This is a genomic window from Campylobacter concisus, from assembly GCF_902460705.1.
GTDB classification, from domain to species: Bacteria; Campylobacterota; Campylobacteria; order Campylobacterales; family Campylobacteraceae; genus Campylobacter_A; species Campylobacter_A concisus_Z.
This window is the reverse complement of record NZ_CABPUP010000004.1, coordinates 1-55,291: the sequence shown is the minus strand read 5'-3', so window position 1 is coordinate 55,291 and position 55,291 is coordinate 1. Positions and strand designations below refer to the sequence as shown.

Annotated in this window: 66 protein-coding genes, 2 tRNA genes and 1 pseudogene (1 of these 69 cut by a window edge); 27 read left to right on the top strand and 42 right to left on the bottom strand. The window is 36.1% G+C overall.

Annotated features, from left to right (window positions below; translation table 11 throughout):
• Positions 1–1,223: the 3' portion of a flagellar protein export ATPase FliI gene (fliI, locus tag F3G75_RS06550; RefSeq protein WP_149717002.1), read on the top strand. The gene continues 85 nt to the left of window position 1, outside the view; the window shows 1,223 of its 1,308 coding nt (coding positions 86–1,308); the start codon falls outside the window, past its left edge; the stop codon is at positions 1,221–1,223.
• Positions 1,224–1,807: 584 nt separating this feature from the next.
• On the opposite strand, the gene F3G75_RS06545 is transcribed toward fliI, so the two are convergent.
• From F3G75_RS06545 to F3G75_RS06525, 5 genes are read right to left on the bottom strand one after another with little or no spacing between them, the layout of a single operon-like run.
• Positions 1,808–3,541, bottom strand: coding sequence for an ATP-binding protein (locus tag F3G75_RS06545; protein ID WP_149717001.1), 1,734 nt, complete (start codon positions 3,539–3,541; stop codon positions 1,808–1,810).
• Positions 3,541–5,217, bottom strand: coding sequence for a fatty acid--CoA ligase (locus tag F3G75_RS06540; RefSeq protein ID WP_149717000.1), 1,677 nt, complete (start codon positions 5,215–5,217; stop codon positions 3,541–3,543). The genes F3G75_RS06545 and F3G75_RS06540 overlap by 1 nt, the downstream gene beginning before the upstream one ends.
• Before the next feature lie 12 nt (positions 5,218–5,229).
• Entirely contained in the window at positions 5,230–6,462 is a 1,233-nt protein-coding gene (locus tag F3G75_RS06535; RefSeq protein ID WP_149716999.1) for an OmpP1/FadL family transporter, read from the bottom strand.
• Complete coding sequence (nfo, locus tag F3G75_RS06530) at positions 6,459–7,310, bottom strand: deoxyribonuclease IV (protein WP_149716998.1); 852 nt, start codon at positions 7,308–7,310, stop codon at positions 6,459–6,461. The genes F3G75_RS06535 and nfo overlap by 4 nt, the downstream gene beginning before the upstream one ends.
• Positions 7,307–7,777: a hypothetical protein gene (locus F3G75_RS06525; RefSeq protein WP_149716997.1), complete on the bottom strand. Its 471-nt coding sequence runs from the start codon at positions 7,775–7,777 to the stop codon at positions 7,307–7,309. Before F3G75_RS06525 ends, nfo begins: the two co-directional genes overlap by 4 nt.
• Before the next feature lie 68 nt (positions 7,778–7,845).
• Here F3G75_RS06525 and F3G75_RS06520 point away from each other — a divergent pair.
• A tRNA-Glu gene (locus F3G75_RS06520) sits at positions 7,846–7,920 on the top strand.
• An 83-nt stretch (positions 7,921–8,003) separates the two neighbouring features.
• On the opposite strand, the gene F3G75_RS06515 is transcribed toward F3G75_RS06520, so the two are convergent.
• Entirely contained in the window at positions 8,004–8,564 is a 561-nt protein-coding gene (locus F3G75_RS06515) for a manganese efflux pump MntP (RefSeq protein WP_149716996.1), read from the bottom strand.
• A gap of 109 nt (positions 8,565–8,673) precedes the next feature.
• Between F3G75_RS06515 and F3G75_RS06510 the strand changes: the two genes are divergently transcribed.
• Positions 8,674–9,423, top strand: coding sequence for a DUF4197 domain-containing protein (locus F3G75_RS06510; RefSeq protein ID WP_149716995.1), 750 nt, complete (start codon positions 8,674–8,676; stop codon positions 9,421–9,423).
• Positions 9,420–10,298, top strand: a complete 879-nt coding sequence (locus F3G75_RS06505; RefSeq protein WP_149716994.1) for a DMT family transporter — start codon at positions 9,420–9,422, stop codon at positions 10,296–10,298. The genes F3G75_RS06510 and F3G75_RS06505 overlap by 4 nt, the downstream gene beginning before the upstream one ends.
• Here the strand turns inward: F3G75_RS06505 and F3G75_RS06500 are convergent.
• Positions 10,295–11,020 carry a class I SAM-dependent methyltransferase gene (locus tag F3G75_RS06500; protein ID WP_149716993.1) on the bottom strand — a complete coding sequence of 242 codons (726 nt, stop codon included), beginning with the start codon at positions 11,018–11,020 and terminating at the stop codon, positions 10,295–10,297. The two genes, F3G75_RS06505 and F3G75_RS06500, sit on opposite strands and share 4 nt — an antisense overlap.
• Positions 11,021–11,066: 46 nt before the next feature.
• Between F3G75_RS06500 and F3G75_RS06495 the strand changes: the two genes are divergently transcribed.
• Positions 11,067–11,459 (top strand): acyl-CoA thioesterase, encoded by a 393-nt coding sequence (locus tag F3G75_RS06495; RefSeq protein WP_149716992.1) that lies wholly within the window; start codon positions 11,067–11,069, stop codon positions 11,457–11,459.
• Here F3G75_RS06495 and F3G75_RS06490 read toward each other — a convergent pair.
• Positions 11,450–11,809: a Fur family transcriptional regulator gene (locus F3G75_RS06490; protein WP_087585142.1), complete on the bottom strand. Its 360-nt coding sequence runs from the start codon at positions 11,807–11,809 to the stop codon at positions 11,450–11,452. The two genes, F3G75_RS06495 and F3G75_RS06490, sit on opposite strands and share 10 nt — an antisense overlap.
• A gap of 147 nt (positions 11,810–11,956) precedes the next feature.
• On the opposite strand from F3G75_RS06490, the gene F3G75_RS06485 reads away from it, so the two are divergent.
• Genes F3G75_RS06485 through F3G75_RS06470 form a run of 4 tightly spaced genes read left to right on the top strand, consistent with a single transcriptional unit; the run spans position 11,957 to position 15,982 of the window.
• Positions 11,957–12,883 (top strand): metal ABC transporter solute-binding protein, Zn/Mn family, encoded by a 927-nt coding sequence (locus tag F3G75_RS06485; RefSeq protein ID WP_149716991.1) that lies wholly within the window; start codon positions 11,957–11,959, stop codon positions 12,881–12,883.
• Between the two features lie 3 nt (positions 12,884–12,886).
• Positions 12,887–14,392 (top strand): nickel/cobalt transporter, encoded by a 1,506-nt coding sequence (locus F3G75_RS06480; RefSeq protein WP_149716990.1) that lies wholly within the window; start codon positions 12,887–12,889, stop codon positions 14,390–14,392.
• Complete coding sequence (locus F3G75_RS06475) at positions 14,389–15,174, top strand: metal ABC transporter ATP-binding protein (RefSeq protein ID WP_085657950.1); 786 nt, start codon at positions 14,389–14,391, stop codon at positions 15,172–15,174. Before F3G75_RS06480 ends, F3G75_RS06475 begins: the two co-directional genes overlap by 4 nt.
• Before the next feature lies 1 nt (position 15,175).
• The gene (locus F3G75_RS06470) at positions 15,176–15,982 is read left to right on the top strand and encodes a metal ABC transporter permease (protein ID WP_149716989.1); all 807 of its coding nucleotides are present in this window, start codon (positions 15,176–15,178) and stop codon (positions 15,980–15,982) included.
• Here F3G75_RS06470 and F3G75_RS06465 read toward each other — a convergent pair.
• Entirely contained in the window at positions 15,963–17,294 is a 1,332-nt protein-coding gene (locus F3G75_RS06465) for an MATE family efflux transporter (protein ID WP_149716988.1), read from the bottom strand. The two genes, F3G75_RS06470 and F3G75_RS06465, sit on opposite strands and share 20 nt — an antisense overlap.
• A gap of 251 nt (positions 17,295–17,545) precedes the next feature.
• Positions 17,546–17,977, bottom strand: coding sequence for a type II secretion system protein (locus tag F3G75_RS06460; protein ID WP_103582057.1), 432 nt, complete (start codon positions 17,975–17,977; stop codon positions 17,546–17,548).
• Positions 17,978–18,119: 142 nt separating this feature from the next.
• On the opposite strand from F3G75_RS06460, the gene F3G75_RS06455 reads away from it, so the two are divergent.
• On the top strand, positions 18,120–18,992 hold the full coding sequence (locus F3G75_RS06455) for a cytochrome-c peroxidase (RefSeq protein WP_149716987.1): 873 nt from the start codon (positions 18,120–18,122) through the stop codon (positions 18,990–18,992).
• Positions 18,982–21,402 carry a bifunctional diguanylate cyclase/phosphodiesterase gene (locus F3G75_RS06450; protein WP_149716986.1) on the top strand — a complete coding sequence of 807 codons (2,421 nt, stop codon included), beginning with the start codon at positions 18,982–18,984 and terminating at the stop codon, positions 21,400–21,402. Before F3G75_RS06455 ends, F3G75_RS06450 begins: the two co-directional genes overlap by 11 nt.
• Positions 21,403–21,405: 3 nt before the next feature.
• Here F3G75_RS06450 and F3G75_RS06445 read toward each other — a convergent pair whose 3' ends face one another.
• Positions 21,406–22,164 carry an exodeoxyribonuclease III gene (locus F3G75_RS06445; protein ID WP_107858409.1) on the bottom strand — a complete coding sequence of 253 codons (759 nt, stop codon included), beginning with the start codon at positions 22,162–22,164 and terminating at the stop codon, positions 21,406–21,408.
• 54 nt (positions 22,165–22,218) lie between these two features.
• On the opposite strand from F3G75_RS06445, the gene F3G75_RS06440 reads away from it, so the two are divergent.
• Both F3G75_RS06440 and F3G75_RS06435 read left to right on the top strand, forming a co-directional pair.
• Positions 22,219–22,584 carry a diacylglycerol kinase gene (locus F3G75_RS06440; protein WP_149716985.1) on the top strand — a complete coding sequence of 122 codons (366 nt, stop codon included), beginning with the start codon at positions 22,219–22,221 and terminating at the stop codon, positions 22,582–22,584.
• Position 22,585: 1 nt separating this feature from the next.
• Positions 22,586–22,813, top strand: a complete 228-nt coding sequence (locus tag F3G75_RS06435; protein ID WP_072594035.1) for a replication/maintenance protein RepL — start codon at positions 22,586–22,588, stop codon at positions 22,811–22,813.
• A 27-nt stretch (positions 22,814–22,840) separates the two neighbouring features.
• Here F3G75_RS06435 and F3G75_RS09465 read toward each other — a convergent pair.
• The 4 genes and pseudogenes from F3G75_RS09465 to rpsT form a co-directional block, all read right to left on the bottom strand.
• Positions 22,841–23,075: pseudogene (locus F3G75_RS09465) on the bottom strand (FAD-binding protein); the annotation flags it as partial.
• A gap of 160 nt (positions 23,076–23,235) precedes the next feature.
• The gene (locus tag F3G75_RS06425) at positions 23,236–23,655 is read right to left on the bottom strand and encodes a TOBE domain-containing protein (RefSeq protein WP_149716984.1); all 420 of its coding nucleotides are present in this window, start codon (positions 23,653–23,655) and stop codon (positions 23,236–23,238) included.
• 269 nt (positions 23,656–23,924) lie between these two features.
• Positions 23,925–24,992 (bottom strand): peptide chain release factor 1, encoded by a 1,068-nt coding sequence (gene prfA, locus F3G75_RS06420; protein WP_149716983.1) that lies wholly within the window; start codon positions 24,990–24,992, stop codon positions 23,925–23,927.
• A gap of 15 nt (positions 24,993–25,007) precedes the next feature.
• Entirely contained in the window at positions 25,008–25,277 is a 270-nt protein-coding gene (gene rpsT / locus F3G75_RS06415; RefSeq protein ID WP_149716982.1) for a 30S ribosomal protein S20, read from the bottom strand.
• Between the two features lie 158 nt (positions 25,278–25,435).
• Here rpsT and glmM point away from each other — a divergent pair, with 158 nt between their 5' ends.
• From glmM to F3G75_RS06385, 6 genes are all read left to right on the top strand, one after another.
• A complete protein-coding gene (gene glmM / locus F3G75_RS06410) occupies positions 25,436–26,776 on the top strand; it encodes a phosphoglucosamine mutase (RefSeq protein ID WP_087578184.1) in 1,341 nt (446 codons plus the stop codon).
• The gene (gene lspA / locus F3G75_RS06405) at positions 26,769–27,221 is read left to right on the top strand and encodes a signal peptidase II (protein ID WP_149716981.1); all 453 of its coding nucleotides are present in this window, start codon (positions 26,769–26,771) and stop codon (positions 27,219–27,221) included. Before glmM ends, lspA begins: the two co-directional genes overlap by 8 nt.
• Positions 27,211–27,573 carry an NINE protein gene (locus F3G75_RS06400; protein WP_149716980.1) on the top strand — a complete coding sequence of 121 codons (363 nt, stop codon included), beginning with the start codon at positions 27,211–27,213 and terminating at the stop codon, positions 27,571–27,573. The genes lspA and F3G75_RS06400 overlap by 11 nt, the downstream gene beginning before the upstream one ends.
• 9 nt (positions 27,574–27,582) lie before the next feature.
• Positions 27,583–28,017 carry a HemJ family protein gene (locus tag F3G75_RS06395; RefSeq protein ID WP_149716979.1) on the top strand — a complete coding sequence of 145 codons (435 nt, stop codon included), beginning with the start codon at positions 27,583–27,585 and terminating at the stop codon, positions 28,015–28,017.
• A 9-nt stretch (positions 28,018–28,026) separates the two neighbouring features.
• Positions 28,027–28,572, top strand: a complete 546-nt coding sequence (locus tag F3G75_RS06390; protein WP_149716978.1) for an HI_0983 family protein — start codon at positions 28,027–28,029, stop codon at positions 28,570–28,572.
• A gap of 116 nt (positions 28,573–28,688) precedes the next feature.
• Entirely contained in the window at positions 28,689–30,128 is a 1,440-nt protein-coding gene (locus tag F3G75_RS06385; protein ID WP_054195976.1) for an acetyl-CoA carboxylase subunit A, read from the top strand.
• Positions 30,129–30,168: 40 nt separating this feature from the next.
• On the opposite strand, the gene F3G75_RS09460 is transcribed toward F3G75_RS06385, so the two are convergent.
• The 20 genes from F3G75_RS09460 to F3G75_RS06290 all read right to left on the bottom strand — a co-directional run bounded on the left by F3G75_RS09460 (position 30,169) and on the right by F3G75_RS06290 (position 41,186).
• Positions 30,169–30,318, bottom strand: coding sequence for a hypothetical protein (locus tag F3G75_RS09460; RefSeq protein ID WP_223154406.1), 150 nt, complete (start codon positions 30,316–30,318; stop codon positions 30,169–30,171).
• The gene (locus F3G75_RS09455; protein WP_223154405.1) at positions 30,318–30,662 is read right to left on the bottom strand and encodes a PQQ-binding-like beta-propeller repeat protein; all 345 of its coding nucleotides are present in this window, start codon (positions 30,660–30,662) and stop codon (positions 30,318–30,320) included. The genes F3G75_RS09460 and F3G75_RS09455 overlap by 1 nt, the downstream gene beginning before the upstream one ends.
• A gap of 188 nt (positions 30,663–30,850) precedes the next feature.
• A complete protein-coding gene (locus F3G75_RS06375) occupies positions 30,851–31,189 on the bottom strand; it encodes a M15 family metallopeptidase (RefSeq protein ID WP_149716977.1) in 339 nt (112 codons plus the stop codon).
• Position 31,190: 1 nt separating this feature from the next.
• Positions 31,191–31,490: a hypothetical protein gene (locus F3G75_RS06370; protein WP_149716976.1), complete on the bottom strand. Its 300-nt coding sequence runs from the start codon at positions 31,488–31,490 to the stop codon at positions 31,191–31,193.
• Complete coding sequence (locus F3G75_RS06365) at positions 31,465–31,722, bottom strand: hypothetical protein (protein WP_149716975.1); 258 nt, start codon at positions 31,720–31,722, stop codon at positions 31,465–31,467. Before F3G75_RS06365 ends, F3G75_RS06370 begins: the two co-directional genes overlap by 26 nt.
• The gene (locus F3G75_RS06360) at positions 31,703–32,080 is read right to left on the bottom strand and encodes a hypothetical protein (RefSeq protein WP_223154445.1); all 378 of its coding nucleotides are present in this window, start codon (positions 32,078–32,080) and stop codon (positions 31,703–31,705) included. The genes F3G75_RS06365 and F3G75_RS06360 overlap by 20 nt, the downstream gene beginning before the upstream one ends.
• Positions 32,081–32,088: 8 nt before the next feature.
• Positions 32,089–32,424 (bottom strand): hypothetical protein, encoded by a 336-nt coding sequence (locus F3G75_RS06355; RefSeq protein WP_103588406.1) that lies wholly within the window; start codon positions 32,422–32,424, stop codon positions 32,089–32,091.
• Positions 32,425–32,434: 10 nt separating this feature from the next.
• Positions 32,435–32,782 (bottom strand): hypothetical protein, encoded by a 348-nt coding sequence (locus tag F3G75_RS06350; protein WP_107697869.1) that lies wholly within the window; start codon positions 32,780–32,782, stop codon positions 32,435–32,437.
• Between the two features lie 420 nt (positions 32,783–33,202).
• Positions 33,203–33,595 carry a hypothetical protein gene (locus F3G75_RS06345; RefSeq protein WP_149716973.1) on the bottom strand — a complete coding sequence of 131 codons (393 nt, stop codon included), beginning with the start codon at positions 33,593–33,595 and terminating at the stop codon, positions 33,203–33,205.
• Positions 33,596–33,648: 53 nt separating this feature from the next.
• Positions 33,649–34,008 carry a hypothetical protein gene (locus F3G75_RS06340; protein ID WP_072594639.1) on the bottom strand — a complete coding sequence of 120 codons (360 nt, stop codon included), beginning with the start codon at positions 34,006–34,008 and terminating at the stop codon, positions 33,649–33,651.
• Positions 33,971–34,780, bottom strand: a complete 810-nt coding sequence (locus F3G75_RS06335) for a hypothetical protein (protein ID WP_107785740.1) — start codon at positions 34,778–34,780, stop codon at positions 33,971–33,973. Before F3G75_RS06335 ends, F3G75_RS06340 begins: the two co-directional genes overlap by 38 nt.
• Positions 34,780–34,977: a hypothetical protein gene (locus tag F3G75_RS06330; RefSeq protein WP_103577382.1), complete on the bottom strand. Its 198-nt coding sequence runs from the start codon at positions 34,975–34,977 to the stop codon at positions 34,780–34,782. Before F3G75_RS06330 ends, F3G75_RS06335 begins: the two co-directional genes overlap by 1 nt.
• Positions 34,967–35,731, bottom strand: a complete 765-nt coding sequence (locus tag F3G75_RS06325; RefSeq protein WP_072594636.1) for a hypothetical protein — start codon at positions 35,729–35,731, stop codon at positions 34,967–34,969. The genes F3G75_RS06330 and F3G75_RS06325 overlap by 11 nt, the downstream gene beginning before the upstream one ends.
• Entirely contained in the window at positions 35,731–36,927 is a 1,197-nt protein-coding gene (locus tag F3G75_RS06320; RefSeq protein WP_149716972.1) for a hypothetical protein, read from the bottom strand. Before F3G75_RS06320 ends, F3G75_RS06325 begins: the two co-directional genes overlap by 1 nt.
• Positions 36,928–36,945: 18 nt before the next feature.
• Positions 36,946–37,782: a hypothetical protein gene (locus F3G75_RS06315; RefSeq protein WP_103588411.1), complete on the bottom strand. Its 837-nt coding sequence runs from the start codon at positions 37,780–37,782 to the stop codon at positions 36,946–36,948.
• A 14-nt stretch (positions 37,783–37,796) separates the two neighbouring features.
• Entirely contained in the window at positions 37,797–38,096 is a 300-nt protein-coding gene (locus F3G75_RS06310) for a hypothetical protein (protein ID WP_072594633.1), read from the bottom strand.
• Entirely contained in the window at positions 38,084–39,514 is a 1,431-nt protein-coding gene (locus F3G75_RS06305) for a hypothetical protein (protein WP_149716971.1), read from the bottom strand. The genes F3G75_RS06310 and F3G75_RS06305 overlap by 13 nt, the downstream gene beginning before the upstream one ends.
• An 84-nt stretch (positions 39,515–39,598) precedes the next feature.
• Complete coding sequence (locus F3G75_RS06300; protein WP_149716970.1) at positions 39,599–40,054, bottom strand: hypothetical protein; 456 nt, start codon at positions 40,052–40,054, stop codon at positions 39,599–39,601.
• Positions 40,027–40,230, bottom strand: a complete 204-nt coding sequence (locus tag F3G75_RS06295; protein WP_072594630.1) for a MarR family transcriptional regulator — start codon at positions 40,228–40,230, stop codon at positions 40,027–40,029. The genes F3G75_RS06300 and F3G75_RS06295 overlap by 28 nt, the downstream gene beginning before the upstream one ends.
• Positions 40,230–41,186 carry a transposase gene (locus tag F3G75_RS06290; protein ID WP_149716969.1) on the bottom strand — a complete coding sequence of 319 codons (957 nt, stop codon included), beginning with the start codon at positions 41,184–41,186 and terminating at the stop codon, positions 40,230–40,232. The genes F3G75_RS06295 and F3G75_RS06290 overlap by 1 nt, the downstream gene beginning before the upstream one ends.
• 331 nt (positions 41,187–41,517) lie before the next feature.
• Between F3G75_RS06290 and F3G75_RS06285 the strand changes: the two genes are divergently transcribed.
• The 3 genes from F3G75_RS06285 (at position 41,518) to F3G75_RS09520 (ending at position 44,212) form a co-directional block, all read left to right on the top strand.
• Positions 41,518–42,105, top strand: a complete 588-nt coding sequence (locus tag F3G75_RS06285) for an SMI1/KNR4 family protein (protein ID WP_149716968.1) — start codon at positions 41,518–41,520, stop codon at positions 42,103–42,105.
• Positions 42,106–42,301: 196 nt separating this feature from the next.
• Positions 42,302–43,660: an NADP-specific glutamate dehydrogenase gene (gdhA, locus tag F3G75_RS06280; RefSeq protein ID WP_149716967.1), complete on the top strand. Its 1,359-nt coding sequence runs from the start codon at positions 42,302–42,304 to the stop codon at positions 43,658–43,660.
• 423 nt (positions 43,661–44,083) lie between these two features.
• Complete coding sequence (locus tag F3G75_RS09520) at positions 44,084–44,212, top strand: hypothetical protein (protein WP_262481484.1); 129 nt, start codon at positions 44,084–44,086, stop codon at positions 44,210–44,212.
• A 725-nt stretch (positions 44,213–44,937) separates the two neighbouring features.
• Here the strand turns inward: F3G75_RS09520 and infC are convergent.
• From infC to F3G75_RS06260, 3 genes are all read right to left on the bottom strand, one after another.
• Positions 44,938–45,456: a translation initiation factor IF-3 gene (infC, locus tag F3G75_RS06275; RefSeq protein WP_107710372.1), complete on the bottom strand. Its 519-nt coding sequence runs from the start codon at positions 45,454–45,456 to the stop codon at positions 44,938–44,940.
• Positions 45,453–47,273 carry a threonine--tRNA ligase gene (gene thrS / locus F3G75_RS06270; protein WP_149716966.1) on the bottom strand — a complete coding sequence of 607 codons (1,821 nt, stop codon included), beginning with the start codon at positions 47,271–47,273 and terminating at the stop codon, positions 45,453–45,455. Before thrS ends, infC begins: the two co-directional genes overlap by 4 nt.
• Positions 47,274–47,624: 351 nt before the next feature.
• Positions 47,625–48,191, bottom strand: a complete 567-nt coding sequence (locus tag F3G75_RS06260) for a YbaK/EbsC family protein (RefSeq protein WP_149716965.1) — start codon at positions 48,189–48,191, stop codon at positions 47,625–47,627.
• A 64-nt stretch (positions 48,192–48,255) separates the two neighbouring features.
• Between F3G75_RS06260 and ung the strand changes: the two genes are divergently transcribed.
• A complete protein-coding gene (ung, locus tag F3G75_RS06255) occupies positions 48,256–48,948 on the top strand; it encodes a uracil-DNA glycosylase (protein ID WP_149716964.1) in 693 nt (230 codons plus the stop codon).
• 1 nt (position 48,949) lies between these two features.
• Here the strand turns inward: ung and F3G75_RS06250 are convergent, their stop codons facing one another.
• Positions 48,950–49,243 (bottom strand): hypothetical protein, encoded by a 294-nt coding sequence (locus F3G75_RS06250; protein WP_084109745.1) that lies wholly within the window; start codon positions 49,241–49,243, stop codon positions 48,950–48,952.
• 80 nt (positions 49,244–49,323) lie between these two features.
• Here F3G75_RS06250 and F3G75_RS06245 point away from each other — a divergent pair, with 80 nt between their 5' ends.
• The 4 genes from F3G75_RS06245 to F3G75_RS06230 all read left to right on the top strand — a co-directional run bounded on the left by F3G75_RS06245 (position 49,324) and on the right by F3G75_RS06230 (position 53,093).
• Complete coding sequence (locus F3G75_RS06245) at positions 49,324–49,854, top strand: pyridoxamine 5'-phosphate oxidase family protein (protein WP_149716963.1); 531 nt, start codon at positions 49,324–49,326, stop codon at positions 49,852–49,854.
• 20 nt (positions 49,855–49,874) lie between these two features.
• Positions 49,875–51,041 (top strand): replication-associated recombination protein A, encoded by a 1,167-nt coding sequence (locus F3G75_RS06240; RefSeq protein WP_223154407.1) that lies wholly within the window; start codon positions 49,875–49,877, stop codon positions 51,039–51,041.
• A 29-nt stretch (positions 51,042–51,070) separates the two neighbouring features.
• Complete coding sequence (locus F3G75_RS06235; RefSeq protein ID WP_149716961.1) at positions 51,071–51,586, top strand: ATP-dependent DNA helicase RuvA; 516 nt, start codon at positions 51,071–51,073, stop codon at positions 51,584–51,586.
• 88 nt (positions 51,587–51,674) lie between these two features.
• Entirely contained in the window at positions 51,675–53,093 is a 1,419-nt protein-coding gene (locus F3G75_RS06230; RefSeq protein WP_087578171.1) for an alanine/glycine:cation symporter family protein, read from the top strand.
• Positions 53,094–53,167: 74 nt separating this feature from the next.
• Here F3G75_RS06230 and F3G75_RS06225 read toward each other — a convergent pair.
• The 3 genes from F3G75_RS06225 to F3G75_RS06215 form a co-directional block, all read right to left on the bottom strand.
• Positions 53,168–53,243: transfer RNA gene (locus F3G75_RS06225), tRNA-Val, on the bottom strand.
• Positions 53,244–53,811: 568 nt separating this feature from the next.
• Positions 53,812–54,942: a glycosyltransferase family 4 protein gene (locus F3G75_RS06220; protein ID WP_149716960.1), complete on the bottom strand. Its 1,131-nt coding sequence runs from the start codon at positions 54,940–54,942 to the stop codon at positions 53,812–53,814.
• A 21-nt stretch (positions 54,943–54,963) separates the two neighbouring features.
• A partial coding sequence (locus tag F3G75_RS06215) for a hypothetical protein (protein WP_223154443.1) occupies positions 54,964–55,291 on the bottom strand: 328 nt, incomplete at its 5' end.

The window sequence follows — 55,291 nt, the reverse complement described above, 5'->3', positions numbered from 1 at the left end:
CGACTATCGAGATCACTGGACTTCGTCCAAGCATTGGCGACATCGTGCGTATAGTTGCAAAAGATAAGAGCAAAAATGGTCTTGGCATGGTTACGCAAATAAAGACAGATGGCGCTTATATAAGCCCATTTGGATTTGTTGAGGGCTTTAGGATAGGCGACTTTGTCTATGAAAGCGATCAAGGTATGAATATACCTGTGGGGCCAAATTTGCTTGGGCGTGTGGTCGATCCATTTATGAAGCCAATAGACGGTAAGGGACCGATCGATACGACTGAGTATATGCCGATCATGAGAGCACCGATAGATGCGATGAAAAGGGGGCTTATAAATGAGCCATTTAGTGTTGGTATAAAGACGATAGATGGGCTACTCACATGTGGCAAAGGGCAAAAGCTAGGAATTTTTGCGGGATCTGGCGTAGGCAAATCAACCCTCATGGGCATGATCGTAAAAAACACACTAGCTCCCATAAAAGTGGTCGCACTAATAGGCGAGCGTGGTCGCGAGGTGCCCGAATTTATCGAAAAAAACCTAGGTGGTGACCTAGAGGGTACGGTCATAATCGTAGCGACCAGTGATGACAGCTCACTCATGCGAAAATACGGTGCTTTTTGTGCGATGAGCGTGGCTGAGTACTTCAAACAGCAAGGCAATGACGTGCTTTTCATCATGGATAGCGTAACGCGTTTTGCGATGGCGCAGCGTGAGATCGGCCTTGCACTTGGAGAGCCACCGACTTCAAAAGGCTATCCTCCAAGCTCGCTCACACTCCTACCTCAGCTAATGGAGCGCGCCGGCAAAGAGAAGGGCAAGGGCAGTATCACGGCATTTTTCACCGTGCTAGTTGAAGGCGATGATATGAGCGATCCGATAGCTGACCAAAGCCGCTCTATCCTAGACGGACACATCGTGCTAAGCCGCGAATTAACGGACTTTGGAATTTACCCACCTATCAACATCCAAAACTCGGCCTCGCGTGTCATGGGCGATGTGATCAGCAAAGAGCACAAGCTAAATGCAATGAAATTTAAGCGTCTTTACTCGCTTTTAAAAGAAAACGAAGTCTTGCTTCGTATCGGTGCTTATCAAAAGGGTAGCGACAAGGAGCTTGATCTTGCGATCTCGAAAAAAGAATTTATGGAGAACTTCTTAAAACAAAGCTCAGAAGAAGCCTTTGTGCTTGAAGAGGTTGAAGAGCTGCTCGATAAGATCAATCAGTAGATTTCTAAAATTTGCAAGCCTTTTTACAAAATTTGGCTACTAAAAATATAATCAATTTTTTTTATACTAATTGTTAAAGTGATCGCTCACTACTTCTTTGCTTCGGATGTAAAAATTGCGCTCAAGGACCTATAAATTTCTATTTTCTCTTTTTTGATTTCAAAAAGTGCTACTACAAATATTATGAAAGAGAATTTGAAATTTATGAGGCTTTTTATTTTAAACTTAGTGAGAACGGTTTTTGTGTTATACAAAACGACAAAGTATTAAAAACTATTTCTAAGCACAATACGCATCCCAAACAGCGATCACAAAGTGTGCAAATTCTAAAATTTGGGATTTTTTGACAAAAATTACTTATTTGAAAACTCTGCAGTAGTGAATTTGAGACAAGTGAGCAAGTTAAATTTATACTAAGTGATTATGCGCTGATATCTGTTTTGCTGTAAATTTTGGTAGCAATCATGGCGTAAATTTAACTATGAAAGCAAAATTTTACATTTAGATTGGTAATCCATAGCACTTTAGACTTCGCCTCGTGGCGCGAAACATATACTACATGAGATAGTAAATTTTGAAAGAGATTAAGAGCCAAATCCCATCTTTTTATCCTCGCCAAAGCTCGAGTTTAGCTCGCGCTCTATCGTCGTTTTGAAGTCCTCAAAGGTAAAAATCCCATCATCTTTTATAGCGACTTTTAATGCAGTATTTTTTAGTGCAAGGACTATCTGCGCGCCACTTAGGTTAAACTCAGCCAGCCTTTCTACACTAAAGCCATCTTCAAAGCTCGCATTTTCAGGCAAAATTTTACGCCAGATAGCAAGTCTACCGTTAAAATCAGGTTTTTTAAACTCGATCTTGTAGTCAAATCTCCTTGAAAACGCTACATCAAGGCTTTGCAAGAAATTTGTCGTAGCGATCAGCACACCCTCAAAGCGCTCGATCTGCTCTAAAAAGATGTTTTGCATTTGATTATGCATCTTCTCAGCGCCGCTTGAGCTCTCCACTCTCGTGCTTAAGAACTGATCAGCTTCGTTTAGTAAGAGTACCGGCTCGCTGCCGCTTTTTTTACAAATTTCTTTGTAAGTATCAAAAATTTTCCTTACATTTTGCTCGCTCTCGCCAACATATTTGCTTAAAATTTTTGAGCAGTCAAAGCTTAGAATTTGCTTCTTTAGGCTCTTTGCAAGCCCAACGGCGCTCATGGTTTTACCAGTGCCAGGCTCACCGTAAAAGATGATCTTGGCGTCTATATTTTTCCTAGTTTTTATCCCCCAGTTGCTAAGTCTAGCCAGCACTTTTTTATCTACTTGCTTTAGTATCGTGCTTAAAAGCTGTTTTGTCTTTTCGTTTAGCACGACGTCTTCTAGGCTAGTTACTGGCTCGATGAGCTCAAAAATTTCTTGCTCTTTTACCAGGCTTTCGATCTTGATTTTCTTGCTGTTTTTATCATTTTTTGGGTGCATTATGCTTTGCAAAATTTCTTCATTTATGAAAAAGCTCTTGCTTACATTGCCGTAAGCGTTTAAAACCTCATCATAATCAATCAGCGCACCCTCGATGAGCCTTGAGCCATCCTCTAAAAGAGTGCGATTTTTGATGCGTTCAAGCTCGTCTTTGCTTATTAGCCCAACTAGCGTGTTTAGGTCGCGGCCATTTTCAAAGTCGCCCGCGTACTCCTCTTTTAAAAGGGCTAAAAATATGATCTGCTCTTTTTCATCTAGCGAATTTTCTTTAAAAATTTGCTCTATCTTTAGGCTGATCTTGCTTAGTTTTACGCGCTCGTTGATTCGCTTTGTAAGCTCAGAAATTTGCTCATTTATTCGCTTTTTGGCATCACTTGAGCCATCGCCAAAAATGGCAGCCTTTGAGTAAAGCTCCACCTTTAAAAACTGATCTTTTAAATACTCCAAATGATCTTCATAAGGCGCAAGCTCTGGTAAATTTATATCAGCGTTGCCATCTTCAAGAATTTTTAAAAATGTGGCTGATAGAGAAATTTCAGAATGAAGTAGCGAAAGCAGCCCTTGAGCTGAAGCCCTTTGCGTGCTCTCAGGTATTTTAAAAAGACTATAATTTTGTACAATCCAACCGCTATCAAGCAAATTTTTTATAAATTTTAGATACAAAAGCTGCTTATCATTTTGCGTGCCAAAGACTGCTCCAAGTAGCTCAAAAACGCTCATACTAGCCGTTCCTTGCACATAAGCTTTACTTAGATATTTTAAAATTTCTCCCTCTTCGTCGCCGCACTTTATCAGCTCGTAAATTTTGCTTTTTTTGAGGTCCTGGTTTAAAAAATCAAGCAAGTATTTCACTAAAATTTATCCTTCATCTGCTCTATTTGCTCTTTTAATACACGTTTTAGCACCTTGCCAGTAGCATTTCTAGGCAACTCTTCGGCAAAATAGATACTCTTTGGTATCTTGAAATTCGCTAAATTTTTCTTCAAATGCTCTCTTACTGTTTTTTCATCAAGATCCATGCCCTCTTTTACCTGAATAAACGCCACAACCTCTTCATCGGCATGTACATCTTTTACGCCAATTACTGCTGTTGCTTCAACTGCTTCAAGTTTGTAAATAACTTCTTCGATCTCGCGCGGATAGATATTGATACCCTTTGATATGATAAGATCTTTTTTGCGATCAACGATATAGATAAAGCCCTCTTCATCGACTTTGCCAAGATCTCCAGTCTTTAACCAGCCGTTTATGATGGTCTCATCAGTGATGCTTGGCATACCATAGTAGCCTTGCATGACGCAGTCGCCCTTTACAATGATCTCACCGATCTGGCCAACTGGAAGCTCCATCATCTCATCATTTACTATCTTTACCTCATAGCCATCAAGCACAGGCCCTACACTTAAAAGCTTTTGTTTATCATATAAATTTGCAGCTACGACTGGTGAGCATTCGCTAAGACCATATCCCTCGACAAGTGTTGCACGCGGAAATTTCACTCTAAAGTCATCTATCGTCTGCTTTGCAAGCGGAGCCGCACCACTTACAAATAATCTAATGCGGTTAAACCATCTAAAATACCAAGGAATTTTTGCCTTACCGATAGCTGTATAGATGGCTGGGATTCCCAAAAATACAGTTACACGCTTTAGCAAAGTTTGTTTTAACACATTTGAAAATGGAAATACCGACTTTACAAGAACCATCGAAGCGCTCGCAAATATCGGAAGTAAAACCATTGCAGTTAGCGTAAAACTATGAAACATTGGCAAAAAGACTATGAAACGATCGCTTTTTTTCACTATAAAACGATCATGAGCTCCAATTAAATTTGAAAAGATATTTTTATAGCTTATCATCGCACCTTTTGGCTTGCCAGTAGTGCCTGAAGTGTAAATTATATGCATTAAATCATCTATTACTGGATACTTTGTGATACTAAGAGCGTATTTGTGATTTAGAGTTTCTGTAAAATTTATGTTTTTAACAAGGCCGTTATTTTCATAGCCCTTACTCATATCCTCTTTTGAAATTTGAGGTGTTGAAGTAAGATACGCGCTCTCGCCATACTCTTCGTCAGTGTCTATATATTCATCCTTTGAAGCACTTTGAAGTTTCTTTGGTATTGCTCCGATCCAGATTATCTTTCTTAAAGCTTCAAGCTCATTTAATGCGATTAACTCTTTTGCAAGCGAGCTAGACGCAAAAAGCACCTTTGCGCCGCAATCATTTATGATATATTCAAACTCGTTTGCTTTTAAAAAAGTATTCATAGGCACTGCAATACCGCCTATTGCGGTTGTCGCAAGGTATGAGATGATAAATTCTTTCGAGTTTGTAACCGCCATAGCTACTTTATCACCAAATTTTACTCCAGCAAGCTGCAAATAAGCTGCCACTTTATCGACATTTTGCTTTAATTCGCGATATTTTAGCTTCTCTTTTTCTTCAAAAAGAACTACTTGATTTGGATTTTCCTTTGCTACTTTGGTTAAAATTTCATAAAAATTATTATAAGAGTATCGCATTCTTGACCCTAACTAAAATGTATATTTAAAAGTCGTACCAAGGATTTGGATCGTACCAGTATCAAATTCCCCTGACATTTTTGTAGCAATGCTATTGGTAATACCTGTCGCACGCTTCTTATCACGGTGTTGATAAACATATCCAAGTGCCATTTCAAGATTTGGCGTAAATTTATAATTTGCTCCAAAAGAATACACCTTAGACGTAGTATTTGGAAGCTCTAAGCCAGTATGCTTGCTACTCGTAATGTCTTCATCATAGGCAAAGCCAGCCATTAGTCTAAATTTTTCATTTACGTCGTAGGCAAGGCCTAGTCTATACGTATTTGTATCTTTTGCATTTTTTATGACTGGATCGTCCATGAATCTTGCAAAAGCTGGATGCGAGTGAGCTGGACCTTTATCCATGTATTCAAAGTCATAGCCTTTAAATTTAGACCAATACGTCCTCTCAAAAGCTAGTAAAAGAGTAAAGTCGCTAAATTTATATCCAGTTGCAAGTACAAGCTGTGCAGGAAGTGGGATCTCAACTTTTGTTTTGCCATGGTAGCTTATAGGAGATAGCACTCCGTTAAAATCAGCATCTGTATGGCCTTTAAGTTCTAAATTTACATTTGAGCGGTAAGTAACGGCAAAGCTTAAATCCTCAATAGGCCTATAAGTAAGCGCGACATTATAGCCATAGCCCATACCATCGCCTTTTATCTCCCTGTAGCCTATTCGTCCAAAGTCACTTGCTATCTTACCTTTACTATAAACGCCTCTAGCACCAAGAGCAACGGCAAGTTTATCGTTTATGCGGTAAGCTACGGTTGGATTTAGCTCAACAACTTGTAGCTTAAACCTTTTAGCGGTAAATGCGGTAGCTGGATCTTCCCATGATACACCAACAGCAGCAGGAACGGCAAGAGCTAAACCAAATTTCCAGTTTTCATAAATTTCTGGCGTTACAAAACTAAATGTACCAGCTAGCGAGTCAAATTTTTCTGATCTATAGCTTTTGCCACTATCACTTTTAAACTCAAGCTTATTTATATGAAACCAGCCAAGGGTACTTTCTATGTGATGACGTCCATCTAAAAACATCATATTTGCAGGGTTAAAATATGCCGCATCAGCCCCAAAACTAAAGGCTACGTTACTAGCAGCAAGACCTAAAGAATCAGCACTTTGCTCAGGAACTTTATAACCTCCAGCATTTAGCAAAGTAGATGCCATAATAATGCTTAATAGCACTTTTTTCATAGTTTTTCCTTTTCGAAATTTCTTAAAATTTTTATCTCGTCTTCCCAAATACTCTCGTCAATCGTCTCTAATATTAAAGGAATTTCGCCTATTTTATCATCATTTATTATATTTTTAAAAGCACTAAATCCAAGCTCACCCTTGCCAAGGCTCTCGTGCCTATCTTTTTTCGAGCCAAGTCCAAATTTTGCATCATTTAAATGCATGCCGGATAAAAATTTATAGCCAATGATCGCATCAAATTCCCCCATAGTTTTAGCGTAGGCCTCTTTACTTCTTAGATCATATCCAGCAGCAAATGCATGACAGGTATCAAAGCAAACACCAACCCTACTCTCATCGTCTACTCGCTCTATTAAATAAGCAATCTGCTTAAAACTAAAGCCTAAATTTGAGCCTTGTGCAGCTGTATTTTCGATGACTAGCTTTACACCGCTTGTGCGTTTAAGTGCCACATTCATGCAGTTTGCGATATTATCTAAGCACTCTTTTTCGCTTATTTGTTTTAGATGTGAGCCTGGATGAAAATTTAAAAGCTCTAGCCCAAGCTTACTGGCGCGATCTATCTCATCTATAAAGGCTTCAAGCGACTTTGCTCTTGCCTCCTCATCCGGATGGCCTAAATTTATCAAGTAACTACTGTGTGGCAAAACATGCTTTGTGTTTATGCCAGAAATTTTTAGATTTTCTTTAAATTGCTCTATTTCACTAGCACTTAGCTCTTTTGCATTCCACTGGCGTTGATTTTTTGTAAAAAGCGCAAAGGCATTTGCTCCTATTTTTGCAGCATTTAATGGAGCATTAAATACGCCTCCAGCAGCACTTACGTGAGCTCCGATGTATCTCATTTTAACTCTTTTATTATCACTCTTATTTTGTTTTTGCTATCTACAAATTTGACGTAGTTATCACAAACCTCGTATTTTATAAAATATGAACTTAGATCTTGTCTAAAGCCACACTCCGTATTTATCAAGCCTTTGCCGTCATAAATCTTTTCTTTTTGCAAAATTTCTTCAAAAAGGCTCTCGTAGTGCGGGGCTAGAAAAAATTTCTCATTAAACTCAGTCTTGTTAAAGCAAGCATTATTTATGCAAATTTTATCTCTTATGCTTATATTTGCGGTGTTTACGCCAGAACTATAAATTTGCAAATTTAGCTCATTTTTATATTTATGGAAAAATCCAACATCATTTATCTTTATCATTGGTGAAAATAAAGTAACTTGAAAAGCTTGTGAATTTTGCGGCGTTTTAGTAGCCACGCAACCTGTAAAAATAAAAACAGACAACAAAGTAAATAAAAAATTTTTCAAAAATTTTTCCTTATTAATCTAAAATTAAGTATAAAAGAAATATAATCCCAACTTCATAACCGACATGTGGCCCATTCGTCTAGCGGTTAGGACATCGCCCTTTCACGGCGGTAACACGAGTTCGAGTCTCGTATGGGTCACCACTTCTAAAAATCAAAATCTTATCCATATAAGCTTTAAAATATAGTTAATCTTAAATATTATTTTTAATTGTTATTTTAAATTTTTATTGAAATGTGCCGCTTTCAATTAAATGTGTTATTAAAATTTTAAAACCTAGAAAAATTAATATCGCTCCTCCCAAAAAGAGCGCATTTTTCTCTAAAATTTCACCCATAAATTTACCGATGTAAAAGGCAGCTAGGCTTAGCACAAAGCAGACTACACCGATGATGAGCGAGCTTTGAAAGATATTTATCTCTTCAAAGCTAAGTGTGACGCCAACGGCAAGAGCATCCACGCTAGTAGCAAACGCCCCATACAAAATGGTCTTAAATCCTATCTTAAGATACTCACACTCCTCTTTGCTACAGGCTTCTTTAAACATTCTAAAACCAAGAAAACAGAGTATAAAAAATGCGATGAAATGATCAACCGAGCTTATAAATTTTGCAAAACTAACACCTAAAAGATAGCCAAGAAGTGGCATAAGAAACTGAAAAAAGCCAAGCATAAAAGCAATAAATAAAATTTTATTAAGAGCTAAATTTTTATACCTTGCACCATTTGCCATATTTAGTGCCGCACTATCCATACTAAGAGCGAAGCTAAGAAGTAAAAGTTGCATAATCTTCCTTTAAAAAAAGGGTGAATTCTAGTGCAAAAATATTAAATTTATTTTAAGCGTTTAGATATTTTTTGTATGATTTTGCTTTAAATTTAAAAAAGGAGAGAAGATGAAAAGATCTCTTGTTATTCTTTGTGGCGCGCTTGCTTTAAATTTACAAGCCGCAAGCATGGATGATATGATAAATAAAGGTGTCAAAATCGCCACTCACGCATCAAGTGGCGACTATAAAAGCCTGGTTAGCGAGGCGCTAAATGCCGCTGTTAGCGAGCTTTCAAAAGAGGGCTTTATAAACAATGCCACAGCTAAAATCCCACTTCCAAAAAGCCTTGAAATGGCGTCAAATTTAGCCAAAAAAGTAGGCGGCGAGAAGTGGGCGCAGGATCTTAGCAAGTCGATAAACAACGCTGCGACCACGGCTGTACCAAAGGCTGCTGAAATTTTTAGCGAGAGCATAAAAAATATGAGCGAAGCAGATGTCAAAAAGCTCTTTAATGGCGGGAGTGACAGCGTTACGAAATATTTGCAGCAAAGCTCTAGCCAAAAGCTAAAGGTAGCATTTGCGCCGATAATTGAAAAAATGATGAGTGATAATAGCTTTGCGACTGCCTATAATGGGCTAAATTCTTTCATCGTCGGCTCAGCAAAAAATAATGAAACGATAAAATCAGTAAAGAGCCTAGCTAAAAATTTAGGTGCAAGCGAGTATGTGCCAGATGACGGCGAGGACCTAAACGCATATATCACAAGAAAGACGCTAGATGGGCTATTTAACGTGATGAGTGAAAAGGAAAAGGGGCTAAGAAGCGGCTTTAGCCTAGATAGTGGCAAAAAGGTACTTGACTCGATCTTTAAATGAAAAATTTAAGCACTCAAAATAAAGCCGATATCGCTCTTATAGTAGTTGCCATCGTTTGGGGCGCTACGTTTTTGCCCATGGCAAACGCGCTAAAGACAAATGGAGTCTTTATCATGCTCTTTTGTAGATTTTTTATTTCCGCTATCTTTATGAGCTTTGTCGCGCTTAAATTTGCTAAGAAATTTGACAAAAAGAGCGTCATTTACGGGCTTATCCTTGGCATAGTTCTCTTTAGCTCATTTGTTGCTCAAACTTACGCCCTAAAGCTTACTTTTAGCTCAAGTGTTGCCTTTATTACAGGGCTTGAGTGTGTGATCGTGCCTTTTATGACAGCACTCATTTTTAAAAATAAAATAACCATTTTTGCTATTTTTGGTGCACTTATTGCCATTTTTGGACTTTGGCTTTTAAGTGGAGCCACTCTTGCTTTAGGAGCTGGCGAGGCACTTGCCCTACTTTGTGCCATATTTTACGCACTTTACACAAGCTTAAATGGCCACTTTGTAAGAAAGTGCGAGCTTTATTTGCTTGTATTTGTAGTATTTCTCACCGTCTCTTTACTCTCATTTGTCTTTGCGTTTATTGAAGGTAGTGTGGTGCCAAATTACGATAGAGAATTTTTTATAGCAATTTTTATCACTGCATTTATTGGCACCATATTTTGCTACTTTGTTCAAACCATCGCTCAAAGATATACAACGGCTAGCAAAGCAGCTTTATTTTTCTGTCTTGAGCCAGTTTCTGCTGGCTTTATCGGCTATTTTTTCGCTGGTGAAAAGCTAACTCTCATACAAATTTTTGGCGCGATCTTAATAATCTTTGGAGTTATTTTTAGCGAATTTGGTAAGCAAATTTGCTCTAAATTTAAGCTCTAAAAGACAAAAAGCTTCATTTGAGAGTCAATTTTCTCGTCTATAAACTCACCGTCAAATCTCTCTTTTAACATCGCTAAAACCACCTTTTCATCGTAGTTTTTAGCTCCATTTATCTCAAGGTGCCAGCAGATATTCTCAGCAGCTTCTTGCACACTTCGTCTAGCAATTCTTGTTTCATTTAAAATTTCACTCTTATAAGCGATCCCTTGCTCATTTAGCCACGCTTCGAGCCTATTTACAACATTTTTTTGAGAGAGAGTGCGTCCAAATTTTTTAAAAAATGGCTCAATCAAATCAGAGCTTCTAGGCTTATCCCAGCCAAGATAGAGTTTTTGCTTTGCGATGCTATGAAATTTAGCAAAATCTTCATCGCTAGCAATCGCTGGACTCATCGTGCAAATAGCGATATCAAAGTGCTTTGTAAGCTTAAATTCTCTCCAAGAGCAAACCTCGCTGGTTAAATTTGTCACGCCAAATCTTTTAGCATCTTCATTTAAAATTTCTATCATATTTTTTGAGCTATCAATACCAGCTATATTTTTTGCAGTTTTTGACAAAAATATCGTCCAAACACCGGTACCACAGCCTATATCAAGAATTTCTTTGCCACTAAAATCAACTCCCCAAGCTAAGGCTTTAGCAAAAATTTGTTGCTGAATAGCACTTACTTTGCCATCAAATCTTTGATAATTTGACGCCTTTTTATCCCATAAATTTTGCATTTTAGCTCCTTATTTTTGGTTATAATTCTAGCAAAAAAGGCTAGAAATGAAAGATTTTATCTACAAGGTAATAATCCCTCCACAAGCCATTGATATGCACGGACACATGAATAATGTCTATTATTTCACTCTTATGCAAGAGGCTGCATTCGCGCACTCTGCCGCGGTTGGCGACACGGTTGAGGCGCAGTATAAAAGAGGCGAGATCTGGCTCATTAGAAAAAATGAAGCCAAATATATAAAAAGAGCAAAATTAATGGATAAGGTAGAAATTCATACTTACACACAAGCTGAGGGCAAAGCGACTTCGTGTAGATATTTTGAGTTTAAAAAAGATGACGAGTTAATAGCAACTGGCAAGACCGAGTTTGTTTACGTTGATCTAAAAACAAATCGCCCAAAAGCCATTCCAGCTGAGATCATCGCTCTTTACTCGTGATCACACTCATCACAAACGCCTTTTATCACGGCACTTTTTATATTTTTAGCGACGTTTAGATGTGGCATATCGATGTTTGTAACTTTATGACAGACATCGCAAATAAAGTACGCTTTTGCCTCATTTGCTAGTTCGTAGTAGCTTTTATGATTATTTTCGGTTTTTATGACAAGGCCCTTTTTTTCAAAAATTTCTATGCTTCTATAAAAAGTGGTTTTATTTGCATTAAGGCTTTCTAAAATTTCATCATAGCTTAATGGGGTTTTGGTATTTTGCAAAATTTCAACGAGCTTTATGCGAAAAGTAGTTGCTTTGATACTATGCTCTTCTAAGAAATTTCTTGCATTCATCCTTGCCCTTTTTATTTTTTGTATATTAACGCTAAAAGTTTTAAATTTCATTTAAAAAGCGCTATATTTAGGCTTTCGTTCTTTAAGTTGCAACCAAGTTGCAATCTGCTAAACTTCCGCAATATTTTTTCAAATAAAGGAGAGATGGTGAGAAAGATTTTTGTTTTTTTAGCAGTTTGCGCTTTATCGCTTTTTGCAAAGCCAGTTGTTACGACTAGTATATTGCCTACAAAATTTTTTGTTGAGCAAATCGCTGGTGATACACTAAGCGTAAATACAATGGTTGGCAAAGGTGCTGATCCGCACACTTATGAGCCAAAGCCAAAACAGATGCAGGAGCTTGAAAAGAGCGAGCTTTACTTTGCTATTGGCATTGAGTTTGAAGATACTTGGCTAGAGCGTTTTTCAAAATCTTTTAAAAATTTACACATTGTAAAAACACAAGAAGGTATCGAAAAGATAGCTATGAACGATGAACATGAACATCATGAACATCACGAGCACAAGCACGAGGGCGAGCATAAACATGAGCATCACGAGCATCATGACCATGACCACGAAGCTGGCGAACATCATCACCATCATCATGATGGCCTTGATCCGCACATTTGGCTTGATCCGGTTTTAGTAAAAACTCAAGCTGATAATATTGCTAAGGCATTAATAGAGAAATTCCCGCAAAATGTAAAGCTCTATGAGGAAAATTTAGCTAAATTTAAAGCTAGTCTTGACGAGCTTGATAGCTTTATCAAAAATACTCTAAAAGATGTTAAAACTCGCGAATTTATCGTATATCACCCATCTTGGGGATATTTTGCAAAACGTTATAATTTAGAGCAAATCGCTATCGAGATAGAGGGCAAAGAGCCAAAGCCAGCTGAGCTAAAAGAGCTCATCGAAGAGGCTAAAGAGCACGGCGTAAAGGTTATTTTCGTGGCTCCGCAGTTTCCAACAAAAGCTGCAAATTTAGTAGCAAAAGAGACTGGCTCAAAGGTCATAAGTATTGATCAGCTCCCAGAAAATTGGCTAGATGAGATGAAAAAAACAGCAGAAATTTTTGCTAAGAGTCTATAAAAAATGTTAGCACGCCTGATTGTTATTTGCTTATTTGCTATAAATGCCTTCGGGTGTGCTCTTTGCTCGCTTTATAGTCCAACCGCTCACGTGAGCGTAAAATTTGACTCAAACGAAAACAATATCACTACAATTGCTTTTTCATGGACATTTTCACAAAATTTCTCAGAGCTTATGAGGCAAAATTTTGACCTAAATCAGGATGAAAAGATAGATGAAAGCGAGATCAAAAAGATCCGCTTAAATTTACTTGATTATCTTGTGCCAAGGCACTATTTAACGAATATTGAGTACTTTTACAAAGATGAAAATGCTAAAAAGCTTGAGCTAAATTTAAAAAAGTATAAACTCTATTTTGATGAGGGTAGATTAAAATTTGATGTTAGTTTTAAGACAAATTTACCTATCAAAGATGGCTTTGTGGTGTCTGTTGAAATGGACGATAAAGAGGGATATTTTAATTTTAAATTTACGCAAAACAACGCATTTTTGGTATCAGATCAGTTTTGGACGATACCAAATCCAAATGCAAATTTAATATTTTTTACATTTTCAAGTAAGGCTGCAGCCAAAGCTCATAATGAAAAGCCTGCATTAAAAGAGCTTCTAAAAGAGCCAAACTCGGTAAATTTTGAAGATGAAAATTTAAGCCAGATCGATAAAATCGATGAGGCTAAGTTTGATCTTGTTTCAAAAACAAGTCTAAATATGCTTGATAGATTAAAGCAAATTCTAAGAAATTTTGATCAAAAAAGTCCGCTAACTCTGCTATTTTTAGCGCTCATATCATTTGGTTATGGCTTTTTGCATGCTGCATCTGCGGGACATGGCAAGGTGCTTACAAGCTCCTATTTTGCCGCAACTGGTGGAAGCTACGCCAAAGCCTTTTTCTTCTCTTTAAAGATCGGATTTTTACATGTTGTGGGTGCGTTTATTTTTGTACTTGCTAGTTTTATGATGTTGCGTGAGATTAGTAGCGATCTGACAAAAGATACGGCAAGCGTTACGACAGCATTTTCTGGCGTTATTATCTTTTTTGTAGCGATTTTTATGCTTTATAAAAAGGTCAAAATTTATCTTTTAAGCAAAAAAGAGTTAAATAAATTTTATATTTTTAGCTCAAGTTTAAGCCAAAATTTGAGTAAAAATACAAAATTTACTAGCGACTGTGACTGTAATATCTGTACTACAAAAAAACCAAAAAACAAAGAAGAATGGCTGGTTGCGGCTGCTGCGGCACTTATTCCTTGCCCTGGCACGATACTTGTCTTTGTGCTAGCAAATGAGCTAGGCAGCTACTTTGCAGGCATTATAAGCGGCCTATTTATGGCGCTTGGCATGAGCGCAGTAATATTTTTAGCGGCTGTTTTTGGAGCCAAGATAAATGAGAGCACAAACATTAAGTTAAAAAAGTTTAAAATCTATGCCGAATTTATGGCTCTTAGCGTTATGCTTTGGCTTGGACTTTTTATTTTTACTACGACATTTACGCAAAAGAGTCTGTTTTGAAAGAAATTATAAAAATTAGAAATTTAAATTTTAGCTACGATAAGCAAGTGGTTTTAGAAGGTATCAATTTAGATTATAGTAGCGATGAGTTTTTAGCTATCATCGGTCCAAATGGTGGTGGCAAAAGCACACTTTTAAAGCTTATCTTAGGACTACTTAAGCCTCAAAGTGGCGAGATAAAACTCTTTGGAAAAGAGCCAAGCGAAGTCAGTAAATTTATAGGTTATGTGCCTCAAAATTTTCTCTCAAATCAAAGCTTTCCAATGATGGTTTTAGAAGTAGTTTTAATGGGGCTAATTGATAAAAAAATTTTTGGTTTTTACTCACGAGATGAGAAACAAATGGCTCTTGGTGCCCTTGAGAAAGTTGGCATGAAAGAATTTGCAAGCGCTAGAATTGGTGAGCTAAGCGGTGGCCAAAGACAGCGCGTGTATATCGCAAGAGCGCTTTGTGCAAATGCGAAGGTTCTCGTTTTAGACGAGCCAACAGCTAGTATCGACACAAAGGGCCAGGCTGAAATTTATGAAATTTTAAAAAATATAAATGCAAGCGGTGTTGGTGTAGTCTTGGTAAGTCACGATCTAAATATCGTGCTAAATTATGCTACAAAAATCGCCTATGTGAGTAAAAATTTACATATCCATAAAACTCATGAAGATACCGCAAAAAGAGAATTTATAGAGCATTTGGCAAAATCTCATAGCCATTTTTGCGATGTCGAGATCGCACTTGGCGAATGTGAGTGCAAAATCAAAAGTAATGTTTTTAAGCTAAAGAGATAAAATGAGTGAAATTTTAGAGTTAAATTTTATGCAAAATGCCTTTATTGCTGGCACTTTAGTTAGTATCATTTGTGGGCTCATAGGCTCACTCGTTGTTATAAATAAAATGACTTTTATCGCTGGCGGCATCGCACACGGAGCATATGGCGGCATAGGACTTGCCTTTTTCTTCTCGCTCGAACCACTTCTTGGAGCTAGCATATTCTCACTCTTTTTAGCCCTCGTAATCGCCACTATCACGCTAAAAGATAAAACCAACATCGACTCAGTTATCGGTGCTATTTGGGCATTTGGCATGGCTATTGGTATCATTTTTATCGATTTAACTCCGGGATACAATGCCGATCTTATGAGCTATCTTTTTGGCTCCATCTTAGCAGTGAGCGGGCAAGATATAACATTCATGAGTATTTTAGATATTTTATTTTTAGCACTCATTGCCCTTTTTTACCGTCAATTTGTAGCTATTAGTTTTGATGCAGAGTTTGCAAAGTTACGCGGCGTAAATACAACATTTTTTCACTATTTATTAGTGTGCATGATGGCACTTTGTGTGGTGGCTACGATTCGTGTTGTGGGGCTGATTTTAGTCATCGCTCTTCTTACTATACCGCCATATTTAGCACAAATTTTTGCTAAAAGACTTGGACTGATGATGCTAATCTCTACCATCTTTTCAGTCGTTTTTTGCTTTAGCGGTCTATTTATTAGCTTTTATTTTAACCTAACAGGCGGAGCTAGCATAATCTTAGTTGCTTCACTTTGCTTTTTTGCTTTTTGTTTTAAATTTAAAAGCTTACGTCAGTAGCCCTTCTTAGCTGATAAAGCGTCCAAAAGACGAAGCAAATGGCTGTAAGATAGACGCTAAAAAATAGAGCCAGCCATATAAATTTTATCTCAAGACCAAAATAGAAGACTACCGCGTAAAAAAGTGATCCTTGAAGCACAAATTGCCTAAATCCATTTAGCAAAAAGATAGCCACTGGACGTTTTATGGCCTGAAGAGTGCTGCCTGAGACATTTATCGTGCCATAAGCTACGTAAGCAAGAGAATTTATACCAAGATAAAGCCCTGCTATCTCCAAAACTGCCGGCGTATCATCAAAAATTCTTATCATATCTTCACCAAAAAATCTAATAAAAACACAAGCAAATGCACAATAAATAAGTAAAAAAAGAAGCGAAATTTTATAGCATTGCTTAGCTCTTTTAAAATTTTTAGCGCCATAGTTTCTTGAAACGATACTTAAAACCGCTGCAGCCATACCAATGGTCGGCAATACCAAAATTTGCTCTATCCTTAAAGCTATACCGTACCCCGCTACGGCATTTACGCCATAGTAGCTTATAAATTTTAAAAGTACAAGTGAGCCAAGTGACACCGATAGATAGTTTAAGCAAGCTGGTAGAGCTTGCTTTGCAATCTTTGCCCAAATGCTAAAATTTGGCACAAAATAGCTTAAATTTCTTGGCTCGATCATCTTAGCTTTTTTAACTTTTGCAAAAAGGTAGATCATGCCCAAAAGCTGAACACTAGCTGTTGATAGAGCAAGTCCTTTTACACCAAGATCCAAAATAAATGCAAAAAAATAGCAAAAAAATGCGTTGATAAAAAGACCATAAAATAGCCAATTACGGTAACTTTTTGTATCTCCAAGTGCCACGAGTACGCCGTTTAGAGATTTGATAATCAAGAAAAATGGTGCAGCAAGAAAGATAACACCCGCGTAATCAAGCGCCTCTTTTAAATAGTGATGATCAGCCCCTAAAAAAGTGAGTAAATTCGGTGCTAAAAAATAGCCACAAAACCCCATAAGAATAGCAAATACCAGCACAAAAATAACTCCATTTGCCGCATAAAATTTAGCCATTTTTATCTTTCCTGCTCCAAGACTATTGCCTATTAGCGCAGTTAGTGCTGAGCCAAAACCAAGCCCAATGCCTACGATACTTAGATAAAGCAAAAAGCTCATAGCCATACCAGCTACGGCAAGGGTAGAAATTTTTGCTGCAAAAAATGTGCCAGTGACGTTATAAAGAGTATTAAACATCATTGCGATGCCAGCTGGAAGCGAGAGCGAAATGATGAGCTTATTTAACGGGTCTTTTAGTAAATCCATGGTTTGATTTTACGTTTTTTATCTTTAAAATTTGCAAAGAAGAAAATCAATTAAATTTAATAAAAGGCCATTACCTATTAGCATAAGTTAGGATTGATACTTTTTGATAATGCATTAAATCTTAAAAGCTTTTAATTTTATGTATATAAATTATTTGTGTAAAAAATTCGTATTTCTATCAGTCTTTGTTATATTAAAAATTTAGTAAGCCAAAAATCATAAAAAGCAAGGAAAATACCTTGCTAAAAATTTTATTTATATTTTATGCCCATACCACCAAATTTAAGCGAATTGGCTGTCTTGTTGTCGGTAGTACTTTCGATCAAGGCTTTAACATCTACTAAACCTGGTAATTCCCAAACTTGTTTGCAAAGACCATCTACACCAATCGTCATCTTTATCTCACCATTAGTATCATTTCCAGCACCCACTTCTAGACATTTACCATTTTTTATATCGACTGGATTTTTAACATTTGACATTTTTTTAACATCATTATTAAATTTGCCTTGTGAAGTGTAGTAAGAACCCAAATCAGCAATAAGTGTTTGTATATTTGTAGCAGTTTTTGCTATCTCTGCATCATCCCTTGTTGCAGCTAATTTTGGTATAGCAACCGCAGCTAATATGCCCAATATAACGATCACGAAGATCAACTCAATCATCGTAAAGCCCTTTTTCATGACTTTCTCCTCCCTGAAATATAAATATTTTCTAAATCGAGCGAATTGTATCATAAATTTCAAAAAAACAATAAAATAATGTACTATATAAAAAATCAAAAATTTGCCGATATAAAAAAGAAAATTAAAAATTAGGGGCGTTATGAAGGGCGTTATACTTTGTCTATTTATCATCACGATTTCATTTTGTAAATATGAATCCTACAAACCTCTCACAGTAGTAAAATATAATGAAGAAAAGGCTCTGCTTGGCAAAAAACTCTTTTTTGACAAAAGGCTAAGCCCAAATGAAAACTACTCTTGCCAAACTTGTCACAACTTGTATTGGAATTTAAGCGGAAGCAACCAAGATAGCATGGAAAAAGGCACTTTAAATCCTCCAACCATATTAAATGCTGCAGCAAACTATCTATTTTATAGCGATGCAAAGATTAGCAATTTAAAAGATCAAGTAAAAGAGTCCATAACCTCTAGAATAGAACTAAACTCAGATAATGACAAGATAGTGGATTCTGTAAATAATATCTCTGAGTACAAAATTTTATTTAAAAAAATTTATAATGACGGCATTAATTTTGATAATATTGCAGATGCAATAGCTGAGTTTGAAAAGGCTGTCTTGAGTGTTGATTCACCATTTGATCGTTTTATATCAGGTGATAGCAATGCCATAGATGATAGCGCAAAGAAAGGATTTGAGATATTTAATAATATAGGCTGTGCCGCTTGTCATAATGGTAGAAATTTGGGAGGAAATTTGACACAAGATATTGGCCGAGAAAAAATTTCTGCCTTAGATACAAGCAAAAGATTAAGAAGAGTGCCATCACTAAGAAATATTACAAAAACTGCCCCATATTTATCTCATGGAGAGATAAATGATCTAAAAGAGGCTATAAGTTTTATTGGTAACTACCAGCTAGGATACGTTCTTAGCAAAGATGAAATTGATGCTTTGTACTCATTTTTTCTGACATTAAATGGTAAAAAGCCTAGGATACTAAATGAGTACTAAACGAACAAGAACCGTACTTAGCTTCTTAGTAGCTATATTTTTCATTAGTGCATTTTTTATATATAAAGCAAATATAGCCATTGATACGGCTCATAAATTTGATGACGGGATTTTAAATCTAAAATTTATAGACAATGAAATAACTTTTTCTTTAAATAATATTTATGATGTCTCAAACTACGACAAACTCAATGCTGACATAAATTCTTTTGATACAAATTTGAGCAACCTTTCAATGCTTAGCGATGAAATGATATTGTTTCATCAAAATGAAATAACAAAAGATCTACAAAACATAAGAGATGTATTTATTAAAAAAGTATTTTTTACACAAAGATCAGCTTATGTAAACTCATCTATAGATTCTTATATCCAAATAAGTCAATATGAGATACAAAATCTCGCACTTCCAAATAAGCTTGAGCCTATATTTTATGCGATAAAAGGTGCTTTGATGCTTAGTCCTGAAGTAATAGATGAAATTTCAAAGCAAATAAAAATGTATAAAAACGAGTATAAAGATAACCAAAAAGCTCAAAATGTATTAGACAAGATACTTTATGCAGCTCAAGCTACAAAAACTTTACATACAATCTCAAATAGTGCAAAAGAACTACATCTTGATATTCTAATAGAAAATTTTAGAAACAAAGTTCTAGAAATTCACTCTGACGCAGTGGATAATACAAAAATAGCTCAGACAATTTGCTTGCTTACATTTATAATATTTTGTACATTTGGCCTATATCAAATTAAAATAGCCTCAGGACGCTTAAGACAGATAAAACTCCTAAGTTCTACAATTGAAAATGATCATAGCTCTATTGTCTATTGTGATAAATACAATAGAATTTCATATGTAAATAAAACCTTTGAAGAAAAAACTGGCTACAAGCTAAAAGAAGTAATAGGTAAAAACCCTAGAATACTAAAATCATATATGCACCCGCAAAGCTTTTATGAATCCATAAAAGAGGCTGTGCAAAAATCTCTACCTTGGGAGAGTGATGAGCTTATAAGTAGAACAAAAAGCGGTGATTTTTTATATGAAAAGGTAAAATTTTCGCCATTTTTCTTTAAAAACAAATTTGAGGGCTACATAGCCGTAAAGCTTGATAGGACTAAAGAGACGCTGATACTAAACGAGCTAACTCAAAAAAATGAACAAATAAAAATACAATCTTCAATCGATAAGCTAACAGGCTTTGGCAACTACTTTGCTTTAACTGAAATTTTAGACGCACAAAAAGATGGAGTGCTCATTTGCTTAAGCATTAAGAATTTTAAAATTTTAAGATTCTTTTATCAAACTAAGATTATCAATGCAATGCTAAAAGCAGTAGCTGATACACTAAAGCTTTGTATAGATACTTCTGAGATAAAAGCAAAGCTATTTAGATTTCAAGATGACGCATTTTATATATGGTATGAAGGCGACAATATCGTAAGAGATATTGAATACATAAGAGAATATTTTGGTTCAAATAGAATAAATGTCGCTATTGATGAAAAATTTGAAAATTTACCAGGCATAAAGATGGTATTTGGTGTTTCATTGCCAAACGATACCCCACAAACTAACCGCCTAATGCAATCAGTCCTTGCAAATCAGCTTGCAATAGAAAATGGTAGCAATATTTACTACTATCTAGAAAATGACGCCATTGAGATGAAATATCACAAAAACCAGCTAGCAGTTCAGCTAATCGAAGATGCGTTAGAAAACGATAGAGTCATCGTAGAAGCACAAGGCATCTTTAACTTAGAAGAAAATGAGACTGAAGCAAAGTATTATGAAGTTTTGGTTCGTATAATCGACCAAAATGGAAAGATACACTATCCGGGCGAATTTTTAGATATTGCCATGAAAACGCAACTATATCCGCAAATAACCAAAAAGGTGATAAGTCTTGCGTTTGATCTAGCTAAAAGATATCCAGATTATATGTTCTCGATAAATTTATCAATTACCGATATCGCTGATGCTAGTATGAGAGAGCTTATAGAGAGCAAGCTAAACGAGTGCAAAGATCCTAATAAAATTTGCTTTGAAATGCTAGAGAGTGAAGAGCTTAGCGACTATGTTGCGGTAAATTCTTTCATAAAACGCGTCAAAGGCTATGGATGTAAAATTTCGATTGATGACTTTGGCTCAGGATACTCAAACTATTACCGAATTTTGGAGCTTGATATAGACACCATAAAGATAGATGGCTCAATAATCAAAAAGCTTCCATTTGATGAAAATGCTAGAGTTCTAGTAGAAACCATCGTAAGCTTTGCAAAAAAACAAGGCTACAAAATAGTAGCCGAGTTCGCAAGCTCAGAAGAAATTTTAAACCAAATCAAAAATTTTGGAATACCTTACGCACAAGGTTTCTTACTGGGCAAGCCTCGTAGAATGGAATAGTAGCTAAATTTCTATATCTATCCCAACTGGGCAGTGATCACTGCCTGTGATCTCTGGCAAAATAAATGCGTCTTTTAGCCTATCTTTTAATCCTTGTGAGATGAAGAAATAATCAATCCTCCAGCCGACATTTTTTGCCCTTGCGTTAAAGCGGTAACTCCACCACGAGTAAGCGTCCGTAATATCGCCATTTATGGCTCTAAAAGTATCTATAAAGCCACTTTTTAGCACCTCATCTATCCACGCTCGCTCAATAGGCAAAAAGCCGGAAGTTTTGGCATTTGCTTTTGGATTTTTAAGGTCGATCTCACGGTGAGCGGTATTTACATCGCCACAAAATATCACCTCTTTGCCACTTTTTATAAGCTCTTTGCAGTAAGCTAGAAATTTCTCATAAAAATCCATTTTATAGGCTAGGCGCTCGTCATCCTTTTGGCCGTTTGGAAAATAGATATTAAAAAGCACGATATCATTAAATCTATGCTCCAAAACACGCCCCTCCGTGTCGTCAAAGAAGGCTGCCTTTTGTGTAGAAATGTCAAAATTTGCTAGGCTCATCACGCCAGAGTATCCGGCCCTCTCGCCTGAGTTTACACTGATATCTTTAAAGCCAAGGTTATAAATTTCCTTTGGCACGTCATCCTCTTTGACCTTGATCTCTTGAAGCGCTAAGAAATCAGGCTTTTGCTCCGTAAGCCATGCAAAACCATCTTTTGTTACAAGTGCTCTAAGGCCATTTACATTCCAGCTAATAAGTTTCAAATTTCATCCTTTTTTTAATTATAATTATGCCAAAAATCGCAAAAAAGGAAAATTATGAGAAACCGGCCAGAGTATAAATTTTTTAAAAATTTTGGCTACGCAAGAGAGGGTTTGGCTGAAATTTTTAAAAATGAAAAGAGCTTTCGAATAGAAATTTATATATTTTTGGTAACTACGATCTCGCTATTTTTTTGGAATTTTAGCCTTGTTTTTAATCTATTTTTGATCTTTAGCATGGCATTTGTGCTAATTTGCGAGTGCCTAAACTCAGGCTTAGAGCGAGTAACTGATCTTGCAAGCCCAGACTATCACGCCTTAGCAAAGGCGGCAAAAGATGCAGGAAGTGCGGCTGTGATGATTGCAAATTTCTTATGTGGCGCGCTTTGGTGCGTGGCAATAGGATATAAAATTTGGAGCTAGTATGAATGAAGAAATTTACAAGGCAATCATTGGCGAGAAAAAGGTAGAAATTATAAATTTGCTAGTTAAAAGCTGTGATGAAAATGGCTTTATTGTAGTAAAAATTTCAGAAATTTGTGAAAAGCTAGACGTGAGCAAACCAACCGTTATAAATACCTTTAAGCTACTTGAAGAGAAGAAAATTTTCGAGCGAGTGAAAAATGGAGTTTATAGATTTAAAAATTTATAGTGGCGAGCAAACGCCTGCCACATCTTTTTAACTGATACTCTCAGTAGCAATCATGCTAAATGTCAAGCGGTCAGTTATCGCTACTGGGCCTAGACGAATGGCTCATGAACGCCACCTACATTCTCGCCAGATGCATATAAATTTGGTATAGGCATAGCCGTTTGAGAGCTTATGACTTGGGCTTTTGTGTTGATATTTGGCCGCCTATTGTGTGGTGAACTTTTGGCGTGCCATGCTCTGCTTAAAATGGCGGATAGGCTATAAAAGTAAAAAATAATATAAATTTTAGCTATAAATTTTCTAAAAAATATTCACTACGACTTATTTAAATTTATAATTTCGTTGATAAATTTTATAGTATTTTAGATCTTAGCTTAAGAATGGAATTTAGTTAGGAGAACGGAGCAAAATTGCTCCGTAAATTATTTAACACCAACTATGATTTGAGTTGCTTTGATAATTGCAGTTACTTTATCTCCTGCTTTTAAAGCTAGACTACTAACTGACTCTCTTGTGATGGTAGCAGAAATTTTGCTGCCATTTACATCGATAATAACTTCAGCATTTACAGCTCCGTCTTTTATCTCGCATACAGTGCCTTTGATTTGGTTTGTAGCGCTAAGTTTGATGCTGTCATCTTTTGAAACGATAACGCTTGAAGCTTTGAATAAAAATATAGCTTTTTTACCAACTTTTAGATCAAGAGCTTTCTCACTATCAACTGTAACAGTAGCTTTTAAAACTTCGCCACCTGCGAGTTTACCAGCGATCAGCGAATTTACCACACCTGTTCTTACTTCAGAAATTTCAACATTTAATTGATTTCTTGCACTTATTGACATATTTTCTCCTTATTTTAATTTAAAAGATTTTGTAATTGTAAAGGAACATTTTTAATTAAAGCTTAAAACCAGTTAGTGGAATTTATTAATATCAAAAATATAAATTTAAAATACTCAAAATACCTAAAATAGGTATTTAAGATAATTATATAAAAAATTTTAATTTCTATTATTAACATAAAAATCTATAAAAATAATATTTAGTATTACTTATGACCACAGATATTTTATAAGTTTAAAAGATAGAAATAGAAATTTTGAAGAGCAGTTTAGATGCCAGCTTCAAGCATAGCTTCAGCTTGATAATGCGCAATAAGTGGTTCGATTATCTCGTCAAAAAGTCCTGCTGCCATGATCGCATCAAGACGGTAAAGTGTTAAATTTATACGGTGGTCACTTATGCGGTTTTGTGGGAAGTTATATGTTCTTATCCTACCAGAGCGGTCTCCAGTGCCAACCTGACTCTTGCGCTCGCTAGTCTCTTTTGCAAGCCTCTCTTGCTCTTGCATCTCATAAAGTCTAGCCTTTAGCACCTTCATCGCAGCTTCTTTGTTTTTGTGCTGACTCTTGCCATCTTGGTTTGTCACGACGAGACCTGTTGGTATGTGTGTGATCCTAACGGCACTATCGGTTGTATTTACCGACTGGCCACCGTGGCCTGAACTTCTCATAACATCGACTCTAATATCATTTGGATTGATCTCGATTTCACTATCTTCGACCTCTGGCATTATAGCCACAGTCACAGCCGAAGTATGCACCCTGCCTTGGCTCTCAGTCTCTGGTACACGCTGAACTCTATGTGTGCCACCTTCAAATTTTAGTCTTGAGTAAGCGCCTTTACCTTTTATGAGCACAATGATCTCTTTAAAACCACCAGTATTACCTTCACTTTGGCTAACGATCTCAAATTTATATCCGCGAAGCTCTGCGTATCTAATGTATGCGTTAAATAAGTCACCAGCAAATAGTGCTGCTTCATCGCCGCCAGTGCCTGCGCGAATCTCTAAAAATATATTTTTATCATCGTTTGGATCTTTTGGAAGAAGTAAAATTTTGATCTCTTCTTCAAGTTTCTCTCTGGAAATTTCTAAACTTTTTAGCTCTTCTTTTGCAAGTTCACCAAGCTCAGAGTCCTCAAGTAGGGCTTTATTCTCGTCGATGTCATTTAAAATTTGTAGATATTTTGTTGCGGCAGTTGCAACTGGCTCAATAGATGACTGCTCTTTTGAAAGCTTTGTCATCTTTTCAATATCGTTTGCTATATTTGGATCGCTAAGAAGCGTAGAAATTTCATTATAGCGATCCAAAAATGGATGAAGTTTATCAGCAAACATTAAAATTTATATAAATTAAGCAGCTTTTAGAGTGTTTACTAATTGAGCAAGGCGACTAACGCGGCGAGCAGCAGTTTGTTTCTTCAAAAAGCCTCTGCTTACAAAGCCGTGGATGCTTTTGTTAGCAACTTTTAAAGCTTCATTTGCAGCATTTAGATCTTTAGCTTCTACAGCTACACGCACTGCTTTTGTGATATTTTTAAGTCTAGTGCGGTAAAATCTGTTTCTCTCGGTTCTTTTTATAGTTTGTCTAGCTCTTTTTTCAGCAGATTTATGGTTTGCCATAATATACCTTTATTTGATAATTTTAGTCGGTGATTATATGAAAACTATAATAAATTTAACCTTAATTTAAGTCATCCTTAAAAGAAGTAAAATTTTAGCTTTCAAATTTGCTAATTTCTGATAAAATAATCCAATTTTATAATAAAAAGGATAAATTTATGAAACTATTTGGAACAGATGGTGTTCGTGGCAAGGCAGGCGAAAAGCTCTCAGCTCAAACATCTATGCGTCTTGCAATGGCAGCTGGAATTTATTTTAGAAAGACTTCGGCGACAAATGTGATTTTGGTTGGAAAAGATACTAGAAAAAGCGGTTATATGATAGAAACCGCCATAGTTGCAGGGCTAACTGCGGTTGGCTACAACGTCCTTCAAATAGGTCCTATGCCAACACCTGCGATCGCATTTTTAACAGAAAATATGCGCTGTGACGCTGGTATCATGATAAGCGCATCACACAACCCATACTACGATAACGGCATCAAATTTTTTGATAGCTTTGGTAACAAGCTTGATGAAAAAATAGAAGCTGAGATAGAGAAAATTTTCTATGACGACGAGCTCATCGCGAATGCCCAAAAGACAATGACGGAGATCGGAGCAAACAAGAGGATCGATGATGTTATCGGCAGATATATCGTGCAGATCAAAAATTCATTCCCAAAAGAGTTAAATTTAAAGAATTTACGAGTAGTTTTAGACGTGGCAAATGGAGCTGCTTACAAGGTCGCACCAACCGTATTTAGCGAGCTTGGAGCTGATGTCATCGTCATAAACGACGAACCAAATGGTAGCAACATTAACCAAAACTGTGGCGCGCTTCATCCAGAAGATCTAGCAAGCGAGGTAAAAAGGCTTCGTGCCGACATCGGCTTTGCATTTGACGGCGATGCTGATAGGCTTGTAGTAGTTGACGAAAACGGCGAAGTTGTGCATGGCGACGCGATACTTGGCTCACTAGCTGCATTTTTACACGAGCAAAAGGCTCTAAAAGGTGGAGCCATCGTAGCTACAGTGATGAGTAACGCTGCACTTGATGACTATCTAAAAGCTCATAAGATCAAGTTACTTCGCTCAAACGTAGGCGATAAATACGTGCTTGAGATGATGAAAGAAAATGGCATAAATTTTGGTGGCGAGCAAAGTGGTCACGTGATATTTAACGACTACGCCAAGACTGGTGACGGCCTTGTTACTTCGATGCAAGTTGTTGCGATGATGCTTAAAAAAGGTAAAAAAGCTAGCGAAATTTTTGGAGAGCTAAAGCCGTATCCGCAAATTTTGCTAAATTTAAAGATCACAGAGAAAAAGCCGCTTGATAAGATAGAGGGACTAAAAGAGCTTGAGGCTAGCCTTGCAAAAGAGGGAATAAGATCGCTCTTTAGATACTCTGGCACTGAAAATTTGATCAGACTTTTACTTGAGGGCAAAAATCAAACTTTAGTTGAAAAACGCATGGATGAAGTTGAGAAATTTTTCGTAAAAGCCCTAAATGCGTAAAAATTTAGTTAAATTTTTCATCGCGTTTTTTCTCATTTTTATCGTTGATCAAGCGATAAAGATGATATTTATAGATGGTTTTTCGCGGGAGGGTGAGTTTTTCTCGCTAGTTCTTACATATAATAAGGGCGTTGCATTTTCGATGTTTGCCTTTTTAGATGAGTGGCTGAAATTTATCCAGATCGCCCTTATCTTAGGCGTTTTTGTCTATCTAGTCGTTGAGAAAAAACTGCTTTGCTCACATGCCATTTGGCTTGGAGCTTTGCTAGGAGCTGGCAGCTCAAACATCACAGATAGATTTATCCATGGCGGCGTCGTGGATTACGTCTTTTGGCACAAGTGGTTTAACTTTGCGGTCTTTAACTTCGCTGATGTGATGATCGATCTTTGCGTCGTGATGATACTTTGGCAAAGTTTTAGAAAAAGGAGAGAGAGTGGGAAATAATATCTACGTCGCATACGTACTTTGGCTACTTACTGGCTGGCTTGGAGCGCATAGAATTTACCTTGGTAAATTTATCACTGGCTTTTTGATGATGGGGTTATTTTTTATCGGTTACTCTTTACAAATCATCCTCGTTGGTTATTTATTCTTGGCTATTTGGGGCATTTGGTGGATCATTGATGCATTTTTAGTTGGTGCTTATGTCGAGAAAAATTTACAAAAAGTCAAGCTAAAAGAGAGACTAAAACTAAAAGATAAAGAAGAGGACTTAAAAAGGCTTTACGAACTTTTTGAGAGTGGTGCGATCAGCAAGGCTGAATTTGAAGCTAGAAAAGAGATACTTTTTAGATAAGGAGACGTTATGGCAGAATATTATCTTTACTTAAAATACCTTCACTATTTGTTTTTCATCTCGTGGATGGCAGTGCTGTTTTATCAGCCAAGGCTCTACGTTTATCACATAGAAAACATGGACAAGCCAGAATTTGTAAAAGTGGTCGAAGTGATGGAGTACAAGATGTATCACTACATTGGTTGGGTCGCGCTCATTGGCTCATTTGTCACTGGCATATTGATACTTATCGCGATGCCTGATCTTATAAAAACTGGTCACATCCATGTCAAAATTTTAGTTGTCATCTTAATGGCTATCTATCACCTAGACCTTGGACGCTACATGAACCAGCTCAAAGAAAAACGCTGTAACAAAAGTGGCATCTTCTTTAGAGCTTACAACGAAGTGCCAACTATCGCGATGCTCATCATCATCTGGGTCATGATAGTAAATCCATTTTAAAGGAATTTGATGAAGAAATTTTTAGCATTTATCGCTTTGCCGGCACTCTTACTTGCAGCGACTCAGTATTTTGAGCCGATGCAGATAAAATTTGACAACAGACTCTACTCGCTAGCAGGCTCAGCCAAGCCTGTGCCAAATTTGTTCACGCAGGAGTATTTGCTCCCTGGCGAAAAGCTAGAGAGTTTTAGCTACATGCTCTCGCTAAATACGCTTAAATTTGACGCTACGCCAGAGCAAGCGGTTGAGCAAAAGATAAATGATCTAAAAGAGCTAAAAGCAAAAGGGCTAAAAGTGGCTTATAAAAAGGGCTCGCTGGCAAATGAAATTTATCTTGATATCACGATATTTTCAAACCTAAATGGTGTGCCAACAGCAGAGCACTCGATATATCGCTACACCAAGCAAAGCGGAAATTTAGTCCTTTTTACCATCCAGAGGCGTGCTTATAAAAAAGAAGGTATTCAAAGATTTGCTACAAATTTCACGATCGAGTCGCAAGATTTTAGCAAAAAAGCCCTAGCCACACCTTTTCCACAAATCATCAATAGATAGACAAATTTGAGTGTAAATTTAGCCTTTACACTCAAATTTTAAAACCAGACTTAATAAATTTATCTAAAAATAAAACGAATAGTTATATGATAGGAAAAACTCAAAAAGGATAGCCTATGATACATAAAATTCTTATCGCAAATCGTGGTGAGATCGCAGTTAGGATAGTCAGAGCTTGTAGGGATTTACACATCCAAAGCGTAGGAATTTACACAGCGCCAGACAGCGAGTGCTTGCATGTAAGGATCGCTGATGAGGCCTATCAAGTGGGCGAAGATCCGATCAAAGGCTATCTTGACGCCAAAGCTATCGTAAAGCTTGCTAAAGAGTGCGGAGCTGACGCGATACACCCAGGATATGGCTTTTTAAGCGAAAACTACGAATTTGCAAAGGCGGTTGAGGATGCTGGGCTTATATTTATCGGTCCAAAGGCTGAAGTGATCAGAAAAATGGGTGATAAAAATATCGCAAGATACCTAATGAAGAGAAACGGCATACCAATCGTTCCAGGCACAGAAAAGCTAAATGACGAGAGTATGGATGCCATAAAAGAGCACGCTAGACGCATCGGCTACCCAGTCATCTTAAAAGCAAGTGGTGGTGGTGGTGGCCGTGGTATCAGAGAAGTTTGGCAAGAAGAAGATATGCAAGATGCCTTTGAGTCGTGCACCAGAGAGGCAAAGACATACTTTAACAACGATGAAGTTTTTATGGAGAAGCTTGTCGTAAATCCTCGCCACATCGAGTTTCAAATTTTAGGCGATAACTACGGTAACATCATCCACCTTTGCGAACGTGACTGCTCTATCCAAAGGCGCCACCAAAAGATCATCGAGATCGCACCTTGCCCATCAATTAGTGAAAATTTAAGAAAGATAATGGGCGTAACCGCAGTGGCCGCTGCAAAGGCTGTGGGCTACTCAAACGTAGGAACGATCGAGTTTTTGCTAGATGACTACAACAACTTTTACTTCATGGAGATGAACACCCGTATCCAAGTGGAGCACGGCATCACTGAAGAGATCACAGGACATGACCTAGTCGTTAGGCAGATAAGGATCGCAGCTGGTGAAATTTTAGAGATCGAGCAAAGCGACATCAAGCCGCGCGGCTACGCGATAGAAGCAAGGATCACGGCTGAAAATGTCTGGGAGAATTTCATCCCAGCACCAGGCACTATCGAGGGCTACTACCCAGCTCTTGGCCCATCTGTGCGCGTCGATAGCCACGTCTATAAAGACTACACCATACCGCCATTTTATGACTCTTTGATCGCAAAGCTGATCGTAAAGGCGACTGATTATGACCTGGCGGTAAATAAGCTTGAAAGAGCACTTGAAGAATTTACCATCGAGGGCGTGCGAACGATCATCCCATTTTTGCTAACGATCAGCAAAAGCAAGGAGTTTAGGCGCGGATTCTTTGATACTAGCTACGTTGAGAAAAACTTAAAAACTATCCTTGAAAACACCTATGATGATATGAACAAAGAGCCAAACGACGACCTAGAAGAAGTCATCGTAGAGGCGATAAAAAGATATAAAAAGAAGAGATAAATTTATCTAATTTCGGCTTTGGCGACAAATTTCGCCAAAGCTAAATTTCCACGCAAACTGTATGCGTCTTGGCTTTATCATTTGCCATAGCGTAGAGCTTGCGACCGCTTACTAGTATGATCTGATCTGTGCTAAGTCTAAATTTCTCAAACTCTATCTCTTTTAATAGCAAGCCATCTCTAGCACTCATCAAAACTGGCTTATTTTGCGGTTTGCAAGCAAAATTTGGCCATCAACTAAAGCAAAATGCTCCACGTCACTGGTTTTAAACTTAAATATCACTTCGCCACTTTTTGCATCCACGGCGTAGAGATCTTCGCTCTTGCCAGCGGTACCAAAGTATAGCACTCCCTCGCACAGGCAAACTGGAGTGTAGAGATATGCGCCAAGCTTTAGCCGCCAGATGGTTTTACCTATCCTTGCGCCCTGCTCTTTAGACGGCACACTCGCGTTTAAATTTTCATCTTTTGCTTCATTATTGATCGCTGTGCCACCCAAAATTTCTTTGCACTCCATCATAAATGGCGAGCTCATGCGCACGCAAAAGCTTCAAGTTCGTATGTTTTAGCATCGTCATAAATCTCTTTTATAGGCTACGCAGCTTTACCAAGCCAATTCACCTCATCATTAATCCTTTATAACATCTCGCATTTGGTGGTTGCTAGTTTTCTTAGTTATCTCTGCCAGCTTTTTAAGATTTTAAGATAGAAGTCAAGAGATTTTTAACAATTTCTTTCAAAGTGCGGAACGTCAATAAAGTTTTTAAAATTACCGCCCCAACGATTAAGAGTATTCAAGCTCTCCCAATAATTGCCAATATCTTGTAATTCTAGCTTTGATTGTAACCAAACGTTATTTTTAAATATATGTAAATCTATCGCACATCTTTTTAGATGATTAGAATTCATAGTTTTACTTTTACCACTATTATAATAAATTTCTTGCTGGGCTTGTGTCCTTTCTAATTCGCCACCCCTTACAGAGTATCCATTAGAATGAAGATAAGCTAAAAGTTTCTCAACGTCTTTCATAAAAGCTTCTTGATGTTCGCCAAGTGTCATTTTAATCCCTTTCTATCCTTTTATCTAAGGCTTTGTCAATTTTTGAATATATCCAGTCAGTGCCACGCCAAGTTACAAAACCAGCAAGAGCAACCGAAACCCTAATATTGTTTAGAAAGAAAAAAAATATTTCATAGCTAATCCAACATAAAAACATAGAACTTAAAAAACTAAGCAAATAAGATAAAATTTTATATTTGATTTTAGAAAAATCTTTAGTTTCAAGATTTAAAATCGATGCTATAAATCCAACAAAAAGAACTAAAATTAAATAATTATCGCCCTTGTTTAAATTGTCCATTTACACAGCCTTTTAATAAATCTTCTATTCGTATGCAGTAAATAATTAAATCTTTTAAACTTTCTGGATTTAATGGATCAAAAACAGGCTTATCTGGAATTGTTACGTTACATTCTATAGGCATATAAGCTTCTTGAATAGCACCTTGTGAAGATTTTGCAGAACAGCCAACAAACAAAACAAGATAAGACAGCAAGAAAAAGAAAAATAGTTTATTTGGAATAATTGCCATTGCTAAACTCTAAAAGTAAAGTATCGTAAAATTTTAGCTTACTTAAGCAGTCGTCCGTTTTAGGTGTTTCGATAGTGCTAAAACGTTTTTGTAATTTTTGATTTAAAATATTATTTTCTTTAGATATTTTTTCGCTATCTATTTTTAATTGCTTAATTTTTAAATTTTGATTATCAATAATTAAAAAAGCGTTTTCAGTATTTTGTTTTTCAATTGCTAAATTAGTTTTTAATGTAATAGTTTCAGTGGTAAGATCTTTAATATCATCTTTTAATATAGAGATATAAAGAAGCAAAACAAGATAGATAAAAGCGTGGATAAATAGCCCCCTATTAAATAGGGAGCTTAAATTTAACATTGAAAACACTATTTTACTTTTCTAGCACTAATAACGTAAATTTCATCAAACTTAACGCCATTAAATTTTTTACCAGCTAAAGCGGTTTTGATCTGGTCTTCATCGATACTAGGCTTAGTATAAAAGCTAAAAGTAGTTTTATTGCCAGCCGTATTTTTACCAGTAATAGTATATTCAATAACGCTTGCTTCGCTTGAGTTACCTTGCTCATTAGCACGAGAAAGTATTACGTAAGTTCCTTCAAGAGCGTTATCGCAAAATGCTTTAGCTTCAGCACCACCGCACGGCAAAGCAAAGCCATAAGTTCTATTATTTATTGTATTTTTAACTAAACATTTAGACATCTCTTACTCCTTAAAGTCTATCAAATTTCAAAGTTACATAATCGCATTTAACAGCAGTATCATAATTTGCATCTAATTTGCCAGTGAAATCAGAAAGAAAATTTTGAAACATATAACTTTGTTTAACGTGTGGGATAGTTACCATAGTAGAAATTCTACCAGTCGTAGTCTTAGCACCAACGATCACATTTTTACGATTAAGTGGATCAGGTGTTGAAGCTAAAGCAGTGCCACCATCGCCAAAGACTGAATAACTTTCAACTTTGCCAGCTAAAAGCGGAAGTAAAGCATCTTCATCACTACCACTAGAAAAAGTAAGACTTTTTGCATAAAGTCCGTCTATTGTTTGTCTTAACATTTTTTTTATCCTTTCTTTTGTCATTCGACATTTTTAAATTTGCTTGTTTTTGTTAAAACGTTTTAAACAAGAGAATATTAAGCAAAAAAGAGAAAGTTAAATAATTAAGGTTAGATTAAGGACGCTTCAGCACGCTCAAAACGCTTTCGCGTTTTTCGTCCGCGTAGTGTTTGCGTGGCGATAGCTAGCAAAAAGACATAATTATAAGTTTTAAGATATTCGAGCAATCGCAGAAACTATCGCCACAACGCAAACAAAAAAACAACTAAAAAAGATAAAAAGATCGAGAAAGAAAAAAGATAATAAAAAGAGAATAAACTAAAAGGGGAGAAAAGAAAACACGGCACACACCGCAGAGCGGTGGGGCGCCGTGTTTGGGAGGGGGGACAATATCTATCAAGAAGAACACAGAAAAAAAATTTAAAATTTTATCAAAGAACAAGTGATACGTGAAACTTTATTATAGCGGATAGTTTTGAGTAAATTTTTATTTGATCCATAAAATTTAACTTCTAAAGAGCCTTTAGAGTGTAAAAATGCTTTCAACTCATCATAATTACAAAATTTATAATTTAAAACGTTTTCAGCTTCAGCCAATTTTTTATCATCATAAAGAGAATAATCGACATAACAAATAGACCCCTTAAGATAAGAACGACCAGAAGCCATAACAACATAAGGATAATTTTTACAAATAAATTCAGATGCTTCAACATCTGACATATTAATAAAAGACTCTTTTAAATTATCAAAATAATTAGATCCGAAAGAAATATTAAAAAACAAACAAAAAGCAACAATTTTTCTAATCATAAGCAACTCCTTTTTATGTAAAGAAATAATTATAAAGACAAATTATTAAATTTTTACTTATCCATAAAGAGTGAACAAGAAACACCCTTTACAGCAAGTCCGCCTACTTCTAAATGTGTTTTAATTAAAGCAGATATTTCAGCTTCGTTTTTAGTCTTTTTTACGTTATGAATTAAAATTTGCTTGCACATACGATTTTTATTAGATACAAAAGCTTTAAATTGCTTATTGTAATTGAAGTCATCAGACGGAAAATTAGTTTTTTGAGTTTCAAACTCGACTTTATAAATATACTTAATTTCAGCAGTAGAAACAGCATCTAAAAAAGCAATTAGATCGGAAACACTTTTGGCTTCAAGTGTTGAAGTGATAACCCTATTGCCTTGCTGTTGTGTAATTTTGTAGATAGGCATAATACTCCTTTTTTGAAAATCGATAAACTGATAAATAGCGGTGTTGTAAATTAAAGTTAGTTACATCGCTATAAAATTGAGAATAAAAAGAAGAGAGAGAATTTTCAAATACATTAATAAAATCAGAAAATTCATAAACAAAAGATTTATTAACAAAACTAGAAAAAAGAGAAAAAAGATTAAAAGCTTCAGTATGAATACCAGTATAGTCACAATCCAAAAGACCAAGATGAAGATCACTTCTAAAAAAAGGGCTAGAAGATGAATAACAAGAAAAATCAGAAAAAGATAGACGGCTGGTATATTTTGCATAATTAAAAGATGCAGGAATACAAAAATAAAAGTAATCAGATCGATCACTAAAAGAAAAGAATAAATTACTATCAAAATAAGAAGAAATTTCAGAAGAGCTAGGCAAATCCATAATATTGATCTTGCCAGATGGAGTTAAAAAATCAGTGCCTACCCTATATTCATAATCATCAGCATCATCGCTATTATAATGCATATGTAAAGGGACATTAGCCTTTTTAATGCTAGAATTAGTATAAGCAGAAAAATAAAAGCCAAGACCAAAAAGAGAAGAAATACGCTTATCACGAATACAACTATTACCAAAAAAACCGCAATCAAAAAGCGCATCTTTCTTATCATATTCTTCATCAATACTAGCATTTAAATTTTCAGTACTAGAACGAAAAAATAATACTCTCTCAATATAAAAAGTAAAATCTTTTTTCTTATTACAGCAACCACACAGCAAAGAAACCATTATTCTTTACCTACAAGATCGTGGCAAAGAATTTTTAAAAGACGATTTGTTTCATCCAAAGATGCTAAACCGCTTTTATCATCTTTTTTATCTTTTAATTTGTCAGTTAATATTTTTTCAATACGAGCAAGACAAGCACCAATACTATCAAACTTTTTCATTTCTTCTTCAAAAGCTTTTTCACAATCAAGAGCCATGCTTTTTATCCTTTCCATTAAAATATCCTAGTCCATTCATCATAGTAATAAACATTTCACTAAGCCCCAAAACGTTACCAGCATCATCAGTAACAAACATAAAATCAGCAACGTGATTTAAAGCGTCAATATCAATCTTATCACTTCCAGTTATACGCCTAAGAATTTCTTTATCTTGCGGAGTAAAGCGAGAACTAAAAAGCTTAAAAAGTAGTGTTTGATTTATATTATCAACCTTTGCTTTTGCATAATTAAATTCTTGATTTTTAGTTTCTAAAATATGCTGACGTTGATTAATAACGGTATTGACATTTTGGAGAGCTGAACTATTAGAATTATTAGTATTGATAATTTGATTACCACACTCCACAAAAACTTTGGCAACACCAATACGATCAGAAAAATTACCAGTTAAAAAACCAAGCATTCTATTAAGCTTAACGCCTTTTATATTACTAAGCTTATTTTTGGCATATCTACCTAAAGGAGAGAGTAAAGCTACAACACCAGCATAAACAATACTCATAATTTTATTTACAACACTTTCTTGAAGTTGAATATACTTTACTAAAGCCGCGCTAAACATAATAGTAACACCACTATTTATTGCATCCTTTAAAATTCCATCATCCATACCACTATTTTTTAATTTAGATAAAACTTGATCGTAAGCAACGCTATAGGTTAAATCTTCAAACATTTCATCAATGCCAAGCTTTAAAATTCTTCCAGCTTCAGAACGTTTATCAGCCATTATTTTAAATCCTTAAGTAGAGTTTTACTAGGCAATTCAGTATCAAACAAATCTTTAAAATTTGGGATAGGTATATCAAATAAATTTAAAGCATCGCTATCTAATTCAAAACTATTTTCATCAGTTAAAACACGAGCCTGAACAGCTTGACGAGATAAAGCAATATCACGTGGCGAAGCGTTAGCAATAGTATTGCCGTCGAGATCCTTTACAGCAGTCGAAGTCTTATCAAAATCAGCTTTTTCTTTATAAATTTCAAGCGTTTTAGTTGAATTATCACTAAGTATTTTTTGATTATCGACATAAGAACTAGGTAAAGTAATTTCAACTGGCTTATTAATAGCCAAAGAAGCGTTTAAATTATTATCGACAGCAACACTGGCTTTAAGCTTAACACCAGCCAAACCATCTTTCATAGCTTGCGAATACTCTTTTGAATTAACAACAAGCTTTTCTAAATTTTGATTATATACTTTTTGATTTTCGCCAATAGTTGAGATATATTTAGAAATTTCACTATTAATTTTTTCTTGAGATTTTAACACTTCTTTAAAATCTACACCAGTAGAAACAGCGGAATTACTGCCAGTATTTGACGAAGCATTATCGTATATACGATCGCCAGTATAAGGATTATAAAGCGTCTTAGTAGTAGGATCAACCCAATACCCAGTTTTTCTATCAAATGTAACACGCCCTTGAATTTCTGGAGATTGATTATATAAATTGTCTTTTTTAACGCTAGCTTGTTTATCAAAAGCATTATTTTTCACAGCACCTAAAACAGCTAAATTTAAAGACATAAGCTTTAATATATGATTTTGCTGATCTAAAACACCAAGTAAAGTTAAGGGGACACTACTAGGCTTATCGTTATCAGATGGCTTAGGTAAATTATCTTCTTTAGGCTTTTCTTTTTCTTTTTGTGCGTCTATTGCTTTAGCTTCACGTTGTTTAGCATAATATTCACTAAGCTCTTTTATATTTTTATCAACATCAACACTTTCTTTTTTATCAAAAAAACTATTATAAACATTTTTTAAGCCCCAAATACCAAGAGCAGTTATATCAGTAACAGAGTTATCTTTTAAATCAAAATTAGCACCAGCACCAATAGCACCAGCAACCCCACCAGCTTTTAAAGCGCTATTAACTTGACTAACTTTACTAATAGCTTGAGTAATACCAGAATACATTATTTAAAATCCCTTTCTTTATAAATAAATAGGTGGCTCATTACTTTCGGATTTAGCTTGCTTTTCAACAGCTTCATTACGTAATCTTAAAAATAAACTAAATAAATCTTCTTCACCAGAATATTCAAAAATTTGTTTAACAACATCAGATAAATCAAGAGAATTAACGGCAGAACTCTTAAAAATATAAGCATATAAAGCAATCACATATTTATAAAATGTTTTATCAAACTTAAATGGTCTAACTAATCCAGCTGGAACAAAAATTCGGCGAACACTAAAAACACCAAGTTTTACTAATTCATAATCAAGGCAAAAAACATCATAAAAAAGGATAAATTTATTAAGACCAAGTTGCAATAAAGAGCAACCTAAAACATAAAAAGGCAAGCTAAAATCTTTAATTTGAACGATTTGACCTTTAGAAAAAGCTCCTAAAGTAATATCACTTTGTATAGTTGAAAATGGTAAATCAAGAAGAGCAGAAGAAAAAATATTAGCTAGATTAAAATCAGAAGAGAGAAGTTTATGCCCCTTTGGTATATCTTTCTTTTCAATTTCAACGTAAAGACCAGAAATAGCAAAACGTATATCAGAAACATCTAAAGGATTTAAAATACAATCACAAATAAAAAATTCATCATCGCCACCATAAACCAAAAAATCAAACAATTTAACGAAAATTTGATTAGAATAAATGTCTTTAAGATATATCGGATCACTAGCATTACAACGATGAATAGTTTTAATATCATCTAAAGAATAATTACAAGGCTGATACTGACTAAGACTATTTATTAAAGAACCACTATCACTTAAAGAGAAAGCACCTAAATTTTTAATAATATTTAACATTTTATAACCCTTTTTTAAAATAAATCTAATCTAGGCTGTTTAACAGCAAAAATATATTTACGACCATTTCGTAAAGAATAACCTTTGCTATCTAATAGCTTTTTCAAATTTGTTTGAATAAAAAGAATATTTAATTCATCAAGAGCCGAGTAAAAAGCCTTTCTACTACCAATAACAATATCAGCCCAAATAAAACCAAGCTTTTTGGCGTAAAGCCTTTTAACGATAGGACATTTAATATCAATACAAATAACATCCTTGCCACTATCTAATAATTCACACACCAAAAGACCATAAGCATTTAATTTTTGCATTGAAACCCCTTTAAAGCATTCGTTATAGGATGAATATAATCATCATTTCTTATTTTGCTAATGGCAACAAAAAAATCATTTAAAGAAGCGTTAAAAACATCAAAAAGGGGATTATCTATATCTAAATTCTGATTTTTTATAGTTTTTTCATTTTTCAAAAAATTGCCGGCAAGCTTCGATAAGCCGTATTCGTGAAGAGTTAAGCCATCATTTTCAAGATCTTTAAGTGTTTCAGTAAAAACATATAAAAAATTCTCACCACTAACACCCAAATTAGTATAAACAGCACTCACAAAGGCTTTTAAAGCCATTTTTGCTTTTTTAATATCCTTTGACTGAATAAGATCGTGCATAGTAAGAGCTTTAAATTTATCATCGCCCCAAGACAAGAGCATATCCCAAAATTTAAGCCTATTATCATCAAAATCGCATCTTTGATAAATTTTTCTTGCACTATCACTTTGAATAGTGCCAGCAGTTAAACGATTAATTTCATCATCAGTTAGATCATACCATTTACAAATACTAAGCCCTTGCGACCAAAAAGCCCCCAAATGATTAAAAATATAAGCAATTTCATCACTTTCATTAATAGGGATTAATCTTTTTATTGCAGATCGCCCAAACTCCGCTTCATGTCTAAATACAAACATATCAACAGCGGGGTTAAAGCCGTTTATTTCCCATTTTGTAAAAATTAGAGTTGAAATATTTTTGCTTTGAACTTGTTTTATTTTGTCATAAACCCTGAACATATGTGGATTTTTTCCAAAGCTTACACCTTCAAAGCGAGTAAAACGCATAAAATTATTGACATTAATTTCGGTTATATCATTAAAAACTGGCGAATTTTCATCAATTATTAAATCATCGTCATCTTTTTTATATTGATCTGAATAGTTAGAAACTCTTTTTAAACTTCTAAATTGTAAAAAATCTTGTGGAGTATATTTTATGCCAGTTACATCAGTTGCAAGATCGAGCCTTAAAACACTTACCTTAAAATGCTCTTTAAATATATCACTTAAAAATTTATTTACAAGCTCATAGGCTCTAACGTGTCCATATTTAAGTAAAAATATGCTTCTAAATTGAATTTTTAAATGATATAGCCCTTTTGGCTTAAATTTAGTATCTGAAATGGTGCAAAATATATCATCGTTTGAAAAATATCCAAAATATTGACCTAAGCCTTTACTTGATACTTTAAAATTTCCATAATCAAAGCCTAAATCATCCAAAATATACTTTTCGCCAAATGTGCGTAAATTTTGTGCTTGTTGTTTTAGTGTAGCTATCTTACGAATAAAGCTTGAAAAAGTTGTATTAAAAAATTTTTCATCAATACAATTTACGCCTATAACTAAAGTATCGATACCTTGATGAAGTATTTTAAATCTATCGTCTTTATATATCATTTTTAAACCTTTAATAAAACCCAGCTTGTCCCGCCTAACCTTGCTGATAGTCTAGGCATGGGGCTAAGTTTTAGCCCCTATTTTTCAAGCGTTTGAGCCATTTTTAAGTGCTTCAAGTTTTAGCATTGCCGTGACAAAACTATCAATTGCAGGGACGAATTTATTAAAAACAATAACTGGAGTTGAATTATAAGCGTCCTTATAAATTCTATATTCGATCTTACCACTAGCGATATAAACTTCGTCATCTTTTAGATCAAGGTATTGCTCTTGCGTTATCCTTGTGGTATGCTCACCACCGCTATTTAAAGCGACAAAAGTCAGAACATAGCTATCATCCCACTTTTCAAACTCTCCAAGCTCGTTTACAATGGGATTGTTATCTTTATCTAGCTTTTGCTTACCATCGATCTTTTTAGTCTTTAAGACTTTAATCTTTTGCTCGAAACAATCTAAATTTTTGTTGAGAGATTGATAAATTTCTCTATAAAGATTTTCGCTTGTGCTGTCCATTAATGGAGCTGTTGCATTTTTTGCCATTTTTTTATCCTTTTTGAAAAAATTTGATTTTTTATTAAATATCTATTACTAATAATTTGAGAAAGATAAGCTTTGCTAATCTTTAAATGATCGCATATATCAGCCCTTGTTAAAGAATTTTTAGATGATAAGATTTCAAGAACTGAAAAGATTAGCTTATAATGAATTTTTTTCATTAAATAGCCTTTATTTCTGGATTAAATGGGAATAAGCTTTTTAAATAGCGGACTATCGCACACATAACAGCAACAATAGCAGTCATCTTCTTTTTGCCGTTAGCTAATAAATGCTCATAGCGTAACTTAAATTTAGCGTTAAAACGAATTGCACATAATGCAGTCATAAAAAGAATACGCCTTATATTAGAATTACCCATTTTATTTATCTTTTGGCTTTTATGAACGCTTGAGCCACTTTGAAAAATTCTAGGACTAAGACCAATAAAGCTTATAAATTGTTTTTCAGATTTGTCCCTATTAAAATGCAGTTGTGGAAATAAATTTAAAGCGAGATCAATGCCAAAACCTTTATTTTCTTTAATGATCTCTTCGGTTTCTGGAATAGTTTTTTTAACAATATCAAAAGCTAGTTTTTGAAGCATAGCTTGAAGTTTTGCAATCTCTTTTATAAGATTTGCGATAACATCATCAATTACTTTATTATTTAAAGTTTTTTGAGAGCTTTTAAAATTTTTAAGTTGAGTATTTATTTTTTGGAGCAAATTTAAGGTTGAATTGTAACTTTTTATCTCTAAATACTCGGCATTATACTTATCAGGCGCGATCTCGCTTTTAAAAGTCCTAGCATAAACAGCCAAGCCGTAACTATCGCTTGTATCGGTTTTTATAGTGCTAAGATGCTTTAAAAACAAAGATGATTTATAGGGGTTTGTAACACAATATCTAATACTTAAATCAGATAAAGCCTTTTGAAGTGCTAAATGATAATTTGATGTAGCTTCAAAAACAACTAAAATTTCATCGTTTTTAAAACTATTAAAATAAACTTTAATAAGCTCATAGTTATTAGGCAATGTTTCAAATTTAGCTTTCTCACTCGTGATAGAAGTTAAAAAACAAACGTCGATTTTATCTTTAGAAACATCAACACCACAAAAAAACGCTTTTTTCATTTTTGATACTCCTGAATAAAATTTAGGTTATGTTTCTTTCTTGTATTCAGTGTCAAGCACTAAGATTTTTAATCGAAACATTAACCCATAAGCCCTAAATCTTAAGAACAGTGTAAAACACTTTTTTATGAAGCAGGGGCTTATGGAAATTTTATAAAATCAAAAGAGAAAAACGAAACAAGACAAGGTAAATTCTCTTTGATTTTATGGGAGTATCATACAAATTTATGAAGATCGTGGTCTAAATTTGGCGACAAATGGGTCAAATTTAAAAGCGCACTGAAATAAATTTGATAAAATTTACCAAAATTTAGCAAATTAAAGGACTGATATGTTTTTAAAGTTAAACCAGATCGCTCAAAAGTTAGATCAAATTTTCTTGCCACTAGAGCAAGAGGGTATGACTGGCATGAGACTCTTGCTTCAAAATGACATTAAAGCTACCACACAAGCACTTAAAAACGCAGAAAAGGCTCTTGGCGTAAATTTCCCAGCTAAATTTTTAGAGCTAATAAGCAAATTTGACCTTGGAAATTTTGAAATTTGCAATGTCAAATTTGGCTCCAGAGGCGACTACGCGAGCGAGCTAGTGCGGCTAAATAGCGTAGATGAGTTTGGTGGCAAATGGTGGAGTGGCAAGGCTCGCCCTTTAAATTTGATAGTCTTTGCCATGGGTGATCCGTGGATATTTTTGCTTGATTGCACGAGTGGAGCGGTCTATGCATGGCTCTTTGGAGATGAGGAGCTTTGCGGTAGATGCATCGCAAGCGACTTTGAGAAATTGTTCATAGCACTTGCTAGCATCGATATAGCAAGGCTAAATGAAGAAACTCTGCCATCAACCGAGCAAATCCTAAAATTTGTCCAAGCAGACGATAAAGCCCTTCTTTTCTGGCAAGAGATGGCATATGAAATTTAGCAAAATTAGACTTCTTAGCCTAAAATCTCTTTTATAAATTTATCCCAGCGATCGAAACAAAAACCACTTTTTATAAATTTAGTTTCGATATGTAACGCTCATTGCCTAAAATAAAAATATAAAAATAAATTTAAATAAAAATTTTTTCTAGGAGAGTTAATATTCAACTACGAAAATTTGACGAATAGGAGCCAAAATGAGCGAGTACATCGAAAAAACGATGGAGTGGATAAAAAAGACCAATCCGGGTCAAGGCGTCTTTGTCCAGGCTGCGACCGAGGTTTTAAATAGCCTCGAGCCGCTTATAAAAAGAGAAAGCAAGTACCAAAAACACGCGATCCTAGAGCGCATAGTTATCCCTGAGCGCACGGTGATCTTTCGCGTCACGTACACGGGCGACGACGGCAGACCGCAGGTAAATAACGGCTACCGCGTGCAGTTTAACTCAGCCGTGGGCCCCTATAAAGGCGGCATCAGACTGCATCCTAGCGTGGATCTTGGCGTGCTAAAATTTCTAGGATTTGAGCAAATTTTCAAAAACTCGCTCACTGGCGTAAATATCGGCGGTGCAAAAGGTGGCAGCACCTTTGATCCAAAGGGCAAGAGTGAGGGCGAGATAATGCGCTTTTGCCAGGCATTTATGAGCGAGCTATATCGCCACATCGGCAACACCGTGGATGTGCCAGCAGGCGACATCGGCGTGGGCGCTAGAGAGATCGGCTATATGTTTGGCCAGTATAAAAAGCTAACTGGCAGATTTGATGGCATCCTAACTGGCAAAGGGCTAAACTGGGGCGGCAGCCTAGCGCGCACAGAGGCTACTGGATACGGATTAGTATATTTCACTCAAAACATGCTAAAAAAAGCTGGACTATCACTTGAGGGCAAAAAATGCAGCATAAGCGGTAGTGGAAACGTCGCCATCTACACGGTAGAAAAGCTCTATCAAGTAGGCGCGCTGCCTATCACGGTTTCTGATTCAAACGGATACGTTTACGATGCAGAGGGCATCGATCTAGCGGTACTTAAAGAGCTAAAAGAAGTAAAACGCGCGCGCCTTAGCGAATACGTCAAATTTAGACCGAACGCAAAATACGTAAGCGTGAGCGAGTACAAAGAGGGCAGAAACGGCGTCTGGGACGTGCCATGCGACGGAGCCTTCCCTTGTGCGACACAAAACGAGCTTCATCTAGCCGACATAAAAGTGCTTTACGCAAATGGCTGCCGCTTCGTGGCTGAGGGTGCGAACATGCCAAGCACGCTTGATGCGATAAATTTCATGCTTGCGCAAAAAGACTTTCACTTTGCTCCGGCAAAAGCAGCAAACGCTGGTGGCGTGGGCACAAGTGGCCTTGAGATGATGCAAAACGCCGGCATGACTTCGTGGAGCTTTGAGGAGGTCGATCGCAGACTTCATGGCATCATGAACCACATCTTTGAGCTTAGCTACGAGACCAGCAAGGAGTTTGGTGACGAGGGAAATCTGGTGCTTGGCTCAAATATCGCGGGCTTTAGAAAAGTGGCTGATGCGATGATAGATCAGGGATATGTGTAGGCTAATTTTATCTCTTAGCTTTATAAATTTACGTCCAAGTTAAATTTGGACGTAAATTTATATGAAGTTACTTTGGGCTTTTAGCTAAAAGAGAGTTTGCCTTTTGTATAGTAAATTTTACTGACAAACTATCAAATTTACGCTGGATTGAAGCATTGTATATATGTGGATTTGACGCTCACCTAAATTTAAAATATTGATACTAAGGTGGCGAGCAGATCACTATTTTTAGAGCATTTAATAGAAATTTTGTCAAAAAAGCTGGCGTGGTGGCAAATGGTGGAGTGGCGAGGTTTGTGCAACAAATTTGAAAGTTTTTGCCATGTATGCTTTTGCTTGATTGTACGAGAGGTATGTTTATGTGTAGCTGTTTAAAGATGAAGAAATTTGTAGCAGGCGCGTTGCGATCGAGAAATTTTTATAGTGTTAGCTGGCATAGATATAGCAAGACAAAATGAAGAAGTCCTGGCAGAGAATGAGCAAACACTAAATTTTATCCAAGCAGATTATAGGGTATTTGATTTTTGCCAAGAAATGGCTTATAAAATTTAGTAAATTTATGCTCACCCAGCCTAAATTCTCTTTTATAAATTTAAACTACAAACAAGCGATTTTTTAGCAAATTTATACAGCTACTAGGCGAAATTTAGCTTATAACACTCGCACAGGCACCATGAATTTACAACTCGAAAGAAGTTATCAAATTTACTCTTTCAGGCGAGCTCTTGCCTAGTCGAATTTCAGCAAAGTGCCCATGTAATGGTTGGCGGAAAAAGGATGGAACAAATTCTAGTAAGTAAAAATTAAAATTTGCTACATTTAATCCACGAACAAGCAAATTTTTCGTCAAATTTGGTCGCCACATAAAACCAAGAGTAGTCAAAGCTTTTTGTAAAAAGTATTATTAAAGCGATATCCCATTACCAAATTTAGCTAGATATTAGGCAAAATTTAGCTTAAAAATACCCACGCAAGCACTAAAAATTTGTAAGCTCGCAAGAAAGTAGATTTGCCTAGATTATTTTCAGCACAACACCTATGCGAGCGATAACAAAGCGGGTAAATTTTAGCAAGTAAAGACCAAAATTTACTAAATTTAAATCACATCCAAATTTTGCCTATCAAATTTAACCACAAGCCACATCAGCCCAGCAAACGCCCTTGCGTAAATTTAACACATATAAAAATGATAGAATTTTTGAAAATAGTTATTTGTGAGTTTTTGTATTAAAAATTTAATGAAAAAGAGCAAGCCCTAGCCTGCTCTTTGTGAAAATTTAACCCTTTTTTGGAGTTACAAGCATATTTACATAACGACCTTCTATTATAGGTTCTTTATCGCGATCAGCTTCATTTTTTATCATTTCCCAGACCTTCTCAAGCATAGCTACGCCAGCTTCTGGAGTGCTCATCTCGCGACCCTTTAAAAATACACGAAATTTAACGTGTTTGCCATCTTGCAAAAACTCGCTTGCGTGTTTAACCTTGTAGTTTATATCGTTTTGGGCGATCTTGACAGAGAGTTTTATCTCTTTTATCTCGATGGTTTTTTGCTTTTTCTTGGCCTCTTTTTGCTTTTTCTCTTGCTGATAACGGAATTTACCATAGTCCATTATCTTGCAAACTGGCGGCTTCGCATCTGGTGCTATAAGCACTAGATCAAGCCCAAGCTTATTTGAGATCTCTAAAGCCTCTTCTCTTGAGATGACACCGTATGCTGTGCCATCATCCCCTACACATCTTACCTCTCTCGCCCTTATGTCCTCATTGAGCAATACTTCATTTTCCTTACTCAAAAATGTACCTCACTAAGTTTCTCCTTTGTTAAATTTATAAATTCCGCCAAGCTCATATCGCTCTGCGTCCTAGCCTGTCTGTCGCGTAGCGCAACGCTCTTGTTCGCTACTTCGTTGTCACCTAGCACAACTATCATAGGCACCCTTTGTTTTTCTGCCGTTCTTATTCTCTTATTTAAACTCTCATTTTTACTTGCGATCTCGCTATCGACGTTGATCTTTCTTAGCTCGCGTGAAATTTCTTTTGCGTAGTCTAAATGCGTGTCACTAATAGGTACGATGACGACTTGCGTTGGAGCTATGAAAAATGGTAGCTCACCAGCAGTATGCTCAAGTAAAATTCCTATAAATCTCTCAAAACTGCCAAGCAGTGCTCTGTGGAGCATTACGGGGCGTTGTCTTTCGTTGTTTGCATCGATGTATCCTAGATCAAAGCGCTCTGGCAAGTTAAAATCAACCTGGATCGTGCCGCACTGCCACTTTCTCTTTAGCGCATCGGTAATTTTGATGTCGATTTTTGGACCGTAGAATGCGCCGCCGCCCTCGTCGATACCGTATTTAAAGCCGTTTTCGTCAAGCGCTTCTTTTAGCGCTTTAGTCGCAGTTTCCCAAATTTCGTCCCCGCCGATCGCTTTTGCAGGCTTGGTCGAAATCTCCATCTCGTAATGAAAGCCGAAATTTTCCATTATTTTGCCAGCAAATTTTAAAATTTCTAAGATATTTTCTTTGATTTGGCTTGGCATACAAAAGATGTGCGAGTCATCTTGTGCAAATTCGCGCACTCTGAAGAGCCCGTGTAAAACGCCGCTTTTTTCGTGGCGATGCACAACGCCGTATTCGAAAAATTTAAGCGGCAAATCGCGGTATGAGCGGATGTCGCTTTGATATACCTTGATGTGGCCGACGCAGTTCATAGGCTTTATGCCGTATTCGGCCTCATCGATCGTCGTAAAGTACATATTTTCTTTATAGTTTGCGTAGTGACCGCTTCTTCTCCACACATCAGCCTTTAAAAGCTCTGGTCCGCGCACTGGCTCGTAGCCTCGGTCGCGGTGGGCTTTGTATAAAATTTGCTCTAACTTAGAGCGCAAGCGTCCACCATTTGGTAACCATATCGGCAAACCACCACCTACTTCTTCATCAAAAGTAAACAGCTTCATCTCGGTACCAAGCTTTCTGTGGTCACGCTTTTTGGCCTCTTCGATGATTCGGATGTGCTCTTTTAAGCTCTCTTTATCTGCATAGGCTGTGCCGTAAATTCTAGTTAGCATCTCACGGCTCTCATCGCCGCCAAGATATGCGCCAGCCACGCGTGTAAGTTTGAAAAATTTTAAAAATTTAGTATTTGGTACGTGTGGTCCACGGCAAAGATCTTCAAAATCGCCTTGCGAATAGCTGCTCACTTCACCATCTGGGATTCTTTTTAAGACCTCTTGTTTTAGGTCGTCATCTTTAAATTTATCGCTCATATTAGCTTTGGTTGAGCAGGTTTTTACGATGTCAAATTTCTTCTCAGCAAGCTCTTTCATCTTATCTTCGATCGCTGCTAGATCGCTCTCGCCTAGCTTCGTGCCCTCATCATCAACTCTAAAATCATAATAAAATCCATCTTCTACATTTGGTCCGACAAAGAATTTCGCCTTTGGATAGAGTGATTTGATAGCTTGTGCCATGAGGTGCGCACAGGAGTGTCTAATAACGTGTAGTGCTTCTTTTGAGTTGTCAAAATAGATAGGCTCGGCACTACTCTCGCGCCCTGCGATACTTTGAGTATCGACTATTTCGCCATTTAGTTTGTATGCGATGATATCGCTCATTGTTTTTCCTTATATCAAATTGTCTTTTTTACGATAAAAGAACGATTAAGGATTTTATCAAAATGGGCTTTAAGCTAAACTTAATATTTACTAAGCAAATTTTTATAAATTCTTTTTAAATCCACAAGCTTTGATCTATAAAATTTATTTATAAAATATATATATTTATATTTAAATGTGTAAATCCCTAAATTTAAAGCTTTTTATTTATATAATTTATTATATTTTAAGATTATGCCTGATAATATTTGTTCTTGAAATGAATTTAGCAATTTCTCGTCTTTGCATTATTTAAATTCATTTTTCTCCCGACAATATTTAGTGCTAGGAAGTGGTTAGCCTAGCACTTTTTTATTCTGCAAAATTTATTAGCGTTGGTCGTACTATCTTTGTATAATCTTTTGTATTTAAAATGATCGATCTATCAAGTAGTCCCGCATTAAATGCGATCTCATCGTTTCTTTGTAGTAACCTTTCATCAACTACAATGTGTAAATTTTTATGAAAACTAAATGGTGGCACCGAACCAAAAACACAATCTGCCAATTCCAAAACCTCATCTAAACTAGCTAGGCTTGCCCTTTTGCCGTCAAATTTTTGTGTCAAGCTATCAAGATTTGCTTGCATATCGGCTGGCAAAATAGCCAAGACATAAATTTTACCAGCCTTCATCGCTGGCTTTTCATTGCTTAGCAAATAATCATTTAGCACATTTTCATCTTTAAAAATTTGCCTAAATTTCTCCTCATCTACTCCTTTAATAGAGCAAACTAGAGCCTTTGCGCCTTGGCTCATCTTTGTTCCCCTAAGTTTTGCCACCTCTTCTGAAGTGGTCGCACTCTCATGATTTAGGACTTTAAATTTGGCTTCATTCTTACTAAGAAGCTCATATATCTTATTAAAAATTTGCTCAGACACAGCTCTTTCCTTTGGATAAATTTTAGTTAAAATTATACCGCTAAAACTTACAAAAGGCAGGAAAATGCAGATAAATTTAGATGATATAAAAATTGAGCCAAGTTGGAAAGAGGTGCTAAAAGATGAGTTTTTGAGTGAAAATTTTGCGCGTATTAAAGAAAATTTCTTAAAAGCAAAGAGTGCTGGCACCGTCTATCCACCAAATGCGCTTATATTTAATGCATTTAACCTAACGCCTTTTCGCTCTGTCAAAGTCGTCATCCTAGGCCAAGATCCATACCACGGTGCAAATCAAGCCATGGGACTAAGCTTTTCGGTACCAAATGGCGTAAAAGTCCCGCCAAGTCTTATAAATATCTATAAAGAGATTTACGCTGATCTTGGCATAAAAGAGCCAAATAGCGGTGATCTAACAAAATGGGCAAAGCAAGGCGTACTGCTTCTAAACTCGACTTTAAGCGTTAGCGCTGGAGTGGCAAATTCTCACGCAAGCTTTGGCTGGCAGGGCTTTACTGACGCTGTAATAAAAAAGATTAGCCAAAATTTACAAAACGTAGTTTTTATGCTTTGGGGCAACCCAGCTAGAGCCAAAGCACCGCTCATTGACGCCAGCAAGCACCTCATCTTAGAGGCAGCCCATCCAAGCCCGCTAGCTCGTGGCGCGTTTTTTGGCTGCCGTCATTTCTCAAAGGCAAATATCTACCTAGCAAACCACAGCAAAACGCCGATAGACTGGGATCTAAATGTAAAAATTTGATCTATTTTTTTAGATCATTTAAAAGTTTGTTTGTCTCTTCAAGCTTTCTTTTGCAAAATTTCTCATCTTTGTTTTGTAAAATTATGGCTTCTTGGCCGCTTTGTCTTTGTTTAAACTCATCAAATTTAAGCTCAAAAAGCCTTAACGCCTTTTCATCATTTGCAAGTCGTTTGCTCTCTTTGGCATAGAGCTCGTCAAGATATAGCCTGCTTTGCTTGATATATTCATTGCAAACATCGTTTGCATGGACTAAATTTACGCCAAGTAAAATGGCAAAAATAGCTATTTTTTTCATGTTTTTCCTTGAAATTTTTGCGTTATACTAGCCTTTAAGCACTTAAATTTTAAAATGCTCTTTCACAAAAAGGATAAAAAATGAGACGAAAAGATAGAGAACTAAGCCGTGAAGATGGCTTAAAAATCATAGATGAATGCGAATATGCGGTAATTTCATGCGTGGATGATGAGGGAGAAATTTTTAGCGTACCGATCTCGCCTGTTAGAGTTGGTGAAAGCATTTTTATACACGGAGCTACCGCTGGCTGTAAGGCAAAACTACTTCAAGATGGGCGAAAAGTGGAGTTTGTCTGCGTTAGTTTTAACAAAGTCCCACATCTAAGCGAAAGCGAGCTAGATGTGATAAAAAACGACGGCAAGGCACTTGGAGGCAAAGTTTTTACGACTGAATACAAAAGCGCCATCGCAAAAACAAGAGCTTATGAGGTCGAGGACGAGACCAAAAAGTATGAAATTTTAAAAATTCTCAGCCAAAAATACACAGCATATGCAATGAGTACATTTGATGTGGCTGCGGAGTATGGGCTAAAAATCATAAAAATTTACGAGCTAAAGATAGAAAGTCTTAGCGCTAAGGCCAAAATTTTGCCAAAAGCGGTAAAGGAATAAATTTGAACTCACTTGCACTGATGTTTAGACCAAAAAGCTTGGATGAAATTTGCGGACAAAAAGCGGTTAAAGCGGCCTTTTTAAAATTTATAGCTACACAAAAGATCCCGCACTCCATATTTTACGGCCCAGCAGGCTGTGGCAAGACGAGCTTTGCAAGGGCTGTGGCAAGTGGGGCAAACTACGACTTTTACGAGTTTGACGGCGGAAATTTAAAGATAGATGACTTTCGTAAAATTTTAAAAAACTACGAAAACGCCCTAAATAAGCCACTCTTTTTCATAGACGAGATCCACAGGCTTAGCAAGACCCAGCAAGAAGCCTTGCTAATACCAATGGAGAATTATAAAGCCCTAGTCATCGGTGCAAGCACAGAAAATCCCTTTTTCACGCTAAGCTCAGGCATCAGAAGTCGCTCTATGCTCTTTGAGTTTAGGCCGCTTAGCAGTGGCGATTTTGAGGAGCTTCTTGGCAAGATAAAAGAGCAAATTTCATTTAGCATTGACGAAGAGGCAAAAGAGTATCTCTTTAAAAGTAGCGGCGGCGACGCAAGAGCTATGCTAAATTTACTAGAATTTGCCGTCACGCTTGATGAAAATGTGAGCTTAGAAAATTTAAAAATACTTCGCCAAAACGCCCTAAAAGAGGGGGCAAAAGAGGACGACACGCACTACGAGCTAGCAAGTGCTTTTATAAAAAGCCTGCGTGGAAGCGACGAAAATGCCGTCATCTACTACCTAGCAAGGCTTATAGACTCAGGCGAGAGCGCGGACTTCATCGCTAGAAGGATGGCGATATTTGCCAGCGAAGACATCGGCAACGCAAACCCAAATGCGCTAAATTTAGCCGCCAGCACGCTAAGTGCGGTAAAAGAGATAGGCTTTCCAGAGGCTAGGATCATACTGGCTCAGTGCGCCGTCTATCTAGCCAGCTCGCCAAAGTCAAACTCGAGCTACAACGCGATAAATGCCGCCCTAAGATACGTGCAAAGCGAAGAAATTTTAAAGATCCCACCATATCTAAAAAATCACACAGAAGAGAGCAAAGACTACCTTTATCCGCATGATTTTGGCGGCTGGGTCGAGCAAAAATATCTAGAGAAACCGCTCGTTTTTTACAAAAGCAAGGGCATAGGCTTTGAAAAAACGCTAAATGAGTGGCTAGAAAAAATAAGGTCAAAGGGCTAAATTTAGGATAAATTTTAAAAGATACGCAGATGAACGAGCAAAATTTAACATATATCGCAAATTTAAAGATAAAAGATGTGCCATGGGATAGACTAAGCTGCAGCTACGGCACGGCGGAGCTTTTTGCACAAATTTTAAACACACTTACAAAGGCTGTAAAAAAGAGCAAATTTGACGAAAAAGAGCTTAGTGAGCTACTTGATGAGATCTTTGGTGAGTGTGAATATCAAGAGACATTTTGGCACGCAACGCCATTTGCGCTCGTTTTTTTGGTGCGAATTTACAAAAGTGCGCTAGGCGAAAAAGGCGAAGCAGCTAAATTTATCTCGCGTAAGCTTGAAGAGTTTTTTAAATTTATGATTGAAATTTGTGAGAAGTTAGATCATCTTGAGCACGCAAAGCCACTTGCAAAAATGGAGCAAATGCTAGAGCCAAAGTATCTTGAGATCGTAGATCAAGACGAGCTAAGCTATGACGATAGGCTATTTTACAGCTTTTACTACTACTCAAATATGGTTTTGCATGGCACTTTTGTAAAAATTTAGCTCGGCTATAATTTTTTAGTAGTTAATTTAAATTTTATATTTATTCAAATATACTTCTCAAATCCAAATCAATCACGAAAGTTAAAAAATGCCTACAAATTTTGCTGAAATTTTAAATAATTGTGTTGAAAGTATAAATTCATTTCTTTGGGGACCATACTTCCTTATTACCCTACTTTGCGGTACTGGACTATTTTTTACTATTAGGCTTGGGTTTGTTCAAATTTTTAAGTTTAAAATGGGCCTAAGAGAGCTTTTTGGGAATTTCTCACTTCACGGCGAAGCTGCTGGCAAGGCCGGTATGAGCCAGTTTCAAGCAGTTGCAACCGCAATCGCCGCACAAGTTGGCACTGGCAATCTAGTAGGTGCGACAACAGCTCTTATCATGGGTGGTCCTGGAGCGATATTTTGGATGTGGTGCGCTGCGTTTTTAGGCATGGCTACAAATTTTGCTGAAATTTGCCTAGCTCAAATTTACCGCACAAAAGACGATAGCGGGCACACGATAGGCGGTCCGGCATTTTATATAAGTCGTGGATTAAAGGGAAAATGGGCAAAAATTCTAGCTGGCTTTTTCGCTATCGCTATCATTATCGCACTTGGCTTTATCGGCAATATGGTGCAAGCAAACTCGATCTCAGACGGCTTTAAAGGAGCCTTTGGTATACCTCAGTGGATAACTGGAGCTTTTTTAGCAATCGTCTGCGCAGTCATCTTTATAGGTGGCGTAAAGGCGATCGCAAGAGTGGCTGAAAAGATCGTACCTTTGATGGCTTTACTTTATGTAGGTGTTGGACTAATCATTATCGCTTTAAATTTTCACGAAATTCCAGATGCAGTTTTGCTTATCTACAAAGCAGCATTTGATCCTTCAGCTGCGTGGGGTGGAGCTACTGGAGCTAGCATAGCAGCTGCGATGAGATACGGCATAGCAAGAGGGCTTTTTAGCAATGAAGCTGGCATGGGCTCAACTCCGCACGCACACGCCGCAGCTAATGTCAAACACCCGGTCGATCAAGCAGTACTTGGCATAATGAGCGTATTTGTAGATACTTTTATCGTTTTAAATATTACCGTTTTTGTAGTGCTTACTGCAAATGTTATTAGCTTTGAAAATGGCAAAGCAGTCTTTACAGGCATAACCTTGGTGCAAGAGGCTTTCTCATCGCATATCTTTGGTAAGGTTGGCGGATATAGTTTCGTAGCTGTTTGCCTATTTTTCTTTGCATTTACAACGATTCTTGGATGGTACTATTTTGCTGAAATCAACGTAAGATACCTTCTTGGGGCAAAAGCGGTCAGAGCTTTTCAAATTTTAGTAGTCGTTTTTGTATTTTTGGGAAGCTTGCAAAAGGTTGATTTTGTCTGGAGCCTAGCAGATATGTTTAATGGCTTGATGGTCGTACCAAATTTAATTGCCATCATCATTTTAAGCCCTATCGTGGCAAAGCTTTTAAAAGATCACGATGCTGGTAAAGAGTATGATGTGAAAGATTATTTGAAATAAATCTTTACAGCATCTTTAGAAAATTTACTAATAATTAATTTTTAAATCTCTTGTTTGGGATGTTTTGCTAGAAGTGGTGGCCCCGAATGGACTCGAACCATCGACCACTACCATGTCAAGGTAGTGCTCTACCAACTGAGCTACGGGACCAAAGATTTGGGATTATATTTTATTTTCTATTTTATTTAGCTTAATTCTTTAGTAATTAAATTTATTTATAAGCAGTAAAAGTAATGGATAAATTTAGAATTAGCTAACACTTGTTTCACAGTTATCAGTAAAGATGAAAACTACCCGGTCAATATCGGCAACTCACACGTCATCATAAAGACTCCTTGATAGCTATAAAGAGCTAAAATGTGTAAGCTGCCACTATGATGTAGGACATGGTGCTAGCTTTGGAAATTATCTTGAATACTGGAAGCTAACATATAAAAATTTACAAAGAGAATATCTATAGTAAAAGATTGATGCTAAAAATTCTTCAAAGGTGAGTATAAACCTACAAAAGATGAATAGGAATTTTTAAAACAAAAGGCTGATAAGAATAATACAAAATCAGTTAGTGGACTAACGGGGTAGAAGTCTAGCCTAGAAAACTAGTGAGCTTGTCTTGGTTTTATTATTTAAATCATGATAAGCCCGCTAAAGATAAGCCTAAATTTTTAAATTAAAATCTTTAATACTATAAATTAAAAAAGTTAAAAATAGTAATGTGCTATTTTCTAATAATAATCTTTGCAAGTCTTTCATTCTTTTCATTTATATTAAATTTTACTTCAGCTATTTTTCTGCTTTCTATACCCATTTGGACTATCATATCTGGATTTTGTATAAAATAAGTCATCTTTTGTGCCAAAATTTTACTATCGAATGGTGGCACCAAGAATCCATTTACTCCATCTTCAACAGTTTCTCTACATCCTACACTATTTGTGGTTATTACTGCCCTTCCTATCGCCATGGCTTCCTGCGTACTTCTTGGAACACCTTCTCTGTAATACGAAGGCAAGACAAAAATAGAACTATTTACTATCCGTTCCTTTATATCATTTACGAAGCCAGGATATATAACTATGCCACTATCAAGATAAGGTTTTAGCTCTTCTTGCGTTAATCCAAATGGATTGTGCTCATCAAAACTACCAAATATATAAAACTTTACATCTTTATATTTTTCTTTTACGATTTTAGCTGCCTCTAAATACTCAAATATTCCCTTTTCTGCAAGAAGCCTTGCTATAAAAATAAAACTTATAGGATCAGTTGGTGCTTTAGTATATGAGAATTTATCAAGATCAACACCTATACCACCTAATATATTTATGGACTTTACTTTTATATTGTATCTATCAATCAAATCCTTTTTATCGTCATTATTTAAAAATATAAGCTCGTCAAGAAATGGTAGTGAAATTTTATATAAAAGAACTTGTATAGTTTTGATGATTTTCGCCTTTTTTGTTTGCCCATTTTTATAAACCGTAAAAGCCCCGCCGAGCCCTTCTATCATGCCTACTATTCGTGGTACTCTTGCTATTTTTGCGGCTATAGTTGCAAAAATAACTGGTTTAACAAAAAAAGAAAAAACTACATCTGGCCTATGCTGCCTAAATAGTTTAACCAAATCATATGTAGCAATGAGATCTTTAAATGGATTTAGCCCTTTTGCATTTAAAGTGTGGTCAAGCGGTTTTGCACCCAATGAGATTATTTTTTTTCTACTTTTTTCATTGTAGTCACTAACTAAACAGTAGACATCATGCCCTTTTGATACAAGTAATTTTATGAGCTCTTCTCTAAAATTTATCATCATAGACGAGACATTACCGATTATAAAAATTTTCATAGCAACTCCAATCATATGAATCTAAAGATTTCTAAGCTTAATAAATACTTTTTTTGCAAAAACAAAAATTTGTGGGAACCCTATAAAAACAGTGCTATATAAAATTTTATAGATTATATTTCTATTGATTTGAAAAACGTATTTTATATTATTTGCTTCTGGGCATATAGCATTTATTTGTTTTTTAAAATCACTTTCAGAATAATCCAAAGTAAATTTTAAAATAGTAGGAATGTGAAATTTAAAATATTCATCAAAAAGATCTTTTTGTATCAAAAAATTCTTTACAGCTCTGCTAAAATCAGCAAAATCATCAAGAGCTTTTTTATTATTTGAAAAACTACTAGAA

What these genes read in the sequence shown, in the direction of transcription:
- F3G75_RS06375 (WP_149716977.1), bottom strand. Translation starts at nt 31,189, where the DNA reads ATGACACTTGGCGAACATCAAGAAGCTTTTATGAAAGACGTTGAGAAA.
- F3G75_RS06490 (WP_087585142.1), bottom strand. Translation starts at nt 11,809, where the DNA reads ATGAATGCAAGAAATTTCTTAGAAGAGCATAGTATCAAAGCAACTACT.
- nfo (WP_149716998.1), bottom strand. Translation starts at nt 7,310, where the DNA reads ATGAGATACATCGGAGCTCACGTAAGTGCTGCTGGAGGCGTATTTAAT.
- F3G75_RS06250 (WP_084109745.1), bottom strand. Translation starts at nt 49,243, where the DNA reads ATGAAAAAAATAGCTATTTTTGCCATTTTACTTGGCGTAAATTTAGTC.
- F3G75_RS06540 (WP_149717000.1), bottom strand. Translation starts at nt 5,217, where the DNA reads ATGCGATACTCTTATAATAATTTTTATGAAATTTTAACCAAAGTAGCA.
- F3G75_RS06300 (WP_149716970.1), bottom strand. Translation starts at nt 40,054, where the DNA reads ATGGCAAAAAATGCAACAGCTCCATTAATGGACAGCACAAGCGAAAAT.
- F3G75_RS06510 (WP_149716995.1), top strand. Translation starts at nt 8,674, where the DNA reads ATGAAAAGATCTCTTGTTATTCTTTGTGGCGCGCTTGCTTTAAATTTA.
- F3G75_RS06425 (WP_149716984.1), bottom strand. Translation starts at nt 23,655, where the DNA reads ATGTCAATAAGTGCAAGAAATCAATTAAATGTTGAAATTTCTGAAGTA.
- F3G75_RS09460 (WP_223154406.1), bottom strand. Translation starts at nt 30,318, where the DNA reads ATGAGTGCTAGAGATGGCTTGCTATTAAAAGAGATAGAGTTTGAGAAA.
- F3G75_RS06290 (WP_149716969.1), bottom strand. Translation starts at nt 41,186, where the DNA reads ATGAAAAAAGCGTTTTTTTGTGGTGTTGATGTTTCTAAAGATAAAATC.
- F3G75_RS06360 (WP_223154445.1), bottom strand. Translation starts at nt 32,080, where the DNA reads ATGTTAAATTTAAGCTCCCTATTTAATAGGGGGCTATTTATCCACGCT.
- F3G75_RS06335 (WP_107785740.1), bottom strand. Translation starts at nt 34,780, where the DNA reads ATGGTTTCTTTGCTGTGTGGTTGCTGTAATAAGAAAAAAGATTTTACT.
- F3G75_RS06285 (WP_149716968.1), top strand. Translation starts at nt 41,518, where the DNA reads ATGTTTTTAAAGTTAAACCAGATCGCTCAAAAGTTAGATCAAATTTTC.
- F3G75_RS06245 (WP_149716963.1), top strand. Translation starts at nt 49,324, where the DNA reads ATGAGACGAAAAGATAGAGAACTAAGCCGTGAAGATGGCTTAAAAATC.
- ung (WP_149716964.1), top strand. Translation starts at nt 48,256, where the DNA reads ATGCAGATAAATTTAGATGATATAAAAATTGAGCCAAGTTGGAAAGAG.
- F3G75_RS06370 (WP_149716976.1), bottom strand. Translation starts at nt 31,490, where the DNA reads ATGGACAATTTAAACAAGGGCGATAATTATTTAATTTTAGTTCTTTTT.
- F3G75_RS06505 (WP_149716994.1), top strand. Translation starts at nt 9,420, where the DNA reads ATGAAAAATTTAAGCACTCAAAATAAAGCCGATATCGCTCTTATAGTA.
- F3G75_RS06320 (WP_149716972.1), bottom strand. Translation starts at nt 36,927, where the DNA reads ATGTATTCTGGTATTACTCAAGCTATTAGTAAAGTTAGTCAAGTTAAT.
- F3G75_RS06440 (WP_149716985.1), top strand. Translation starts at nt 22,219, where the DNA reads ATGAGAAACCGGCCAGAGTATAAATTTTTTAAAAATTTTGGCTACGCA.
- F3G75_RS09455 (WP_223154405.1), bottom strand. Translation starts at nt 30,662, where the DNA reads ATGAGCTCGCCATTTATGATGGAGTGCAAAGAAATTTTGGGTGGCACA.
- F3G75_RS06230 (WP_087578171.1), top strand. Translation starts at nt 51,675, where the DNA reads ATGCCTACAAATTTTGCTGAAATTTTAAATAATTGTGTTGAAAGTATA.
- F3G75_RS06365 (WP_149716975.1), bottom strand. Translation starts at nt 31,722, where the DNA reads ATGGCAATTATTCCAAATAAACTATTTTTCTTTTTCTTGCTGTCTTAT.
- F3G75_RS06355 (WP_103588406.1), bottom strand. Translation starts at nt 32,424, where the DNA reads ATGTCTAAATGTTTAGTTAAAAATACAATAAATAATAGAACTTATGGC.
- F3G75_RS06385 (WP_054195976.1), top strand. Translation starts at nt 28,689, where the DNA reads ATGATACATAAAATTCTTATCGCAAATCGTGGTGAGATCGCAGTTAGG.
- thrS (WP_149716966.1), bottom strand. Translation starts at nt 47,273, where the DNA reads ATGAGCGATATCATCGCATACAAACTAAATGGCGAAATAGTCGATACT.
- lspA (WP_149716981.1), top strand. Translation starts at nt 26,769, where the DNA reads ATGCGTAAAAATTTAGTTAAATTTTTCATCGCGTTTTTTCTCATTTTT.
- F3G75_RS06455 (WP_149716987.1), top strand. Translation starts at nt 18,120, where the DNA reads ATGAAGGGCGTTATACTTTGTCTATTTATCATCACGATTTCATTTTGT.
- F3G75_RS06390 (WP_149716978.1), top strand. Translation starts at nt 28,027, where the DNA reads ATGAAGAAATTTTTAGCATTTATCGCTTTGCCGGCACTCTTACTTGCA.
- F3G75_RS06240 (WP_223154407.1), top strand. Translation starts at nt 49,875, where the DNA reads ATGTTTAGACCAAAAAGCTTGGATGAAATTTGCGGACAAAAAGCGGTT.
- F3G75_RS06470 (WP_149716989.1), top strand. Translation starts at nt 15,176, where the DNA reads ATGAGTGAAATTTTAGAGTTAAATTTTATGCAAAATGCCTTTATTGCT.
- F3G75_RS06500 (WP_149716993.1), bottom strand. Translation starts at nt 11,020, where the DNA reads ATGCAAAATTTATGGGATAAAAAGGCGTCAAATTATCAAAGATTTGAT.
- rpsT (WP_149716982.1), bottom strand. Translation starts at nt 25,277, where the DNA reads ATGGCAAACCATAAATCTGCTGAAAAAAGAGCTAGACAAACTATAAAA.
- F3G75_RS06325 (WP_072594636.1), bottom strand. Translation starts at nt 35,731, where the DNA reads ATGGCTGATAAACGTTCTGAAGCTGGAAGAATTTTAAAGCTTGGCATT.
- F3G75_RS06515 (WP_149716996.1), bottom strand. Translation starts at nt 8,564, where the DNA reads ATGCAACTTTTACTTCTTAGCTTCGCTCTTAGTATGGATAGTGCGGCA.
- F3G75_RS06345 (WP_149716973.1), bottom strand. Translation starts at nt 33,595, where the DNA reads ATGATTAGAAAAATTGTTGCTTTTTGTTTGTTTTTTAATATTTCTTTC.
- F3G75_RS06460 (WP_103582057.1), bottom strand. Translation starts at nt 17,977, where the DNA reads ATGAAAAAGGGCTTTACGATGATTGAGTTGATCTTCGTGATCGTTATA.
- F3G75_RS06310 (WP_072594633.1), bottom strand. Translation starts at nt 38,096, where the DNA reads ATGCAAAAATTAAATGCTTATGGTCTTTTGGTGTGTGAATTATTAGAT.
- F3G75_RS06395 (WP_149716979.1), top strand. Translation starts at nt 27,583, where the DNA reads ATGGCAGAATATTATCTTTACTTAAAATACCTTCACTATTTGTTTTTC.
- glmM (WP_087578184.1), top strand. Translation starts at nt 25,436, where the DNA reads ATGAAACTATTTGGAACAGATGGTGTTCGTGGCAAGGCAGGCGAAAAG.
- F3G75_RS06465 (WP_149716988.1), bottom strand. Translation starts at nt 17,294, where the DNA reads ATGGATTTACTAAAAGACCCGTTAAATAAGCTCATCATTTCGCTCTCG.
- F3G75_RS06450 (WP_149716986.1), top strand. Translation starts at nt 18,982, where the DNA reads ATGAGTACTAAACGAACAAGAACCGTACTTAGCTTCTTAGTAGCTATA.
- F3G75_RS06330 (WP_103577382.1), bottom strand. Translation starts at nt 34,977, where the DNA reads ATGGCTCTTGATTGTGAAAAAGCTTTTGAAGAAGAAATGAAAAAGTTT.
- F3G75_RS06315 (WP_103588411.1), bottom strand. Translation starts at nt 37,782, where the DNA reads ATGTTAAATATTATTAAAAATTTAGGTGCTTTCTCTTTAAGTGATAGT.
- F3G75_RS06435 (WP_072594035.1), top strand. Translation starts at nt 22,586, where the DNA reads ATGAATGAAGAAATTTACAAGGCAATCATTGGCGAGAAAAAGGTAGAA.
- F3G75_RS06295 (WP_072594630.1), bottom strand. Translation starts at nt 40,230, where the DNA reads ATGAAAAAAATTCATTATAAGCTAATCTTTTCAGTTCTTGAAATCTTA.
- prfA (WP_149716983.1), bottom strand. Translation starts at nt 24,992, where the DNA reads ATGTTTGCTGATAAACTTCATCCATTTTTGGATCGCTATAATGAAATT.
- gdhA (WP_149716967.1), top strand. Translation starts at nt 42,302, where the DNA reads ATGAGCGAGTACATCGAAAAAACGATGGAGTGGATAAAAAAGACCAAT.
- F3G75_RS06535 (WP_149716999.1), bottom strand. Translation starts at nt 6,462, where the DNA reads ATGAAAAAAGTGCTATTAAGCATTATTATGGCATCTACTTTGCTAAAT.
- F3G75_RS06480 (WP_149716990.1), top strand. Translation starts at nt 12,887, where the DNA reads ATGTTAGCACGCCTGATTGTTATTTGCTTATTTGCTATAAATGCCTTC.
- F3G75_RS06495 (WP_149716992.1), top strand. Translation starts at nt 11,067, where the DNA reads ATGAAAGATTTTATCTACAAGGTAATAATCCCTCCACAAGCCATTGAT.
- F3G75_RS06340 (WP_072594639.1), bottom strand. Translation starts at nt 34,008, where the DNA reads ATGCCTATCTACAAAATTACACAACAGCAAGGCAATAGGGTTATCACT.
- F3G75_RS06350 (WP_107697869.1), bottom strand. Translation starts at nt 32,782, where the DNA reads ATGTTAAGACAAACAATAGACGGACTTTATGCAAAAAGTCTTACTTTT.
- F3G75_RS06305 (WP_149716971.1), bottom strand. Translation starts at nt 39,514, where the DNA reads ATGATATATAAAGACGATAGATTTAAAATACTTCATCAAGGTATCGAT.
- F3G75_RS06235 (WP_149716961.1), top strand. Translation starts at nt 51,071, where the DNA reads ATGAACGAGCAAAATTTAACATATATCGCAAATTTAAAGATAAAAGAT.
- F3G75_RS06220 (WP_149716960.1), bottom strand. Translation starts at nt 54,942, where the DNA reads ATGAAAATTTTTATAATCGGTAATGTCTCGTCTATGATGATAAATTTT.